Annotated in this window: 52 protein-coding genes and 1 tRNA gene (2 of these 53 running past the window's edge); 44 read left to right on the top strand and 9 right to left on the bottom strand. The window is 65.4% G+C overall.

Annotated features, from left to right (window positions below):
• From ASE11_RS16360 to ASE11_RS16335, 6 genes are all read left to right on the top strand, one after another.
• A protein-coding gene (locus ASE11_RS16360; protein ID WP_200959364.1) for an ABC transporter substrate-binding protein crosses the window boundary here: on the top strand, positions 1-501 show its 3' portion. 981 nt of this gene lie to the left of the window's left edge; 501 of the gene's 1,482 nt are visible here — the last part of the coding sequence; its start codon lies off the left edge, out of view; it ends in the stop codon at positions 499-501.
• A 3-nt stretch (positions 502-504) separates the two neighbouring features.
• Positions 505-1,500: an ABC transporter permease gene (locus tag ASE11_RS16355; RefSeq protein ID WP_082585775.1), complete on the top strand. Its 996-nt coding sequence runs from the start codon at positions 505-507 to the stop codon at positions 1,498-1,500.
• Positions 1,501-1,574: 74 nt separating this feature from the next.
• Positions 1,575-2,447, top strand: a complete 873-nt coding sequence (locus tag ASE11_RS16350; RefSeq protein ID WP_235501322.1) for an ABC transporter ATP-binding protein — start codon at positions 1,575-1,577, stop codon at positions 2,445-2,447.
• Positions 2,444-2,824, top strand: coding sequence for a DUF971 domain-containing protein (locus tag ASE11_RS16345; protein ID WP_056273809.1), 381 nt, complete (start codon positions 2,444-2,446; stop codon positions 2,822-2,824). The genes ASE11_RS16350 and ASE11_RS16345 overlap by 4 nt, the downstream gene beginning before the upstream one ends.
• Positions 2,825-2,826: 2 nt before the next feature.
• Entirely contained in the window at positions 2,827-3,600 is a 774-nt protein-coding gene (locus ASE11_RS16340; protein ID WP_056273806.1) for a ferredoxin--NADP reductase, read from the top strand.
• Between the two features lie 122 nt (positions 3,601-3,722).
• Entirely contained in the window at positions 3,723-4,748 is a 1,026-nt protein-coding gene (locus tag ASE11_RS16335) for a YeiH family protein (protein ID WP_156406378.1), read from the top strand.
• 25 nt (positions 4,749-4,773) lie between these two features.
• On the opposite strand, the gene ASE11_RS16330 is transcribed toward ASE11_RS16335, so the two are convergent.
• The 5 genes from ASE11_RS16330 to ASE11_RS16310 all read right to left on the bottom strand — a co-directional run bounded on the left by ASE11_RS16330 (position 4,774) and on the right by ASE11_RS16310 (position 10,886).
• The gene (locus ASE11_RS16330) at positions 4,774-5,988 is read right to left on the bottom strand and encodes an MFS transporter (RefSeq protein ID WP_056273801.1); all 1,215 of its coding nucleotides are present in this window, start codon (positions 5,986-5,988) and stop codon (positions 4,774-4,776) included.
• 198 nt (positions 5,989-6,186) lie between these two features.
• Complete coding sequence (locus tag ASE11_RS16325) at positions 6,187-7,014, bottom strand: ABC transporter ATP-binding protein (RefSeq protein ID WP_056273798.1); 828 nt, start codon at positions 7,012-7,014, stop codon at positions 6,187-6,189.
• On the bottom strand, positions 7,011-7,847 hold the full coding sequence (gene ntrB / locus ASE11_RS16320) for a nitrate ABC transporter permease (RefSeq protein ID WP_414842463.1): 837 nt from the start codon (positions 7,845-7,847) through the stop codon (positions 7,011-7,013). Before ntrB ends, ASE11_RS16325 begins: the two co-directional genes overlap by 4 nt.
• 117 nt (positions 7,848-7,964) lie before the next feature.
• Entirely contained in the window at positions 7,965-9,263 is a 1,299-nt protein-coding gene (locus ASE11_RS16315) for an ABC transporter substrate-binding protein (RefSeq protein WP_082585800.1), read from the bottom strand.
• A gap of 354 nt (positions 9,264-9,617) precedes the next feature.
• Positions 9,618-10,886, bottom strand: a complete 1,269-nt coding sequence (locus ASE11_RS16310) for a nitrate regulatory protein (protein ID WP_056273791.1) — start codon at positions 10,884-10,886, stop codon at positions 9,618-9,620.
• 67 nt (positions 10,887-10,953) lie between these two features.
• On the opposite strand from ASE11_RS16310, the gene tsaD reads away from it, so the two are divergent.
• The 28 genes from tsaD to ASE11_RS16170 all read left to right on the top strand — a co-directional run bounded on the left by tsaD (position 10,954) and on the right by ASE11_RS16170 (position 41,720).
• Entirely contained in the window at positions 10,954-12,072 is a 1,119-nt protein-coding gene (tsaD, locus tag ASE11_RS16305) for a tRNA (adenosine(37)-N6)-threonylcarbamoyltransferase complex transferase subunit TsaD (RefSeq protein WP_056273788.1), read from the top strand.
• A 141-nt stretch (positions 12,073-12,213) separates the two neighbouring features.
• On the top strand, positions 12,214-13,455 hold the full coding sequence (locus ASE11_RS16300) for a branched-chain amino acid ABC transporter substrate-binding protein (RefSeq protein WP_235501335.1): 1,242 nt from the start codon (positions 12,214-12,216) through the stop codon (positions 13,453-13,455).
• Complete coding sequence (locus ASE11_RS16295; RefSeq protein ID WP_268766306.1) at positions 13,455-14,678, top strand: pyridoxal phosphate-dependent aminotransferase; 1,224 nt, start codon at positions 13,455-13,457, stop codon at positions 14,676-14,678. Before ASE11_RS16300 ends, ASE11_RS16295 begins: the two co-directional genes overlap by 1 nt.
• Before the next feature lie 134 nt (positions 14,679-14,812).
• Positions 14,813-15,079 carry a 30S ribosomal protein S15 gene (gene rpsO / locus ASE11_RS16290; RefSeq protein ID WP_056273781.1) on the top strand — a complete coding sequence of 89 codons (267 nt, stop codon included), beginning with the start codon at positions 14,813-14,815 and terminating at the stop codon, positions 15,077-15,079.
• Positions 15,080-15,340: 261 nt separating this feature from the next.
• Positions 15,341-17,467, top strand: coding sequence for a polyribonucleotide nucleotidyltransferase (gene pnp, locus ASE11_RS16285; RefSeq protein ID WP_056273777.1), 2,127 nt, complete (start codon positions 15,341-15,343; stop codon positions 17,465-17,467).
• Between the two features lie 11 nt (positions 17,468-17,478).
• Entirely contained in the window at positions 17,479-18,468 is a 990-nt protein-coding gene (locus ASE11_RS16280) for an NAD(P)H-quinone oxidoreductase (RefSeq protein ID WP_056274318.1), read from the top strand.
• A gap of 13 nt (positions 18,469-18,481) precedes the next feature.
• Complete coding sequence (gene tpiA, locus ASE11_RS16275; RefSeq protein WP_056273774.1) at positions 18,482-19,228, top strand: triose-phosphate isomerase; 747 nt, start codon at positions 18,482-18,484, stop codon at positions 19,226-19,228.
• Positions 19,229-19,279: 51 nt separating this feature from the next.
• The gene (gene secG, locus ASE11_RS16270; RefSeq protein WP_056273771.1) at positions 19,280-19,693 is read left to right on the top strand and encodes a preprotein translocase subunit SecG; all 414 of its coding nucleotides are present in this window, start codon (positions 19,280-19,282) and stop codon (positions 19,691-19,693) included.
• Positions 19,694-19,849: 156 nt separating this feature from the next.
• Positions 19,850-19,934: transfer RNA gene (locus tag ASE11_RS16265), tRNA-Leu, on the top strand.
• A 47-nt stretch (positions 19,935-19,981) separates the two neighbouring features.
• On the top strand, positions 19,982-20,341 hold the full coding sequence (locus ASE11_RS16260) for an NADH-quinone oxidoreductase subunit A (RefSeq protein ID WP_056274315.1): 360 nt from the start codon (positions 19,982-19,984) through the stop codon (positions 20,339-20,341).
• Between the two features lie 36 nt (positions 20,342-20,377).
• Positions 20,378-20,857, top strand: a complete 480-nt coding sequence (locus ASE11_RS16255) for a NuoB/complex I 20 kDa subunit family protein (protein ID WP_056273769.1) — start codon at positions 20,378-20,380, stop codon at positions 20,855-20,857.
• A gap of 44 nt (positions 20,858-20,901) precedes the next feature.
• Positions 20,902-21,525: an NADH-quinone oxidoreductase subunit C gene (locus ASE11_RS16250; RefSeq protein WP_056273766.1), complete on the top strand. Its 624-nt coding sequence runs from the start codon at positions 20,902-20,904 to the stop codon at positions 21,523-21,525.
• Between the two features lie 27 nt (positions 21,526-21,552).
• Positions 21,553-22,806, top strand: coding sequence for an NADH-quinone oxidoreductase subunit D (locus ASE11_RS16245; RefSeq protein ID WP_056273763.1), 1,254 nt, complete (start codon positions 21,553-21,555; stop codon positions 22,804-22,806).
• Positions 22,803-23,324 (top strand): NADH-quinone oxidoreductase subunit NuoE, encoded by a 522-nt coding sequence (gene nuoE / locus ASE11_RS16240; RefSeq protein WP_056273760.1) that lies wholly within the window; start codon positions 22,803-22,805, stop codon positions 23,322-23,324. Before ASE11_RS16245 ends, nuoE begins: the two co-directional genes overlap by 4 nt.
• Positions 23,321-24,694 (top strand): NADH-quinone oxidoreductase subunit NuoF, encoded by a 1,374-nt coding sequence (nuoF, locus tag ASE11_RS16235; protein WP_056273757.1) that lies wholly within the window; start codon positions 23,321-23,323, stop codon positions 24,692-24,694. Before nuoE ends, nuoF begins: the two co-directional genes overlap by 4 nt.
• A 14-nt stretch (positions 24,695-24,708) precedes the next feature.
• Complete coding sequence (nuoG, locus tag ASE11_RS16230) at positions 24,709-26,841, top strand: NADH-quinone oxidoreductase subunit NuoG (RefSeq protein ID WP_056273754.1); 2,133 nt, start codon at positions 24,709-24,711, stop codon at positions 26,839-26,841.
• Positions 26,838-27,920: an NADH-quinone oxidoreductase subunit NuoH gene (nuoH, locus tag ASE11_RS16225; RefSeq protein WP_056273749.1), complete on the top strand. Its 1,083-nt coding sequence runs from the start codon at positions 26,838-26,840 to the stop codon at positions 27,918-27,920. Before nuoG ends, nuoH begins: the two co-directional genes overlap by 4 nt.
• A 16-nt stretch (positions 27,921-27,936) precedes the next feature.
• The gene (gene nuoI / locus ASE11_RS16220) at positions 27,937-28,473 is read left to right on the top strand and encodes an NADH-quinone oxidoreductase subunit NuoI (RefSeq protein ID WP_056273746.1); all 537 of its coding nucleotides are present in this window, start codon (positions 27,937-27,939) and stop codon (positions 28,471-28,473) included.
• A 51-nt stretch (positions 28,474-28,524) separates the two neighbouring features.
• Positions 28,525-29,184: an NADH-quinone oxidoreductase subunit J gene (locus tag ASE11_RS16215; RefSeq protein ID WP_056273742.1), complete on the top strand. Its 660-nt coding sequence runs from the start codon at positions 28,525-28,527 to the stop codon at positions 29,182-29,184.
• Positions 29,181-29,489, top strand: coding sequence for an NADH-quinone oxidoreductase subunit NuoK (gene nuoK / locus ASE11_RS16210; protein WP_056273739.1), 309 nt, complete (start codon positions 29,181-29,183; stop codon positions 29,487-29,489). Before ASE11_RS16215 ends, nuoK begins: the two co-directional genes overlap by 4 nt.
• Positions 29,490-29,514: 25 nt before the next feature.
• Positions 29,515-31,551: an NADH-quinone oxidoreductase subunit L gene (gene nuoL / locus ASE11_RS16205; RefSeq protein ID WP_056273736.1), complete on the top strand. Its 2,037-nt coding sequence runs from the start codon at positions 29,515-29,517 to the stop codon at positions 31,549-31,551.
• A 21-nt stretch (positions 31,552-31,572) separates the two neighbouring features.
• Entirely contained in the window at positions 31,573-33,051 is a 1,479-nt protein-coding gene (locus ASE11_RS16200; protein WP_056273733.1) for an NADH-quinone oxidoreductase subunit M, read from the top strand.
• Positions 33,052-33,085: 34 nt separating this feature from the next.
• A complete protein-coding gene (gene nuoN / locus ASE11_RS16195; RefSeq protein WP_056273730.1) occupies positions 33,086-34,582 on the top strand; it encodes an NADH-quinone oxidoreductase subunit NuoN in 1,497 nt (498 codons plus the stop codon).
• Positions 34,583-34,635: 53 nt separating this feature from the next.
• On the top strand, positions 34,636-34,935 hold the full coding sequence (locus tag ASE11_RS16190; RefSeq protein ID WP_056273727.1) for a DUF2818 family protein: 300 nt from the start codon (positions 34,636-34,638) through the stop codon (positions 34,933-34,935).
• Positions 34,932-35,537 carry an NUDIX domain-containing protein gene (locus ASE11_RS16185; protein WP_056273725.1) on the top strand — a complete coding sequence of 202 codons (606 nt, stop codon included), beginning with the start codon at positions 34,932-34,934 and terminating at the stop codon, positions 35,535-35,537. The genes ASE11_RS16190 and ASE11_RS16185 overlap by 4 nt, the downstream gene beginning before the upstream one ends.
• On the top strand, positions 35,534-36,016 hold the full coding sequence (locus ASE11_RS16180) for a DUF1178 family protein (protein WP_056273722.1): 483 nt from the start codon (positions 35,534-35,536) through the stop codon (positions 36,014-36,016). The genes ASE11_RS16185 and ASE11_RS16180 overlap by 4 nt, the downstream gene beginning before the upstream one ends.
• 8 nt (positions 36,017-36,024) lie before the next feature.
• Positions 36,025-36,828: a hypothetical protein gene (locus ASE11_RS16175; protein ID WP_056273720.1), complete on the top strand. Its 804-nt coding sequence runs from the start codon at positions 36,025-36,027 to the stop codon at positions 36,826-36,828.
• 275 nt (positions 36,829-37,103) lie between these two features.
• Positions 37,104-41,720 (top strand): NAD-glutamate dehydrogenase, encoded by a 4,617-nt coding sequence (locus ASE11_RS16170; protein ID WP_056273717.1) that lies wholly within the window; start codon positions 37,104-37,106, stop codon positions 41,718-41,720.
• An 8-nt stretch (positions 41,721-41,728) separates the two neighbouring features.
• Here the strand turns inward: ASE11_RS16170 and ASE11_RS16165 are convergent, their stop codons facing one another.
• Positions 41,729-43,516 (bottom strand): ABC transporter transmembrane domain-containing protein, encoded by a 1,788-nt coding sequence (locus ASE11_RS16165; RefSeq protein ID WP_056273714.1) that lies wholly within the window; start codon positions 43,514-43,516, stop codon positions 41,729-41,731.
• Positions 43,517-43,713: 197 nt separating this feature from the next.
• Between ASE11_RS16165 and ASE11_RS16160 the strand changes: the two genes are divergently transcribed.
• From ASE11_RS16160 to ASE11_RS16150, 3 genes are all read left to right on the top strand, one after another.
• Complete coding sequence (locus ASE11_RS16160) at positions 43,714-44,847, top strand: YjgN family protein (protein ID WP_056273713.1); 1,134 nt, start codon at positions 43,714-43,716, stop codon at positions 44,845-44,847.
• Positions 44,847-45,908: a M48 family metallopeptidase gene (locus ASE11_RS16155; RefSeq protein WP_056273709.1), complete on the top strand. Its 1,062-nt coding sequence runs from the start codon at positions 44,847-44,849 to the stop codon at positions 45,906-45,908. Before ASE11_RS16160 ends, ASE11_RS16155 begins: the two co-directional genes overlap by 1 nt.
• Before the next feature lie 102 nt (positions 45,909-46,010).
• Positions 46,011-46,307: a hypothetical protein gene (locus ASE11_RS16150; RefSeq protein WP_056273706.1), complete on the top strand. Its 297-nt coding sequence runs from the start codon at positions 46,011-46,013 to the stop codon at positions 46,305-46,307.
• 19 nt (positions 46,308-46,326) lie between these two features.
• Here ASE11_RS16150 and ASE11_RS16145 read toward each other — a convergent pair whose 3' ends face one another.
• Together ASE11_RS16145 and ASE11_RS16140 are read right to left on the bottom strand one after the other, a co-directional pair.
• Entirely contained in the window at positions 46,327-47,484 is a 1,158-nt protein-coding gene (locus ASE11_RS16145) for a carotenoid 1,2-hydratase (protein WP_235501321.1), read from the bottom strand.
• Positions 47,481-49,970: an FtsX-like permease family protein gene (locus tag ASE11_RS16140; RefSeq protein WP_082585798.1), complete on the bottom strand. Its 2,490-nt coding sequence runs from the start codon at positions 49,968-49,970 to the stop codon at positions 47,481-47,483. Before ASE11_RS16140 ends, ASE11_RS16145 begins: the two co-directional genes overlap by 4 nt.
• 155 nt (positions 49,971-50,125) lie before the next feature.
• Between ASE11_RS16140 and ASE11_RS16135 the strand changes: the two genes are divergently transcribed.
• From ASE11_RS16135 to ASE11_RS16115, 5 genes are all read left to right on the top strand, one after another.
• Positions 50,126-51,007, top strand: a complete 882-nt coding sequence (locus ASE11_RS16135; protein WP_056273699.1) for a transglutaminase-like domain-containing protein — start codon at positions 50,126-50,128, stop codon at positions 51,005-51,007.
• Positions 51,008-51,190: 183 nt separating this feature from the next.
• Positions 51,191-52,165, top strand: coding sequence for a VOC family protein (locus tag ASE11_RS16130; RefSeq protein ID WP_056273697.1), 975 nt, complete (start codon positions 51,191-51,193; stop codon positions 52,163-52,165).
• 19 nt (positions 52,166-52,184) lie between these two features.
• On the top strand, positions 52,185-52,409 hold the full coding sequence (locus ASE11_RS16125) for a recombinase-like helix-turn-helix domain-containing protein (RefSeq protein WP_056273694.1): 225 nt from the start codon (positions 52,185-52,187) through the stop codon (positions 52,407-52,409).
• A gap of 40 nt (positions 52,410-52,449) precedes the next feature.
• Positions 52,450-53,478, top strand: coding sequence for an aromatic ring-hydroxylating oxygenase subunit alpha (locus ASE11_RS16120; RefSeq protein WP_056273691.1), 1,029 nt, complete (start codon positions 52,450-52,452; stop codon positions 53,476-53,478).
• 10 nt (positions 53,479-53,488) lie between these two features.
• Positions 53,489-54,454, top strand: coding sequence for a PDR/VanB family oxidoreductase (locus ASE11_RS16115; protein ID WP_056273689.1), 966 nt, complete (start codon positions 53,489-53,491; stop codon positions 54,452-54,454).
• A 19-nt stretch (positions 54,455-54,473) separates the two neighbouring features.
• Here ASE11_RS16115 and ASE11_RS16110 read toward each other — a convergent pair whose 3' ends face one another.
• Positions 54,474-55,010 (bottom strand): MarR family winged helix-turn-helix transcriptional regulator, encoded by a 537-nt coding sequence (locus ASE11_RS16110; protein WP_156406377.1) that lies wholly within the window; start codon positions 55,008-55,010, stop codon positions 54,474-54,476.
• Between the two features lie 248 nt (positions 55,011-55,258).
• On the opposite strand from ASE11_RS16110, the gene ASE11_RS16105 reads away from it, so the two are divergent.
• Together ASE11_RS16105 and ASE11_RS16100 are read left to right on the top strand one after the other, a co-directional pair.
• A complete protein-coding gene (locus tag ASE11_RS16105; RefSeq protein ID WP_056273686.1) occupies positions 55,259-56,239 on the top strand; it encodes a Bug family tripartite tricarboxylate transporter substrate binding protein in 981 nt (326 codons plus the stop codon).
• A 5-nt stretch (positions 56,240-56,244) separates the two neighbouring features.
• On the top strand, positions 56,245-56,843 hold the start of the coding sequence (locus ASE11_RS16100; protein ID WP_056273683.1) for a xanthine dehydrogenase family protein molybdopterin-binding subunit. Its footprint extends 1,690 nt past the window's final position; the window shows 599 of its 2,289 coding nt (coding positions 1-599); its start codon is at positions 56,245-56,247; its stop codon lies beyond the right edge, outside the window.

Genomic DNA, 56,843 nt, shown 5'->3' with positions numbered 1-56,843 from the left:
AAGCTGGGCCGCGTGAAGGAATTCGACATCAACGCCTGGGTCAACGAGACCTATGTGCGCCAGGCCTTCAAGGAGCGCGGCCAGGACTACGAGGCGCAGAAGCAGACGCTGGCCAACTACGAAGTGACGGGCCGAGACCCCATCTGCAACCGCATGGTGACCCACCCCAAGGACTCCGGTGAGATCTGGCTGGAAGGCGGGGGTCTGGTTCCCGTGAGTTCACCCGCCTGCCTGCTGGCCGGGGTTCGGCAGTACCAGGCCGAAGGAAAGCAGGTGTCGGTGGCTTACCTCTTCGACAAGACGCTGGGCATCAAGCTGTTTGCCGACAAGGCGTTCTACTCCGTCAACCTGAGCAACCCCAAAGCGCCTGCGGTGGTGCCCTTTCTGCTGAAGAAAGACGCCGAAGCCTTTGCCGCCCAAAGCGGCGGCAAGCTGGCGTCGTACGCCGAAGCGCTGGCGCAGGCTGTTCCCGCCAGCGTTCTGGCCATGAGCGGGAAATAAGCCATGCACGCCGCCTCCTTGCTGGACGTGAGCCGTGACCCCGCGGGTTACGTGCCCGACAACCCCACCCCACCCGCGCACACCGCAGAGACGCCGGATGCGCCTGCCGCCAAGTCCACGGTGACTGTGTTGAACATCGTGAAACGCCAGGCCACACCCGCAAGCCATGCGGGCGCCGGCAACACCAGCGTGGCCCGCCTGGGCACCTGGATGCGGGAGCAGATGACCGGCTGGATCATGGCCGTGATCTCCATCGGCGGCGTGTTGCTCGCCTGGCATCTGGCCACGCACTACCGGCTCGACTTCTACGTGCGATTCGGCAACATACCCAGCCCGATCGAGGTGTTCGACAAGGTGATCGAGGTCAACCAGTCCTCCGCCTTCGTCACCAACATCGGCATCAGCGTGCGCCGCATCCTCTATGGCTTTGCCATTGCCGCGGTGCTCGGCATCGGCCTGGGCTTGTTGATCGGCCGCTACCGGTGGTTCCGCCAGATCAGCATGCCCGCGTTGGAGGTGTTCCGACCGATTCCCGCCATTGCCTGGGTGCCCATGTCCATCATGCTGTGGCCGAGCAACGAGGTCAGCATCGTGTTCATCACTTTCCTCGGCGCCTTCTTCCCCATCCTGCTCAACAGCATCCATGGTGTGGAAGCGATCGACCCGGTGCTGCTGCGGGCCGCCCGTTCGCTCGGTGCGCGCGAACCCACGCTGCTGTTCGAGGTGGTGCTGCCGGCCGCCTTGCCGCACATCTTTACCGGTCTGGCCGTGGGCATGGGCGTGGCCTGGGTGTCGTTGATCGCGGCTGAAATGATCTCGGGCCAGTTCGGCATCGGCTACTTCACCTGGGAGGCGTATTCGCTCATCTCCTATCCCGAGATCGCGCTGGGCATGATCACCATCGGCATCCTGGGGCTGCTGTGCAGCAGCGCCATCCGCCTGGCCTCGCGCATCGCCATGCCCTGGCAGTCATCGGCTTCACCGGGAGAGCGGTCATGAGCGCAGCGCCGGGCCGTTCCCAAGCAAGCGCGCACCGCAGCTCGCAGAGCGAAGGTACCCCAATGAGCGCGGTGATGTCCCAACCCGAGTCGGCGGTGCGTGGCCTGGTCGAAATGCAGGACGTGTCCATCCAGTTCAAGGTCAAGGGTTCGGTGGTCCAGGCGGTGGACTCGGTCTCCATCCACGTGCAGCCCGGTGAATTCGTTTCACTCATCGGACCCTCGGGGTGCGGCAAGTCGAGCCTGCTCAACGTGGCGGCGGGTTTCGTGCAACCCAGTGCGGGCGAGGCCCGGCTCGATGGCGTGCGCATCGAGGAGCCCGGCGCCGACCGCGGCGTGGTGTTTCAGCAGTACTCGCTGTTTCCCTGGATGACGGTGCGCAAGAACGTCGAGTTCGGCATGAAGATCCAGGGCGTGTCGCCCAGCGCACGCGAAACCCGGGCGCGCACCTTGCTGGGGCTGGCGGGCTTGCTGCATTTCGAGAACCACTACCCCGACCAGCTCTCGGGCGGCATGAAGCAGCGCGTGGGCATCGTGCGGGCCCTCTCCACCAGCCCGCAGGTTCTGCTGATGGACGAGCCCTTCGGTGCGCTGGATTCGCAGACCCGTGTGGTGATGCAGGAAATTCTCACCAACATGTGGCAGCGCCTGCGCATCTCGGTGCTGTTCATCACCCATGACATCGATGAAGCAATCTTCCTCTCGGACCGCATCTACGTGATGACGGCACGACCGGGCCGCGTGAAGGCCGAGATCGTGGTGCCGCTGCCCCGGCCCCGTACGCCCGAGATGACGTCCACGCCCGAGTTTCTCGCCTTGGTGCAGACCATCAAAGGGCTGATTCGCGAAGAGAGCCTGGCGGCGATGGGGGGCGATCTCATGGAAGGCGGCCTGGCCGGTCTGAGTGTCGAGATGGGTCCCGAAGGCGTGCGGGGAACCATAGGATGAGCGCCGCGCCGGGCCGTTCCCAAGCAAGCTCGCACCGCAGCCCGCAGGGCGAAGGTACCCCAGTGAGCGCCGACGCCGTGCACCCGGTTGACATCGTTCACCACCAGGCATCGGGCCAGCTCGACATCGGCTGGAGCGACGGCCTGCAAGCCTCCATGAGCTCACGCGACCTGCGATGTGCCTGCCGCTGCGCCGCGTGCGTGAAGCTGCGGCGCGATGGCCTCGGACCCACGCCGCCGGCCACCACCCGGATGACCGAACTCCACCCGGTGGGGGAGTTCGGCCTGCAGCTGTGCTTTGACGATGGCCACGACCGTGGCATCTACCCATGGCCTTACCTGCGCGAACTCTCATCCACCCTTGCATCGGAAGCCTGACCATGAGCAATCTGTTTGAAGCCCAGGTGCTGACAGTTCACCACTGGACCGACCGGCTGTTTTCCTTCACCACCACCCGCGACCCCGGTTTTCGCTACCAGAGTGGCCAGTTCGCCATGATCGGTCTCATGGTCGACGGCAGACCCCTGTTGCGCGCGTACAGCATGGTGAGCCCGCACTACGAAGAGACGCTGGAGTTCCTGAGCATCAAGGTGCCCGACGGTCCCCTGACCTCGCGCCTGCAGCACATCCAGGTCGGCGACACGGTGCTGGTCGGCCGCAAGGCCTCGGGCACCTTGCTCACGCAGAACCTCACGCCCGGGCGCCACCTGTACCTGCTGTCCACCGGCACGGGGCTGGCGCCGTTCATGAGCGTGATCCGGGACCCCGAGGTGTACGAGCTGTACGACAAGATCGTGCTGGTACACGGCTGCCGACAGGTGAACGAGCTGGCTTACGAGCACCTGATCACCCACGAACTGCCCAGGAACGAATGGTTTGGCGAGCAGGTGCGCGCCAAGTTGCTGTACTACCCCACGGTCACGCGCGAGGCGTTTCGCCACCAGGGCCGCATCCCCACGCTGCTGGAAACCGGCCGCCTTCCACACGACCTGGGCCTGCCGCCGCTCAGCACATCGGACGACCGCTTCATGCTGTGCGGCAGCCCCGAAACGCTGCGCGACACCCGCGACCTGCTCGACAAGCTGGGCCTGCGCGAGGGCAACATGAGCCAGCCCGGGCAGTACGTGATCGAACGCGCTTTCGTGGACAAATGAAACACCCCCGCGGCGCTTCGCGCCACCCCCTCAAGGGGGCGGCACTGGTCGTCCGGCAGAGCCGGCCCGGCGGTGCACCTGGAAGGCGCCGCTTCATGCGGCACGGGTGGCGCTCCGGCACCATGGAAATCTGGCACGCGCGCTCCGACCACCTCGTCAGCCTGTGGCCGGGTGTGGCGCTGTGCGCCGTGATCGCGCTGGCCGCTGTGTTCGTCGCGGGCATGCACGGCGGCCCGCCCATGCTGTACGGCCTGCTCATGGGCGCGGCCTTCCATTACCAGAGCCACGACCCGCGCACAGCACCCGGCGTGGACGCGTGCATGCGCGTGGTGCTGCGGCTGGGCATTGGCTTGCTGGGCGCCCGCATCACGATCGGCCAGATCGAAAGCCTGGGCTGGGTCACCGGTCTCATCGTGGTCCTGGCGGTGGTCAGCACGGTGTTGTGCGGTGTGCTGGTGGCGCGCTGGCTGCGGCTGTCGTGGAGCATGGGCTTGCTCGCCGGTGGCGCCACGGCCATTTGCGGCGCCGCGGCTGCACTGGCCATTGCGGCCGTGCTGCCGCAAGACGAACACCGCGAGCGCAATACCTTGAGCGCGGTGGTGCTGGCGACCGTGCTGTCCACGGTGGCCATGCTGCTCTACCCGCTGGTGGCCGGTGCGCTGGCGCTGCCGCCCCTGTGGGCCGGTGTTTTTCTGGGGGGCACCATCCACGATGTGGCGCAGGTGGTGGTGGCCGGTTATTCGCTGGGCCACGAGGCCGGAGACACGGCGTCCATCGTCAAGCTGCTGCGGGTGAGTCTGCTGGTGGTCGTGGTCATGGGCATCTCGGTCGTCGTGCGCAGGCTCCCGTCAGAGATCGCGGCAGTGTCTTCCCCGCGCAAGTTCAAGCTCCCGGTGCCGGGCTTTCTGGTGCTGTTCGTCGGTCTGGTGGGCGTTCACTCGGCGGGCTGGATGTCGACATCCCTGCAACTGAGTCTGGCCGAAGGCTCACGCGCTTGTCTGATGGTGGGGGTGACCGCGCTGGGCATGAAAACCTCGTTCGGCGGGCTGGCCCGAACCGGATGGCGACCCTCGGCCCTGATGCTCGCCACCACCCTCTGGATCGCCCTGTTCGTGTTGGGCGCCATCGAGGTGGCCATGCACCTCTAGAGTCACGGAAGGTGTGCCGCTGCCGTCACGCGCTGCGCGCGCGACCACCTTTCTCCGCCCAGGTGCGCGTCCATCGCATCTGCATCGAACGCATCATCAGCAGCACCAGCAGCGCGAGCACCGAAAACAGCGCGAAGCCCCAGAGGTAGGTGCCGGTGTACTGGCGCGACAGGCCCATGGCGTTGGGCACCAGGCCACCACCGAGGGCGCCGATCTCGCCGATCATGGAACCGGCCACGGCGGTGGACAGCGGCCAGCGCAGGGGCACCAGCTGGAACAGCGCGCCATTGCCCGCTCCCAGTGCCGCGAAGCACAGCATCAGCAACAGGGTGGTGATCACCAGCGAGCCACCGGCCAGGCCGCAGGCCAGCAAGCTGACGGAGATGATGATCAACACAGCGGTGAGCGTGTTGATGCCGCCCCAGTGGTCGGAGATCCAGCCGCCGAAGATGCGCAGCGCCGCGCCCATGAACGCCGCGAGCATGGTGAGCTGACCGGCCTGCACCTTGCTCACGCCGAACTGGTCGTAGTAGTAGCTCGGCAGGAAGGTGGCCAGGCCGATGAAGCCGCCGAAGGTGATGGCGTAGATGACGCTGAAGGCCCAACCGTCCTTCTCGAACAGGCAGGCGACGTGTTCGCGCAGGCCGGCGTGTTTGTCCACGTCATCGGGTTCCCTGGCCAGGAAGATCATCACCAGCACCGGCACCAGGAGGCCCAGCGCGGCGATGCCGTACACGGCCTTCCAGCCATAGGCTTGCGCCAGCTGCGGCGCCAGCAGGGCCGACAGGGAGGTGCCCACGTTGCCCGCACCCACCAGGCCCATGGCCAGGCCTTTGTAGCGCGCCGGGAAAGAGCCCGAGCCCAGCGACAACGCAACGCCGAAGCTGGCGCCGGCAATGCCCAGCAGCACGCCCATGGCGATCAGGTGGTTGAAGGTCTCCACGTAGAAGTAGCCGAACAGCAGCGCGATCGCAATGCCGCCCATTTCCACCAGCGTGGCGTTCTTGCGGCCAATGTACTGAGCCAGGATGCCGAGCGGAAACCGCATGAGCGCACCGGCAAAGATCGGCACCGAGAGCATCACGCCGAGCTGGGCCGGGCTCAGGTTGAGCGAGTCCTTGATGAAGGGTGCCATGGCCCCGTTGGTGACCCAGACGCCACAGCAGTAGGTGAAGTAGATGAAGGAGGCCAGCAGCGTGGGGCTGTGGCCTGCTTTCAGGAACGTACGGAAACCCGCCATGGCGTAGACCTTTGTGAGAGGGGTGTGGGGAGGAGATGGAACCCACGCCGCAGACGTCCGGATCGCAATGCCGGGTGCGGGTGCATGGGGTGCAACAGGCCACCGGAGCCGGCAACCTGCTGCAACTGAAAGGCCGTCGTTAGCCTTGACGTCTCATCACGCAAATTCCATGCCGAGAATCACGCCCCACTTTGGGGATCAGGCCACCTTTTCGACGTGCGCCTGGCGCGTGTAGAGGAAGTCGATCACCGTCTTGCGGCACTGCTGGTACCTGGCGTCGTCGGACAGGGCCACGCGGTTGCGCGGGCGCGGCAGGTCCACGGTGAGCACTTCGCCGATGGTGGCGGCCGGGCCGTTGGTGAGCATCACGATGCGGTCGGACAGCAGCACGGCTTCGTCCACGTCGTGCGTGACCATGACCACCGTGCTGTGCGTGCGAGCCACGATCTCGAGCAGCTCGTCCTGCAGCTTGGCGCGGGTGAGGGCGTCGAGCGCGCCAAAGGGCTCGTCCATGAGCAGCACCTTGGGTTCCATCGACAGGGCGCGGGCGATGCCCACGCGCTGCTTCATGCCGCCAGAGATTTCACCGGGCCGTTTCTGTGCGGCGGGCGTGAGGCCCACCATGGCGAGCGCGGCCTCGGTGCGGGCCTTGAGCTGCGCCTTGGTCTCGGAGGCCGAGAACACGCGTTCGACCGCGAGGTAGACGTTTTCGAAGCAGGTGAGCCAGGGCAGGAGCGAGTGATTCTGGAACACCACCGCGCGCTCAGGGCCGGGTCCGGCGATCTCCTTGTCGGCGCAGAGCAGCACGCCGCTGGTGGGCACGGTCAGGCCGGCAATCAGGTTGAGCAAGGTGGACTTGCCACAGCCCGAGTGGCCGATCAGCGTGACGAACTCGCCTTTGGCCACGGTCAGGTTGATGTCGCGCAGCGCAGGAAAGTTGCCCTTCCTCGTCTTGAAGGTCTGTTCAACGCCCTGGATTTCGATGTATTTCAAGGACCGATCGTCCTGAGCTTGTCGATGGATCATGACTTGACTTCCTCAAACGTGAACAGGGTGGCCAGCTTGATCAGGCCGAATTCGAGCACCAGGCCCACGATGCCGATCACGAAGATCGCGATGATGATGCTGGCAACGTTGAGGTTGTTCCACTCGTCCCAGATCCAGAAGCCGATGCCCACGCCCCCGGTCAGCATCTCGGCGGCCACGATCACCAGCCAGGCCGTGCCCACCGCCAGGCGCACGCCTGTGAGAAGGTAGGGCAGCACGGCGGGGAACAGGATCTTGGTGAAGATCTTCCATTCGCTCAGGTTGAGCACGCGCGCCACGTTCATGTAGTCCTGCGGCACGCGCTGCACGCCCACCGCGGTGTTGATGATCATGGGCCAGATCGAGCAGATGAAGATGGTCCAGATGGCTGCCGGGTTGGCACCCTTGAAGACCAGCAGACCGATCGGCAACCAGGCCAGTGGCGAGACCGGACGCAGCAGGCTGATGAGCGGGTTGAACATGCGGCTCAAGAACTCGAAGCGTCCGATGGCAAAGCCCGCGGGTATGCCCACCGCTGCGGCCAGGCCGAAGCCGATGGCCACGCGCTGCAGCGACATGAGCACGTTCCAGCCCACGCCCTGGTCGTTCGGGCCGACTTGGTAGAACGGATCGGAGAACACCTCGATGGCCTGCTTCCAGGTCTCCAACGGTGTGGGGATTCCGCTCTCACCGGTGCCGGCCACCACCGCCCACACGGTGATGAGGAAGACCAGGCCCAGCACGGGCGGCAAGACGCTGGTCCAGAGGAAGCGCAGGTCCCAACCGCGCTTGACCTGTATTGCATGCGCAGCCGGCTTTGCCACCGCGGCCATGACAACGGGTTTCGTCGCAGCGGTAGAAGAAGTCTCGGACTGGCTGGGGGCGAGCCCTTCCAGAGGCGAATGAAAAACGGCGCTGACCATGGTGGTTCTCCGGTGCGGCGGGCCTGATCAGGCCGCCTTGGTCTTGAAGCTGTCGGCGTACTTGGCCGGGTCCTTGCCGTCCCACACCACGCCGTCCATGAGCTTCGCACTGCGCATGTCGGACTTGGGCAAGGCCGTCTTGGTGGCGGTGGCCGCTTCCTTGTAGATGTCGATGCGGTTGACCTGTTTGGCCACGGCCAGGTAGTCGGGGTGCGACTTGAGCAATCCCCAGCGCTTGTGTTGCGTGAGGAACCACATGCCGTCGCTCAGGTAGGGGAAGTTCACCAGGCCATCATTGAAGAACTTCATGTGGTTGGGGTCGTCCCAGGTCTTGCCCATGCCGTTCTGGTAGCGGCCCAGGATGCGCTGGTTGATCGCGTCCACGCCGGTGTTCACGTAGGAGCGCTGCGCAATCGTCTCGGCCATCTTGTTCTTGTTCTGCAGACCGGCGTCGATCCACTTGCCGGCCTCCAGGATGGCGGCCGTCACGGCGCGCGCGGTGTTGGGGTTCTTCTGCACGAACTCGGCGGTGGTGCCCAGCACCTTCTCGGGGTGGTCCTTCCAGATGTCCTGCGTGGTGTTGGCCGTGATGCCGATCCCGTCGACGATGGCGCGGTGGTTCCAGGGTTCGCCCACGCAGAAGCCGTCCATGTTGCCGACGCGCATGTTGGCCACCATCTGCGGCGGTGGCACCACGATGGCGCGTGCGTCCTTGAAAGGATCGATACCGGCACTGGCCAGCCAGTAGTAGAGCCACATGGCGTGGGTGCCCGTGGGGAAGGTCTGGGCAAAGGTGTATTCGCGCTTCTCGCTGGTCATCAGTTTGGCCAGCGATGGGCCGTCGACCGCGCCTTTTTCTGCCAGCTTCTTGGACAGCGTGATGGCTTGGCCGTTGTGGTTCAGGTTCATCAGCACAGCCATGTCCTTCTTCGGGCCCGAGGTGCCCAGCTGCAGGCCGTAGACCAGGCCGTAGAGCACATGGGCGAAGTCCAGTTCACTGTTGACCAGCTTGTCGCGCACGCCGGCCCAGCTGGCTTCCTTGGTCGGGACGATCTTCACGCCGTACTTCTTGTCGATGCCGAGTTCGGCGGCCATCACCACGCTGGCGCAGTCGGTCAGCGGGATGAAACCAATCTTGACCTCGGTCTTTTCGGGCGCATCGGAGCCGGCCGCCCACACACCGCTGTGGCCCAGCGTGGAGAAGAAAGCGGCGCCGCCGATGGCTGTGCTTTTCTTGATGAAATCGCGCCGCGAAGCCGCTGCGGTCTCGGTGGTGGTGTCGACCGCGGCCTGGGGAATGGTTGCGCCGGTGGTGTTTGCGTTCATGTCCAACTCCTTGCTGATAAAAAAATCGGTGCCCCAAAACACAACGGCGCCCATTTCCGTGGCTGTGCTTCGCAAGCCGGAAATGGACGCCGTTGTCCTCGTGTCGGGGAGACTGTCGAAACCCGGGCCGCCGTTGGCTCGAATCGCTTGTCCTGGTTACAGCAGTTTGTGTGCCAGCTTCAGGGTTGACTTGGGGCGCGGTTGCAAAAGGCTTGATTTCAAAACAGAAATCGGCAGGATCTGCGTCGTGCCAGCGGACAGATGGCCGTCGTGCCATGTTTGCATCGCGCCTCAATCTGGTGCGCGATGCTGCCGCGGCACGGTATTTGTGCGCTGCAGCAACATGGCGTGCGCTCAGCGTTGCCGTTCGGGCAGCACCTCGGCCATGGCCAGCACCGCTTCGGCCACCTCGATCAGCCGGCGGTTCTGGTTCATGGCCATCTGGCGAATGGTCTTGTGGGCTTCTTCCTCGCTGAGGTGTCGGTGTGCCATGAGCAGACCCTTGGCGCGCTCGATCAGCTTGCGCTCGTTGAGGCTGGCGCGCACGGTGTCGAGCTCCTCGCTCATCGTCTGCAGGCGCCGCGCCTGCCCCTGCACCAGTTCCAGGATCGAGCGCTCCAGGTGAAGGCCGTAACTCTGGGTGCCGGTGCCGAAACCGCTGCTGTCCCGAGCGTTCGGCGCCCTGAAGAACGACAGAACGTCCGCCGCGGTGGCGGGGCCTGTTTGCAGTGCGTGAAAACTGTTCAGCTCGGCATGGGCCGCGACGATCTTCTGCTCGCAGGCTTGCAGCAAGTCCAGCGCCAGGCGCTCCTCCACCGTTTTCATGCGGTCAATGCGCCGGCTGCAGCAGTCAAACCACGCCTGGCTCATCTGCGCATTGAGCGGTGAGCCATGGGCGGCCGTGCACAGCACGCGGCGCAGCCGTTCCAGCTCGGCCAGCGTGGCGCTGGCCTGGGTTGCATTCCACAGCTCCACCGCCTGGGCTTTCGAAAACTCGGTGAACACCTCCAGGCAGCGCTCCTGGGACTCGATCAGGTGCAGCAGACGCTGCTGTTCACCCGCTTCGGCACGCCCCCCGGCGAACAGCGCCGACCCGGCCGCACGCTCCTGGCCGGCGAACTCCTTGCCCTGCATGAAGTTGAACAAGGCCACCAGCAAGCGTGAGATCTCGGGATCGCTGGCGGTGTCGGCCGCCTCGAACACCACCGCGAGCAGGCCCGAGATCAGCCGCACGTAGGCTTCGGTGGCCTGCTGGGTCGTCCATTGCAGCGCCGCCACGCGCGATCGCAACCCATCCAGCGCATCCAGCCCGTGCAGCACATAGGCGATGCGGCTGAACAGGCGGGCGCCGTTGCCCACCAGGGCCGACTCGGTGTCCAGTTCGTCAAAGCAGGCGCGCAGTTCGGCTTCGATCTGGCGGGATTCCCTGATCTGGTTCGCGCGCATCTCGCCAAACTGATGACCCTGTGAGCCGAGAAACAGGTTGGACAGGCCCCGTTCGCGCTGCAGGCCGTGCACCAGACGCCCGGTCACGTTCACCAGCGCGCTGGTGAGCGCGAGCTGCTGCAGTTCGGCGATTTCGCAGCGTTTGGCCGCCACCAGAAAGTTCAGGCCCGATTTCATGTTCGCGACAGTTGTGCACACATGCGCCAAGTGTGAGCAACAAACATGCCGCCCGTACACTTGGGCGATGCTGATTTTGGGAATCGAGTCGTCTTGCGACGAAACCGGCGTGGCCTTGGTCGACGCCAGCGGCGGTCACACGCCGCGGCTGCTGGGCGACGCGCTGCACAGCCAGATCGAGATGCACCGTGCCTATGGCGGCGTGGTGCCCGAGCTGGCCAGTCGCGACCACATCCGCCGCGTGCTGCCGCTCACCGACGCGGTGCTGGCCCAGGCCGGCCTGCCGCTGTCGGCGGTGGACGCCGTGGCCTACACCCGCGGCCCCGGCCTGGCCGGCGCGCTGCTGGTGGGTTCTGGCGTGGCCTGCGCGCTGGGCTTCGCACTGGGCAAACCGGTGATCGGCGTGCACCACCTCGAAGGCCACCTGCTGTCGCCGTTCCTCAGCGCCGACCCGCCCGAATTTCCCTTCGTGGCGCTGCTGGTGTCGGGCGGCCACAGCCAGCTGATGCGGGTGGACGGGGTGGGGCGCTACATGCTGCTCGGCGAAACCATCGACGACGCGGCCGGCGAGGCCTTCGACAAGTCGGCCAAGTTGCTCGGCCTGGGTTACCCGGGCGGGCCTGCACTGGCTCGGCTGGCGCTGCAGGGCGACGCACAGGCGTACAAGTTTCCGCGCCCGCTGCTGCACAGCGGTGACCTCGATTTTTCCTTTGCCGGTCTCAAGACCGCGGTGCTGACCCAGGTGAAAAGGCTGGCCCACGCCAGCCTGGACGGACCGGCCACGCTGCACCTGGCCGATCCGCTGACGCCGCGGCAAAAGGCCGATGTGGCCGCCAGCGTGCAGGCCGCGATCGTCGAGGTGCTGGTGAAGAAGTCCATGGCGGCGGTGCGCCAGACGGGTTTGCGCCGTCTGGTGGTGGCCGGCGGTGTGGGCGCCAACACCTTGTTGCGCGAGCAACTGGGTGCCGCGTGCGCCAAGGCAGGGGTTCGCGTGCACTACCCCGAGCTGCACCTGTGCACCGACAACGGCGCCATGATCGCGCTGGCTGGCGGCATGCGCGTGCAGGCCGGGCTGGTCCGTCTGGACTCGGCCGCCGGGACCGATGGCCACGGATACAGCTTCGATGTGAAGCCGCGCTGGCCGCTGTCGGATCTCGGGCCGGGCGTGCCGGTTGGCACCAGCTGACGTTGATCCATTAGAGTTCCGGCGCTGGCACTACGACGCCAGAAAGACCGAACGTCCGCGTTTGGACACCATGAGCAACACATCCCCATGAAACACCTGCTTGATTCCGTCTTCTCCCAGCGCCGCCGCGCACTGGCGGCCATGCTGATCGGCGCTTTCTGCGCCACCGCGTCGCTGGCCCAGACGCCTGCGCCGATCCGCATCGGCATGATCGAGGGCCTGTCGGGCCCGATCGCCAACACCGGCGAGGCCGTCTACCGCAACCTGGTCTGGGCGACCGAGCGGGTGAATGCCCGCGGCGGCGTGAAGCTACCGGGCGGCAACCGTCCGCTGCAGATCGAGCGTTTCGACAGCAAGGGCCAGACCGAAGAGGCGCTGTCGGCGCTGCGTTCGGCGGTGGACCGCGACATCACCATCGTCACGCAGGGCAACTCGTCGGCCGCGGCCAGCGCCCTGATCGAGGCCATCAACAAGCACAACGAACGCGAGCCGGCGCGCCAGATGCTGTTTCTCAACTACTCGGCCGTGGACCCGGTACTGACCAACGAGAAGTGCAGCTACTGGCATTTCCGCTTCGACGCCCATGCCGACATGCGCATGACCGCGCTCATGAGCGTGTTGCGCGAAGACCCGCAGCTCAAGAGCATCTACCTGATCGGCCAGGACTACAGCTTTGGCCAGGCCGTGCTGCGAGAGGGTCGCAGCCAGCTGGCCGCGCAGCGGCCCGACGTGAAGATCGTCGGCGAAGAGCTGCACCCCATGGCGCGTGTGAAGGACTTTCTGCCCTACGCGACCAAGATCAAGGCCAGCGGGGCCCAGGCCGTGCTCACCGGCAACTGGGGCAACGACCTCACGCTGCTGGTGAAGGCCGCGCGCGAGGTCGGTTTCGAGGGCACGTTCTACACCTTCTACGGCAACGCGCTGGGTGCACCGGCGGCCATGGGCGAGGCCGGCATCGGCAAGGTGATCGCGGTGGCCGACTGGTTCCCCAATGTGCCCACGCGCGAGTCCGAAGCCTTCTACCAATCGTTCCGCCAACGCTTCCCGAACCCCGCCGACGACTACGTGCACATGCGCATGCAACTCATGATCGAGTCGCTTGCGCAGGCGATCGAACGCGCCGGTGCCGCCGGCCCGGTCAATGCGGCCACCATCGCCGCCCAGTTGGAGAAAGCCGAAGTCACCCTTGCTGGCCAGACTGCCCGCATGCGCGCCGCCGACCACCAGTTCCAGCAGCCGCTGGCGGTGGCCGTGATGGATCGCCAGGGCGCGCCCGGCGCGAAGTTCGACGTCGAAGGCTCGGGCTATGGCTTTCGCGTCATCCGCAACCTGGCTCCCCAGCAAGCCGAACAGCCTCACCGCTGCAACATGATCCGACCCTGATGTCCCCACACACTCCCTTCATGCGCCCCGTCGTTGAAAACCTCGAAGCCTCCCGCATCCGCGAGGTGGCCAACGAAGGCCTGGGCCGCGACAACGTGCTCAAGTTCTGGTTTGGCGAGAGCGACGAAGTCACGCCCGGCTTCATCCGCGAAGCCGCCATGGCCTCGCTGCAGGCCGGTGAGACCTTCTACGCGCACAACCTCGGCCTGCCCGAATTGCGCGAAGCGCTCGCGGTCTACACCGACAGCCTGCACCCCGGTCGCGGTGCTGCGCACTGGATGGATCGGCTGGCCGTCACTTCGGGTGGTGTCAACGGGCTGATGCTGGCGTCGCAGGCGCTGGTGGAAGCGGGTGACGAGGTGGTGGTGGTCACGCCGGCCTGGCCCAATCTGGTGGCGCAGCCGCTGCTCATGGGCGCGAACGTGAAAAGCGTGCCGCTGCGCGTGCTCGGCACCGGCCCGCGCGCCGGTGCCTGGGCGCTGGACATGGAGGCCTTGCTGTCCGCCATCACGCCGGCCACACGGATGCTCATCGTCAACGCGCCCAACAACCCCACGGGCTGGACCCTGACTCGCGACGAGCAGGCCACCATCCTGACGCATTGCCGCCGCACCGGCACCTGGATCCTGGCCGACGAGGTCTACGAGCGGCTGTATTACGCGGGCGACACCGCCAACGGTGCGGCCAGCAGCTTCCTGGATGTGGCCGCACCGGACGACCGGGTCATCGTCGCGCACAGCTTTTCCAAGAGTTTCCTCATGACCGGCTGGCGGCTGGGCTGGCTGGTGCTGCCCGCCGCGCTCACGCCGGCCCTGGGCAAGCTGATCGAGTTCAACACCTCGTGCGCACCGGTGTTCGTGCAGCGTGGGGCCACCGTGGCGCTGCAGCGCGGCGCCGAGGTCACACCCGCCTTGGTGGCACACCTGAAAACCTGCCGCGACACCCTGGTGCCGCTGCTGCGCGCCGTGCCGGGCGTGACGCTGGCCGAGCCGCTGGGCGGCATGTATGCCTTTTTCAAGTTGCAAGGGCAAGACGATTGTCTGGACGTCGCTAAACGCCTGGTTCGCGAGGCCGGTATTGGCCTGGCGCCGGGCAGCGCCTTCAGCCCGGAAGCGGCCGGCTGGTTGCGCTGGTGCTTTGCCAGCCGCGACACCCACCGCCTGGAAGAGGGCGTCCTGCGCCTGCGCCGGTGGATCGCCGCCCAGCCGGGTGGCACCGCCTGACACCTTCTGCCCTATAATCCGCGGTTGCCGTTCGAAAGGACAGCATATCCACGCCCGATGCGGCGGCCGGCTTTGGAGCAACTCCTCAGGCCGACCTGCTGCGCCGGGACGCATGTAACCACCAGGAAATTTCCATGATTGCCCAATCCATCAAAGCCGAAGTCGTCGCGGCCAACGCCCGCGCCGCCAATGACACCGGCAGCCCAGAAGTGCAGGTCGCCATCCTGACCGCACGCATCAACGAACTGACCCCCCACTTCAAGACGCACGCCAAAGACCACCACGGTCGTCGCGGCCTGCTGCGCATGGTGAGCCGCCGCCGCAAGCTGCTGGACTACCTGAAGTCCAAGGACGCCCAGCGTTACGTCGCGCTGATCGCGAAACTGGGTCTGCGCAAGTAATTGAGCCCGGGTTGACGCACAAAACGCCTGAGTTGGTTCGCTGGCTCGGGCGTTTTTTGCTTGTTGACCCCCTTTTTTGATTCCGGAAGCATCGATAGCAGAGCGAAGCTGTGTCATTCCAAACGGGTTGAGCGCCATCGGCGACCTGCTCCATCCGTCTGGAATGGCATCGTGTTCTGGGTTGTGTTTCCGGGTTTTGTGCGGGTTTGCCGCACGCTGTGTTTTCTGCCGAGTGGCCGAAAAATTTCGAGGAGATAAACCATGAGCATGTTCAACAAAGTCACCAAGACCTTCCAGTGGGGCCCCCACACGGTCACGATGGAAACCGGCGAAATCGCGCGTCAGGCCACCGGCGCCGTGCTGGTCAACATTGACGACACCGTGGTGCTCGCCACCGTGGTCGCCAAGACCGAAGCCAAGGCCGGCCAGGACTTCTTCCCCCTGACGGTGGACTACACCGAGAAGTCGTACGCCGCCGGCAAGATCCCCGGCAGTTTCTTCAAGCGTGAAGGCCGCCCGAGCGAACTCGAGACGCTGACCTGCCGCCTGATCGACCGCCCGATCCGCCCCCTGTTCCCCGAGGGCTTCTACAACGAAGTTCAGGTGATCGTGCACGTCGTGAGCCTGAACCCCGAAGTGCAGGCCGACATCGCCGCCATGATCGCCACCTCGGCAGCCCTGTCGGTCAGCGGCATCCCGTTCAACGGTCCGATCGGCGCTGCCCGCGTGGGTTACGTCAATGGCCAGTACGTGCTCAACCCCGGCCAGACGCAGCTCAAAGACAGCCAGCTGGACCTCGTGGTCGCCGGCACCGAGTCCGCCGTGCTGATGGTGGAATCCGAAGCCGACCAACTGTCTGAAGAGATCATGCTGGGCGCCGTGGTGTTCGGCCATGAGCAGGGCAACATCGCCATCGCCGCCATCAACGACCTCGTGCGTGACGCCGGCAAGCCGGCCTGGGACTGGCAGCCGCCTGCCAAGGACGAGCCGCTGATTGCCAAGATCGACGGCCTGGCCAAGTCCAAGCTCGAAGCCGCTTACCAGATCCGGAACAAGCAGGCCCGCACCCAGGCTTGCCGCTCGGCCTATGCCGATGTGTTCGCTGCGCTCAAATCCGAAGGCGTGGCCTTCGACAGCGTCGCCATCGAGGCGCTGCTGTTCGAGATCGAAGCCAAGATCGTGCGTGGCCAGATCCTGGCCGGCGAGCCCCGCATCGACGGCCGCGACACGCGCACCGTGCGCGCCATCGAAATCCGCAACGGCGTGCTGCCACGCACCCACGGCTCGGCCCTGTTCACCCGTGGTGAAACCCAGGCGCTGGTCGTGGCCACGCTCGGCACCGACCGCGACGCGCAGCGCATCGACGCGCTGGCTGGCGAGTTCGAAGACCGCTTCATGCTGCACTACAACATGCCTCCCTTCGCCACCGGCGAAGCCGGCCGCTTCGGCACGCCCAAGCGCCGCGAGATCGGCCACGGCCGTCTGGCCAAGCGCGCGCTGATCGCTGCGCTCCCGAGCAAGGAAGACTTCCCCTACACCATGCGCGTGGTGTCCGAGATCACCGAATCCAACGGCTCCTCGTCGATGGCTTCCGTTTGCGGCGGCTGCCTGGCGCTGATGGATGCGGGCGTGCCGATGAAGGCCCACGTGGCCGGTATCGCCATGGGCCTGATCAAGGACGGCAACCGTTTCGCGGTGCTGACCGACATCCTGGGTGACGAAGATCATCTGGGCGACATGGACTTCAAGGTCGCCGGCACCACCAACGGCATCTCGGCGCTGCAGATGGACATCAAGATCCAGGGCATCACCAAGGAAATCATGCAGGTCGCACTGGCCCAGGCCAAAGAAGCCCGCATGCACATCCTGGGCAAGATGCAGGAAGCCATGGGCGAAGCCAAGACCGAGGTGTCCAACTTCGCGCCCAAGCTCTTCACCATGAAGATCAACCCCGAGAAGATCCGCGACGTGATCGGCAAGGGTGGCGCCGTGATCCGCGCGCTGACCGAAGAGACCGGCACGCAGATCAACATCGACGAAGACGGCACCATCACCATCGCTTCGACCGACTCTGCCAAGGCCGACGAAGCCAAGCGCCGCATCGAGCAGATCACCGCCGAAGTGGAAGTGGGCAAGGTCTACGAAGGCCCGGTCACCAAGATCCTGGACTTCGGTGCCTTGATCAACCTGCTGCCCGGCAAGGACGGCCTGCTGCACATCAGCCAGATCGCGCACGAGCGCGTCGAGCGCGTCACCGACTACCTGACCGAAGGCCAGATCGTTCGCGTGAAGGTGCTCGAGACCGACGAAAAGGGCCGCGTCAAGCTGTCCATGAAAGCGCTGGCCGATCGCAACGCGGTCGAGCCGCAGCAGCAGCCCCAGTCGTGATCCCGGCGGTGATGCAAGCGGTCGAGATCAGCAGCTTCGGTGCGCCCGAGGTGTTGCGCCTCGGTGAGCGCGCGATGCCGGTGGCGGCCGAGGGCGAGGTGCTGATCCGCGTCAGCGCGTCGGGCGTGAACCGCCCTGACGTGCTGCAGCGCACCGGCAACTATCCCGTGCCGCCCGGCGCGTCCGACATTCCCGGCCTCGAAGTGGCGGGTGTCGTGGCTTCGGGTGACGAGGCGGCCATGGCCGCCGCCGGCCTGAAGGTGGGCGACCGCGTGTGCGCGCTGGTGGCCGGTGGCGGCTATGCCCAGTGGTGCGTGGCGCCCGTGGGCCAGTGCCTGCCGGTGCCCGAAGGGCTGGACGACATCGCTGCGGCATCGCTGCCCGAGACCTTCTTCACCGTCTGGAGCAACGTGTTCGACCGCGCGCGCCTGCAGGCGGGCGAGACGCTGTTGATCCAGGGTGGCACCAGCGGTATTGGCGTGACCGCGATCCAGATGGCCAAGGCCCTGGGCGCGAGCGTCATCGCCACCGCGGGCAGTGACGACAAGTGCGCGGCCTGCCTGGCGCTGGGTGCGGATCACGCCATCAACTACAAGACGCAGGACTTTGTTGCCACCGTTGCGGACCTCACGGGCGGGCAGGGCGTCAACGTCGTGCTCGACATGGTGGCCGGTGCCTACGTGGCACGCGAGATCGACTGCCTGGCCGAAGACGGCAGGCTGGTCATCATCGCGGTGCAGGGTGGTGTGAAGGCCGAGTTCAACGCCGGCCTGGTGCTGCGCAAACGCCTGACCATCACCGGTTCGACCCTGCGCCCGCGTCCGATCGCATTCAAGGCCGCGATCGCACAAGCGCTGCGCGAACGCGTCTGGCCGCTGCTGGCTCAGGGCCACATCAAGCCGGTTGTCCACCAGGTGTTTCCTGCCAGCGAAGCTGCTGCTGCGCACGCGCTCATGGAATCCAACCGCCACATCGGCAAGCTTGTCCTGACCTGGGCATGACGACACTTCAGACATGAAACCACTGATTGCAGGCAACTGGAAAATGAACGGCTCGCTGGCCGCCAACGAGGCGCTGGTGAAAGCCATGCTCGACGGCCTGGGTGGCCAGACGCCAGCGGCCGACATGGCCCTGTGCGTGCCGGCGCTCTATCTGGCGCAACTGCAATCGTTGTTGACCGGCAGCCCGATCGCATGGGGTGCGCAGGACGTGTCCAGTCATGAGCAGGGTGCCTACACCGGTGAAGTGTCGGCCTCCATGCTCAAGGACTTCGCCTGCCGCTATGTGATCGTTGGGCATTCGGAGCGACGCCAATACCACGGCGAAACCGACCTGCAGGTGGCCGACAAAGCCAAGGTGGCGTTGGCCCATGGCATCACGCCCATCGTGTGCGTGGGTGAAACCCTGGCCGAGCGTGAAGCCGGTCAGACCGAAGCCGTGGTCAAACGCCAATTGGCTGCGATCATTCACGCGGTGGCGCATTGCACCAGCGAGATCGTGGTGGCCTATGAGCCGGTGTGGGCCATCGGCACCGGCAAGACCGCATCGCCCGAGCAGGCGCAGCAAGTGCATGCGGTGCTTCGCGCCCAGATTGCGGCGGCCACGCAGCATCCCGAGCGTGTGCACATTCTCTATGGCGGCAGCATGAATGCGGCGAATGCCGCCAGCCTGCTGGCCCAGCCCGATATCGACGGGGGCCTCATCGGCGGTGCGTCGCTCAAGGCGGCCGACTTCCTTCAGATCGTGGCTTCGGCCCATTGACCTTTTCGTGCCTTCATCGGCACATCGACAACCGTGATTCCGGAGTAAAAAATGAACGTTGTGTTGACCATCCTGCTGGCCGTGCAGATCCTTTCGGCGCTGGCCATGATCGGCTTGATCCTCATGCAGCACGGCAAGGGCGCCGATGCGGGCGCAGCTTTTGGTGGCGGCGGTGCGGGTTCTGCGAGCCTGTTCGGTGCATCGGGAGGTGCCAACTTCCTGTCGCGCTCCACGGCCGTGCTGGCGGCGATTTTCCTGAGCTGCACCTTGGGCCTGGCTTACTTCGGCAACCTGCGCACTGTTGCGCCGAGTTCGGGCAGCGTGCTCGAAGGTGTGGCGGCACCCGCACAGCCTGCCGATGCCTCGCAGCAGATTCCGGGCGCCGCGCCAGCAACGGGCACTGCTCCGGCGCCTGCCGCGGCCACGCCAGCTCCCACCGGTCCGGCGCAAATCCCGGCGAAATGATCGTGGTGGCGTGCGCGCTTCATGTGCACGCCGATTCAGCTTCCATTCGAGTTGAAAAAGGCCCGCTGCCTCTCAAAAGAGGGGTGGTTTCAGGGTAAACTCCAATGCTTGTCAGCAAGGCTCACACAGACCTCGTGAGCCGGCAAATGCAGACCAGCCGACGTGGTGAAATTGGTAGACACGCTATCTTGAGGGGGTAGTGGCGAAAGCTGTGCGAGTTCGAGTCTCGCCGTCGGCACCAATCTTTGGACAACACGGCCCCACGCCGTGTCAGTGGAACAGACCAAGATGAGTCTCGAACAATACCTACCTGTGCTCCTGTTCATCTTGGTGGGTATTTCCATCGGGATCATCCCGCAGGTCCTGGGTTACATCCTGGGTCCGAACCTCCCGGACGCCGAGAAGAACTCCCCTTACGAATGCGGCTTCGAAGCCTTCGAAGACGCCCGCATGAAGTTCGACGTGCGCTACTACCTCGTGGCCATTCTCTTCATCCTGTTCGATCTCGAGATCGCTTTCCTCATTCCCTGGGCCGTGGCCTTCTCCGACATCGGCATGACTGGCTTTCTCGCCGGCGTCGTGTTCCTTGTCATTCTTACCGTGGGCTTTGCCTACGAGTGGAAGAAGGGTGCGCTGGATTGGGAATGAGCGACACGATCACACACGAATGCACCGGAGCGGCTCATGATTGAAGGCGTATTCAAGGAAGGTTTCGTCACCACCAGCTACGACTCGGTGGTGAACTGGGCCAAGACCGGCTCGCTCTGGCCCATGACCTTCGGTCTGGCCTGTTGCGCTGTGGAGATGATGCACGCGGCGGCCGCGCGTTACGACATCGGCCGCTTCGGCTCCGAGGTGTTTCGCGCCAGCCCGCGCCAGTCCGATCTGATGATCGTGGCTGGCACGCTGTGCAACAAAATGGCGCCCGCTTTGCGCAAGGTCTACGACCAGATGGCCGAGCCGCGCTGGGTGCTCTCCATGGGCTCGTGCGCCAATGGCGGCGGCTACTACCACTACAGCTACTCGGTGGTGCGTGGTTGTGACCGCATCGTGCCGGTGGATGTTTATGTGCCGGGCTGCCCACCCACGGCCGAGGCCTTGCTGTACGGCATCATCCAGCTGCAGCAGAAGATCCGCCGCACCCAGACCATCGCCCGCGCCTGAGCGTTGGCTGTTCCACGGCGAACCGAGTCCCACGAGACGCATCCATGACCGACACCTCAACGACCCACTACGCTGTTGCGCCGGAGGCCTTGAAGCTTGCACTGACCGAGTTGCTCGGTGACCGCGTGACCTCGCTCGAGGTGGTTCGCGAAGAGCTCACGCTGACCGTGGCAGCCGCCGACTATTTCGAGGTCATGCAAACCCTGCGCGATGCGCCGCAGGCCGCGTTCGAGCAGCTCATCGATCTCTGCGGCATGGACTACCAGACCTATGGCGACGGTCGTTGGGAGGGTCAACGCTTTGCGGCCGTGGTGCACCTGCTGTCGGTGAGCCACAACCACCGCGTTCGCGTGCGGGTGTTCTGCCCCGAGGACGACTTCCCCGTGCTGGCTTCGGTCACACCGCTCTGGGCTGCGGCCAACTGGTACGAGCGCGAAGCGTTTGACCTGTTCGGCATCGTGTTCGAGGGGCACGACGATCTGCGCCGCATCCTCACCGATTATGGTTTCATCGGCCACCCCTTCCGCAAGGACTTCCCGCTGTCGGGCCATGTCGAAATGCGTTACGACGCCGAGCGCCAGCGCGTGATCTATGAGCCGGTGAGCATCGAGCCCCGCGAAATCACGCCGCGCATCATCCGCGAAGACAACTACGGGGGCCTGCACTGAAGGCTGCGGCCTTCCTGCGACATCGTCATGGCTGAAATCAAGAACTACACCCTCAACTTCGGTCCGCAGCACCCGGCCGCCCACGGCGTGCTGCGTCTGGTGCTCGAGCTCGACGGCGAGGTCGTGCAACGCGCCGATCCGCACATCGGCCTGCTGCACCGCGCCACCGAAAAGCTCGCCGAGCACAAGACCTACATCCAGTCGCTGCCCTACATGGACCGGCTTGATTACGTGTCGATGATGTGCAACGAGCACGCCTACTGCCTGGCCATCGAGAAGCTGCTTGGTATCGAAGTGCCGATCCGTGCGCAGTACATCCGCGTGATGTTCAGCGAGATCACGCGCCTGCTCAACCATCTCATGTGGCTGGGTTCGCACGGCAACGACTGCGGCAGTTCCACCATCCTGATCTACGCCTTCCGCGAGCGCGAGGATCTGTTCGACATGTACGAGGCAGTGTCGGGTGCGCGCATGCATGCGGCTTACTTCCGCCCGGGTGGTGTCTACCGCGATCTGCCGGACACCATGCCGCAGTACAAGCACAGCAAGATCCGCAACGCACGCGCTCTTGCAGAGATGAACACCAATCGTCAGGGTTCGCTGCTCGACTTCATCGACGACTTCACGAAGCGTTTCCCGACCTACCTGGCCGAGTACCACACGCTGCTGACCGACAACCGCATCTGGAAACAGCGCACCGTCGGCATCGGCGTGGTCACGCCCGAGCGCGCGCTCAACCTCGGCATGACCGGCCCCATGCTGCGCGGTTCCGGCATCGCCTGGGACCTGCGCAAGAAGCAGCCTTACGACGTCTATGGCCAGATGGACTTCGATATCCCGGTGGGCAAGACCGGCGACTGCTACGACCGCTATCTGGTGCGCATGGAAGAGATGAAGCAGTCCAACCGCATCATCGAGCAGTGCTCAAAGTGGTTGCGCGCCAACCCCGGCCCGGTGATCACCGACAACCACAAGGTGGCGGCGCCCGCCCGTGAGGCCATGAAGGCCAACATGGAAGAGCTGATACACCACTTCAAGCTGTTCACTGAAGGCTTCCATGTGCCTGAGGGCGAGGCCTACGCCGCGGTCGAGCATCCCAAGGGCGAGTTCGGTATTTATCTGGTGAGTGATGGCGCCAACAAGCCCTACCGCCTGAAGATCCGCGCGCCCGGTTTCGCGCACCTCGCCACGATGGACGAGATGGCGCGCGGCCACATGCTGGCCGACGCCGTGGCCATCATCGGCACCATGGACATTGTTTTCGGGGAGATCGACCGATGAGCACGGGCCACCCAGTTGCCGCTGTGAAGTTCAGCAGTGCCACCCAGCAGCGCTTCGCGCGCGAAGTCGCCAAGTACCCGGCCGACCAGGCGCAGTCGGCCGTGATGGCATGTCTCGCCATCATCCAGCAGGAGATGGGCTTCGTGAGCACCGGGGCCGAAGAGTCGCTGGCTGCCTACCTGGGCATGGAGCCGATCGCCGTGCACGAGGTGACAACCTTCTACAACATGTACAACCAGCAGCCGACGGGCAAGTTCAAGCTCAACGTCTGCACCAACCTGCCGTGCCAGCTGCGCGATGGCCAGAGTGCGCTGCACCATCTGGAGCACAAACTCGGCATCAGCATGGGGCAGACCACCGCCGACGGTCTGTTCACCCTGCAGCAGAGCGAGTGCCTGGGCGCTTGCGCCGACTCGCCCGTGATGCTGGTCAATGACCGCCACATGTGCAGCTTCATGAGCAACGACAAACTGGATCAGTTGATCGACGGTTTGCGTGCCTCGGAAGGACAGTCATGAACGCCGAACAGATCCTCTCGCAATTCCGCGCCAACGGCGTGCAGACCTGCTTCCACGGCCGCCACATCAATCCGCAGATCTACGCCGACCTCGACGGTGGCAACTGGTCGCTCAAGGACTACGTGGCCCGCGGGGGTTACCAGGCCTTGCGCAAGGTGCTGGGCAAGGACGGCGCCGAACCGGCCGGTGATCCACCGGTGGTGGGCATGACTCAGGATCAGGTGATTGCCACGTTGAAGGAATCGGCGCTGCGCGGCCGCGGCGGTGCGGGTTTCCCCACCGGTCTGAAGTGGAGTTTCATGCCGCGCCAGTTCCCGGGCCAGAAGTACCTGGTGTGCAACTCGGACGAGGGCGAGCCGGGCACCTGCAAGGACCGCGACATCCTGATGTACAACCCGCACATCGTGATCGAAGGCATGGCCATCGCCGCCTTCGCGATGGGCATCAGCGTGGGCTACAACTACATCCACGGTGAAATCTTCGAAGCCTACGACCGCTTCGAAGCCGCGCTGGAAGAAGCCCGCGCCGCCGGCCTGCTGGGTGACAACATCCTGGACAGTGGCTTCAACTTTCAGCTGCACGCGTTTCACGGCTTCGGCGCCTACATCTGCGGTGAAGAAACCGCGCTGCTCGAATCGCTCGAAGGCAAGAAGGGCCAGCCGCGATTCAAGCCGCCGTTCCCGGCCAGCTTCGGCCTGTATGGCAAGCCCACCACGATCAACAACACCGAAACCTTCGCGGCGGTGCCCTGGATCATTCGCAACGGTGGCGCGGCCTACCTCGCTTGCGGCAAGCCCAACAACGGTGGCACCAAGATCTTCTCGGTCAGCGGTGATGTGGAGATGCCCGGCAACTACGAAGTGCCCATGGGTACGCCGTTCAGCAAGTTGCTCGAGCTTGCCGGTGGCGTGCGCAAGGGCCGCACCCTCAAGGCCGTGATTCCCGGCGGCTCGTCCGCACCCGTGCTGCCCGCATCCATCATGATGGACTGCACCATGGACTACGACTCGATCTCCAAGGCCGGCTCCATGCTGGGCTCGGGCGCCGTGATCGTGATGGACGACAGCCGTTGCATGGTCGAATCGCTCAAGCGCCTGTCCTATTTCTACATGCACGAATCGTGTGGCCAGTGCACGCCGTGCCGCGAAGGCACGGGTTGGCTCTGGCGCATGGTCAGCCGCATCGACCAGGGCGAGGGTCGCCCGGCCGACATGGCGCTGCTGGACAACGTGGCCGAGAACATCATGGGCCGCACCATCTGCGCCCTGGGCGATGCTGCGGCCATGCCGGTGCGCGCCATGATCAAACACTTCCGGCACGAGTTTGAGGCCAAGATCGCGGCCGCTCAGTCGCCAGCCAAGGTTGCTTGAAAGAAAAAACTCCCATGGTTGAAATCGAACTCGACGGCAAAAAGGTGGAAGTGCCCCCGGGCAGCATGGTCATGCATGCGGCCGAGAAGGCCGGCACCTATATCCCCCACTTCTGCTACCACAAGAAACTGTCCATCGCGGCCAACTGCCGCATGTGCCTGGTTGACGTGGAGAAGGCGCCCAAGCCCATGCCGGCCTGTGCCACGCCGGTCACGCAGGGCATGATCGTGCGCACCAAGAGCGACAAGGCGATCAAGGCGCAGCAATCGGTGATGGAGTTCCTGCTCATCAACCACCCGCTGGACTGTCCGATCTGCGACCAGGGCGGCGAATGCCAGTTACAGGATCTGGCTGTGGGTTACGGCAGCTCGGGTTCGCGCTACGAGGAAGAGAAGCGCGTCGTCTTCCACAAGGATGTGGGTCCGCTCGTTTCCATGGAAGAGATGAGCCGCTGCATCCACTGCACCCGCTGCGTGCGCTTTGGCCAGGAAGTGGCCGGCGTGATGGAGCTGGGCATGATCCACCGCGGCGAGCATTCCGAGATCACCACGGTGCTCGGCGACACCGTCGACTCCGAACTTTCGGGCAACATGATCGACATCTGTCCGGTTGGCGCGCTCACCAGCAAACCGTTCCGCTACAGCGCCCGCACCTGGGAACTCTCGCGCCGCAAGAGCGTGAGTCCGCACGACAGCACCGGCGCCAACCTGATCGTCCAGGTGAAGAACCACAAGGTCATGCGCGTGGTGCCGCTGGAAAATGAGGCCGTCAACGAATGCTGGATCGCCGACCGCGACCGTTTCTCGTACGAGGCCGTCAACAGCGAAGACCGACTGACCGCGCCCATGCTCAAGCAGGGCGGTGAGTGGCACGCCGTCGACTGGCAAACCGCTCTTGAATACGTGGCCAATGGCCTCAAGCAGGTCAAGGCCGAACACGGCGCAGCTGCCATCGGTCTGCTGGCCAGCCCGCACAGCACGGTGGAAGAGCTGGCCTTGGCAGGCGCCCTGGTGCGCGGCCTGGGCAGCCAGAACATCGACGCGCGCCTTCGCCATGCCGATTTCTCCAATGCCGCGCCTGCGGGTGCCGCGCGTTGGCTGGGCCTGCCGATCGCGTCGCTCTCCACGCTGCAACGCGTGCTGGTGGTGGGCTCCAGTTTGCGCAAGGACCACCCGCTGTTCGCGCAGCGCATTCGTCAGGCCGCCCGCAAGGGTTGCCAGGTGAACGTGCTCGGCGCCGAGCAGCAGGACTGGGCCATGGCGGTGAAAAACACCGTGCTGGCCGACAGCAGCACATGGGTGTCGGCGCTGGCCGGCATCGCAGCCGCCGTGGCCGCCGACACCGGTGCCAATGCACCGGCGACCGCTGACGTGACCGATGCGCACCGCGCCGTGGCCAAGTCGCTGCTGGGCGGTGAACACAAGGCTATCCTGCTCGGCAACGCCGCTGCACACCACGAAAAAGCGGCCAGCCTGCTGTCGCTCGCGAACTGGATCGCACAGCAGACGGGCGCCTCCGTGGGTTACCTGAGCGAGGCCGCCAACACCGTGGGCGCGCAACTCGTCAACGCCGTGCCAGGGCAGGGCGGTTTGAATGCCGGGCAGATGCTGGGTGGCGCACTGAAGGCCGTGATCCTGCTCAACACCGAGCCCCAGGACGACACGGCAGCGGGTGCGAACGGGCTGTCCCATGCAGCCATGGTCGTCACGCTCAGCCCGTTCAAGACCAACCTCGACGTGAGCGACGTGCTGTTGCCGATCGCTCCGTTCACCGAAACCTCGGGTTCCTTCGTGAACGCCGAAGGCCGCCTGCAGAGTTTCCACGCCGTTGTTCGTCCACTGGGTGAAACGCGCCCGGCCTGGAAGGTGATTCGTGTGCTGGGCAACCTGCTCGGTCTGGCCGGCTTCGACGCCGATTCTTCGCAGGCCGTACTGGCCAGCGTGCTGCCTGGTGTGGCGAGTGGTGCCGTGGTGGACGCAGCCCGATTGAACAACACCAGCACCGCCATGGTCGACATGGCGCCCGCCAGTGCCGAACCGTGCGTGGCCGGCATCTACCAGCTCGACGGTCTGGTGCGCCGCGCCCCTGCGCTGCAGCTGACGGCCGACGCCCGTGCAACCCTGATCGCCGATGAGGTGCACGCATGATCGACGCGATGTACAACGGCGGTCTGGGTTTGTTCGCTGCGCCCTGGTGGACCACGGCGGCCTGGCCCGTCATCTGGAACCTGATCAAGATCGTGGCCGTGCTGGCGCCGCTGATGGGCGCCGTGGCCTACCTGACGCTCTGGGAGCGCAAGCTGCTTGGTTGGATACAGGTGCGTCACGGACCCAACCGCGTGGGTCCCTTCGGTCTGCTGCAGCCGATCGCCGATGCGCTCAAGCTGCTGACCAAGGAACTGATCCGCCCGAGCGCTGCCAGCAATGGTCTGTTCCGCCTGGGGCCGATCATGGCCATCATGCCGGCGCTGGCCGCGTGGGTGGCCGTGCCCTTCGGCCCTGAAGCGGTGCTCGCCAACGTGAACGCCGGTCTGCTGGTGATCCTGGCCATCACCTCGATCGAGGTCTATGGCGTGATCATCGCGGGCTGGGCCTCCAACTCGAAATACGCTTTCCTGGGTGCGCTGCGCGCGTCGGCCCAGATGGTGAGCTACGAGATCGCGATCGGCTTCTGTTTCCTGGTGGTCGTCATGGTCTCGGGAAGCCTGAACCTGGTCGACATCGTGAACTCGCAGGGGCGCGGCATGGCCGCTTCTCAGGGCCTGAACTTCCTGTCGTGGAACTGGCTGCCGCTGCTGCCGATCTTCTTCGTCTATCTGATTTCCGGCGTGGCCGAAACCAACCGCCATCCGTTCGACGTGGTCGAAGGCGAGGCCGAGATCGTGGCCGGTCACATGGTCGAGTACTCGGGCATGGGCTTTGCCATCTTCTTCCTGGCCGAGTACGCCAGCATGTGGCTGATTTCGATCCTGGCGGTGCTGATGTTCCTGGGTGGCTGGTTGTCGCCCATCGACAGCGCGCTGTTCAACTGGATCCCCGGCTGGATCTGGCTGGGCCTGAAAACCTTCGTCGTGGTGTCCATGTTCATTTGGATCCGTGCCACCTTCCCGCGCTTCCGCTACGACCAGATCATGCGTCTGGGCTGGAAGATCTTCATTCCCGTCACGCTCATCTACCTGCTGCTCGTCGGCGGTTTGATGCAGACGTCGTGGAACCTCTGGAAATAAAAGAGGGCGATTGACCATGTCCACCATCACCGCCAACCCCGTCGCTTCCCCAGTGGTTGTGGCGCCGTTTTCTTTCCGTGATTTCCTCAACAGCTTCCTGCTGGTGGAGTTGTTCAAGGGCATGGCCCTGACCGGTCGCTACGCCTTCAAGCGCAAGATCACGGTGCAGTTTCCCGAAGAAAAGACGCCGCTGTCGCCACGCTTTCGCGGTCTGCATGCGCTGCGTCGCTATGAAAACGGCGAAGAGCGCTGCATCGCTTGCAAGTTGTGCGAAGCCGTTTGCCCAGCCCTGGCCATCACCATCGAGTCCGACGTGCGCGAGGACGGCTCGCGCCGCACGACGCGTTACGACATCGACCTGACCAAATGCATCTTCTGCGGCTTCTGCGAAGAGAGTTGCCCGGTCGACTCCATCGTCGAGACGCACATCTTCGAATACCACGGCGAGAAGCGCGGTGACCTGTACTTCACCAAAGAGATGTTGCTGGCCGTGGGCGACCGCTACGAAGCCGAGATTGCCGCTGCCCGGGCCGCTGACGCCCCTTATCGCTGATCCGTTCTGAACCCGGACTCCGTCCGGCACAGACGACACAAGAACAACGCCATGGATTACCAGACCGGCTTTTTTTATCTCTTCGCCGCGGTGCTGCTGTTTGCAGCCTTTCGCGTCGTCACCGCCCGCAACCCGGTGCATGCCGTGCTGTTCCTCATGCTGGCGTTCTCGCAGGCGTCGGCGTTGTGGTTGCTGCTGAAGGCCGAATTTCTCGGCATCACGCTGGTGCTGGTGTACCTGGGCGCGGTGATGGTGCTGTTCCTGTTCGTCGTGATGATGCTCGACATCAACATGGACAGTGTGCGCAAAGGCTTCTGGAAACACTTCCCGCTCGCCGCCATCCTGGGGGGGCTCGTGGCGGCCGAACTGATTGCGGTGCTGTGGGCCGGCTTCCCGAGTCTGGCCGCCAACCCCGATGCGGCCAGCGCAGGCATCAACGCCGCCAACTACTCCAACACCCGTGAACTCGGCTTGTTGCTCTACACCGAGTACCTCTATCCTATTGAGGTGGCGGCCGTGATCCTGTTGGTGGCGATGATCGCCGCCATCGCGCTGACCCTGCGCCAGCGCAAGGACAGCAAGGCCATCAACCCAGGTCTGCAGGTGCATGTGCGCGCCAGAGATCGGCTGGTGGTGCTGCCGATGAGCGCCACGCAGAAAGCCGCACCCGCCATCGAAGCGGCGTCCGCCGAGGAGGGCAAACCATCATGAACGTGACTCTGGGCCATTTCCTCGCCGTGGGCGCGATCCTGTTCGCGATCTCGGTCGTCGGCATCTTCCTCAACCGCAAGAACCTGATCGTGCTGCTCATGGCCATCGAGCTGATGCTGCTGGCGGTGAACATGAACTTCGTGGCCTTCTCGCATTTTCTGGGTGACATGCACGGCCAGGTGTTCGTGTTCTTCATCCTGACCGTGGCCGCCGCCGAATCGGCCATTGGCCTGGCCATCCTTGTGCTGCTGTTCCGCAACAAGAATTCGATCAGCGTCGAAGAGCTCAATACGCTCAAAGGCTGAGTTCCAGCCCCAAGACAAGAACATCATGAGCACAACCCTCTCTGCCAGCACCCTGCTCGCCGTCCCCATGGCGCCGCTGATCGGCGCGGCCCTGGCCGGCATTCTGGGCACGACCTTCGGTGGCAATGTCATCGGTCGCCGCGCTTCGCACACACTCACCATTCTGGGCGTTTTGATCGCGTTCATCTTGTCGGCCATGACGCTCAAGAGCGTGGCCATGGACGGCGTCCGCTTCAACGAAACCCTCTACACCTGGATGGTGGTGGGTGGCCTGAAGATGGAAATCGGCTTCCTGGTTGATGGCCTCACCGCCATGATGATGGTGGTGGTCACCTTCGTCTCGCTCATGGTGCACCTCTACACCATCGGCTACATGGAAGAAGACGAGGGCTACAACCGCTTCTTCGCCTACATCTCGCTGTTCACCTTCTCCATGCTCATGCTGGTCATGAGCAACAACCTGCTGCAGCTGTTCTTCGGCTGGGAAGCCGTGGGCCTGGTGTCCTATCTGCTGATCGGCTTCTGGTTCAACAAGCCCACGGCGATCTTTGCCAACATGAAGGCCTTCCTGGTCAACCGGGTGGGCGACTTCGGTTTCATCCTGGGCATCGGTTTGATCGTGGCCTATGCTGGCACGCTCAACTACGCCGAGGTGTTCGCCAAGGCGCCCGAGCTCGGCGCGCTGGGCTTTCCGGGCACCGACTGGCTGCTGATCACCGTCATCTGCATCTGCCTGTTCATCGGCGCCATGGGAAAGAGCGCGCAGTTCCCGCTGCATGTGTGGCTGCCCGACTCCATGGAAGGCCCCACCCCCATCTCCGCGCTGATCCACGCCGCCACCATGGTCACAGCCGGCATCTTCATGGTCGCGCGCATGTCGCCGCTGTTCGAGCTGTCGGACACGGCGCTGAACTTCATCATGGTGATCGGTGCCATTACCGCGCTGTTCATGGGCTTCCTGGGCATCATCCAGAACGACATCAAGCGCATCGTCGCGTACTCCACGCTTTCGCAACTGGGCTACATGACGGTGGCGCTCGGCGCTTCTGCCTACTCGGTGGCGGTGTTCCACCTGATGACCCACGCCTTCTTCAAGGCGCTGCTGTTCCTGGCCGCGGGCTCGGTGATCATGGGCCTGCACCACAACCAGGACATCCGCTGGATGGGCGCCGTGCGCAAGTACATGCCGATCACCTGGATCACCTCGCTGCTGGGCACGTTGGCCTTGATTGGCACGCCGCTGTTCTCGGGCTTCTACTCCAAAGACTCCATCATCGAGGCGGTGCACTTCAGCAATTTGCCGGCCTCCGGCTTCGCCTACTTTGCCGTGCTCGCCGGTGTGTTCGTCACCTCGTTCTATTCGTTCCGCCTCTACTTCCTGGTGTTCCACGGCAAGGAGCGTTACGACCAGAATCCGGACGCGCACCACGACGACCATAGTCACCATGACGATCACGGGCATGGCCACGGTCATGACGCGAAGCCGCACGAATCTCCCTGGGTCGTCACGGTACCGCTGGTGCTGTTGGCCATCCCGTCGGTGGTGATCGGCTTCATGACCATCCAGCCCATGCTGTTCGGTGACTTCTTCAAGGACGCGATCTTCATCAACGCTGCGGCCCACCCGGCCATGGCGACCTTCGCTGAAGAGTTCCACGGCGCCATGTCGATGGCAGCGCACTCGCTCTACACCCCGCCGCTGTACCTGGCGCTGGCCGGTGCCGTGAGCGCCTGGTACATGTACCTGATCAACCCGGCCGTGCCGGCCGCCATCGGCCGCGCGTTGCGTCCGCTGGTGGTGATCCTGGAGAACAAGTACTACATGGACTGGTTCAACGAAAACGTGCTGGCCAAAGGCGCGCGCGGTTTGGGTATCGGGCTCTGGAAGGGTGGTGACCGCGGTGTGATCGAAGGCGGCGTGGTCAACGCCAGCTGGAAGCTCGTGGGCATCGTCTCTGGCGTGGTGCGCCGTGCGCAGACCGGTTACCTGTACCACTACGCGCTGATGATGATCGTGGGTGTGCTGCTGTTCATGACGTACTTCGTCTGGCTCGCCAAATAAAACAAGAGGAAGAAGAACATCATGGGTTTGCTGAGCCTTGCCATCTGGACGCCCATCTTTTTTGGCGTCGTGCTGCTGGCCCTGGGCCGTGTCGACCAGGCGCCGATGGTGCGCTGGATCGCGTTGGTGGGTTCGCTGGTGGGTCTGGCGGTCACCGTGCCGCTCTACACCGGTTTTGAGTTGAGCACCGCTGCCCTGCAGTTCGTCGAAAAGCGCCCCTGGATCGAAAACTTCAACATCCACTACCACCTCGGTGTGGACGGCATTTCGTTGTGGTTGATCCCGCTCACCGCGTTCATCAATGTGGTGGTGGTCGTGGCCAGCTGGGAGTCGATCACGACGCGCGTGAACCAGTACATGGGCGCCTTCCTGATTCTCTCGGGTCTGATGATCGGCGTCTTCAGCGCGCAGGACGCGATGCTGTTCTACGTGTTCTTCGAAGCCACCCTGATCCCGATGTATCTGATCATCGGCATCTGGGGCGGCCCGAACAAGATCTACGCGGCGTTCAAGTTCTTCCTGTACACGCTGCTGGGCTCGCTGCTGATGCTGGTGGCGCTGATCTACCTGTATACCGTGTCCGGTGGCAGTTTCGCGCTGGCCGACTGGTACAAGCTGCCGCTGAGTGGCACCGCGCAGACCCTGCTGTTCTTTGCTTTCTTCGCGGCCTTCGCGGTGAAGGTGCCGATGTGGCCGGTGCACACTTGGCTGCCCGACGTGCACGTGGAAGCGCCCACCGGCGGCTCCGCCGTGCTGGCGGCCATCATGCTCAAGCTGGGTGCTTACGGCTTCCTGCGTTTCTCGCTGCCCATCCTGCCCGACGCCTCGCACGAATGGGCCTGGCTCATGATCGCGCTCTCGCTGATCGCGGTGATCTACGTCGGTCTGGTGGCCATGGTGCAGCAGGACATGAAAAAACTCGTGGCCTATTCGTCGGTGGCCCACATGGGCTTCGTCACGCTGGGCTTCTTCGTCTTCAGCGACCTCGGTGTGTCGGGGGGCATCGTGCAGATGATTGCCCACGGCTTTGTGTCGGCCGCCATGTTCCTGGGCATCGGCGTGTTGTACGACCGCGTGCACTCGCGCGAGATCGCCGACTACGGCGGTGTGGTGAACACCATGCCGAAGTTCGCGGCTTTTGCGCTGCTGTTCACCATGGCCAACTGCGGCCTGCCGGGCACGGCCGGCTTCGTGGGTGAATGGATGGTGATCCTGGCGGCGGTGAAGGCCAACTTCTGGATGGGTCTGCTCGCCGCATCGGCGCTGATCTTCGGCGCGGCCTACTCGCTGTGGATGTACAAGCGGGTGTACCTCGGCGCCGCGGGCAACGACAACGTGAAGGCCCTCATCGACCTCAACCCACGCGAATTCCTCGTGATGGCGGTGCTGGCCGTGGCGGTGCTCTTCATGGGCGTCTACCCCAAACCCTTCACCGACGTGATGGACGCCTCCGTGGCGGAGTTGCTGCGCCACGTGGCCGTCTCCAAGCTGCCACAGTGAGCCAGGCCCGCCACACGACACAAGAGAACGAACAATGATTGACAAGCTCAGCTGGGTCGCGGCCTACCCTGAAATCCTCCTGCTGACGATGGCCTGTGTGATCGCTCTGGCCGATCTGACGGTGAAGTCGCCGCTGCGAGGCGCCACCTACGCGCTGACCCTGCTTTCGCTCGGTGCGGTGGCGCTGTTGCTCGCCATGGCGGCCGTCTCGGGCACCAGCACGTCGGGCTTCGGCGGCATGATCGTCAGTGACCCCATGGGCAACTGGCTCAAGTGTTTTGCCACCATCGCCATGATGGTCACGCTGGTTTATGGCCGTGACTACGCCGGCCAACGCGACATGTTGCGCGGCGGTGAGATGTTCACCCTGTCCATGTTCGCGCTGCTGGGCATGTTCGTCATGATCTCGGGCCACAACTTCCTGGTGATCTACCTCGGCCTGGAGCTGCTCACGCTGTCAAGCTATGCATTGGTGGCGCTGCGTCGCGACGACGTGCAGGCGACCGAGGCGGCCATGAAGTATTTCGTGCTCGGCGCGCTGGCCAGCGGTTTCCTGCTCTATGGCCTGTCCATGGTGTATGGCGCCACCGGTTCACTCGACCTGTCCGAGGTGATGAAATCCATCGCTGGCGGAGAGGCCACGCTCAAGGGTTCGGCGCAGGTGCTCACGCTGGGGCTGGTGTTCGTGGTTGCCGGTCTGGCCTTCAAGCTCGGCGTGGTGCCCTTTCACATGTGGGTGCCCGACGTCTATCACGGAGCCCCCACCGCCGTCACGCTCATGATCGGCGGCGCGCCCAAGCTCGCGGCCTTCGCGATCGTGATCCGCCTGCTGGTCGAAGGCTTGCAGCCGCTGGCCTTCGACTGGCAGCAGATGCTCGCGGTGCTGGCCGTCATGTCGCTGCTGGTGGGCAACTTCGCCGCCATCGCGCAGACCAACCTCAAACGCATGCTGGCGTTCTCCACCATCGCGCAGATGGGCTTCATGCTGCTCGGCCTGTTGGCCGGCGTGGTGAATGGCGACACAGGCAACATGGCCAACGCCTACGGCTCGTCCATGTTCTATGTCATTACCTACGTGCTGACCACGCTGGGCACCTTCGGCGTGATCCTGCTGCTCTCGCGCAGCGGTTTTGAGTCCGAGAACATCAGCGACCTGGCCGGCCTGAACCAGCGCAGCCCGTTGTACGCCGGCGTCATGGCCATTTGCATGTTCTCGCTGGCTGGTGTCCCACCACTGGTGGGTTTCTACGCCAAGCTCTCGGTGCTGCAGGCGCTGTTGGCGTCCGGCGGGCCCTTCTATGTGGGCCTGGCCGTGTTCGCGGTCGTCATGTCGCTGATCGGCGCCTTCTACTACCTGCGCCTGGTCAAGTTGATGTACTTCGATGCACCCACGCAGACCGCCGACATCGAGGCGGGCCTGGACGCTCGCTCCGTGCTCTCCATCAACGGTGCACTGGTGCTGCTGCTGGGCATCTTGCCCGGCGGCCTCATGAGCCTGTGCGCCCAAGCCGTGGCGGCACTGTTCGCCTGAAGCCTGCAGGCCCTCTCCGGTGAACTCGGCCGGCGGGGCCGGCTCATACCTCCATGAACCACAGTTTTTCCGTCTGGCTGGTGTTGATCGCTGCGCTGGTGGCCGCCAACCTGCCCTTCATCAACGAGCGGTGGCTGGCGGTGATTCCGCGCAGCCTGCCCAAGACCCTCGGGATGCGGTTGGCCGAGATGGTTCTGCTGTATTTCCTCGTGGGTGCCCTCGGTCTCGCCCTGGAGCAGAGCGCCGGGCAGATTGCGCCGCAGGGTTGGGAGTTCTACGCAACCACCGGTGCGCTGTTCATCACGCTGGCCTTCCCCGGCTTCGTCTACCGCTATCTCTACCGCCACAGATGAACGACAGCCACTTGCGAGAAACCCCGCTGTCGCGCACCGAGCTGTTGCGTGGCAACTTTCTGCACGTGGTGCGCGACACGGTGCGTCTGCCCGACGGCGCCGAGGCCTCGCGCGAGTACGTGTTGCACCCGGGTGCGGTCATGGTCATTGGTTTGCTGGACGACGGGAGGGTGGTGCTGGAGCGCCAGTTCCGCCACCCCATGCAGGCGGTGATGATCGAATTTCCGGCCGGCAAGCTCGACGAAGGCGAAGACAGCCTCGTGTGTGCCCGGCGTGAACTGTTTGAAGAAACCGGCTACAGCGCGCGCGAGTGGGCGTTCGCCGGGCGGCTGGCGCCCACGGTGGCGTACTCGGATGAGACCATCGACATCTGGTTCGCGCGCGGCCTCACGCTCGGGGAGCGGCAGCTCGACGACGGTGAGTTCCTCGACGTGTTCACCGCCACGCCCGCCGAATTGCGAGCCTGGTGCTTCAGTGGCGAGGTGATCGACTGCAAGACCCTGGTCGGCTCGATGTGGCTGCAGAACGTGCAGGCCGGAGAATGGACGCTGGACTGGACGCATGCCGCTGCAGCACCTTTGGCAGGACAATCCCTGCCATGAAGGTCCTCAATCTGCAGTGTGCTCACCGGCACGACTTTGAAGGCTGGTTCGGTTCCGAAGACGATTTCGTGAGCCAGCTGGGCCGCGGGTTGCTCACCTGCCCGATGTGCGGCGACGCCCACATCCACAAAACGCTCTCAGCTCCGCGCCTGAACCTGCGCAGCGGACGCAAGGACGCAGACGCCCCCGAACCTGCGGCGCCTGCCGGTGCGGTTGTGGCCATGAGCAACCACGTGATGCATCCCGAACTGGCCGCCTTGCAGGCCCGCATGCTCAAGGCGCTGCGCGAGGTGGTGGCACAGACCGAAGATGTGGGGGAGCGCTTTGCCGACGAGGCGCGCGCCATGCACAGCGGTGAAACCGAGCACCGCAACATCCGTGGCCAGGCCTCCCCGCAGGAGGCCCTGGCCATGCTGGAAGAGGGCATCGAGGTGATCGCGCTGCCGATGTTGCCGGCGGTCAAGGAAACGCTGCAGTGAACAGAAGGATGGTCCTGGCGACCGTCGTTGTGGCTCTGTCGAGCGTGTGCTCATTTGTTGTCGCCTCTGCGGAGGTGGAGACGCTCAGGATGCAGGATCTTCCTGTGTACGCGGGCAGCGCCGCAGAGTTGTTTTTTTTGACGGATGGCGCCCCGAGGGGACGCAACCCGAGTCCTGGTACAACAGGAGGCGCTCAGCCAGTTGCAGCCGAGATAAATATCTCGCCCTTCTATCCGCATGTGTCGGGTGGCGCCGACCTGCCGGGTGGCCGGCGGGTGGATACCCGATCCAACGGATGCCGGAGCAGTGATATCCGCATGGAACACGCGGCGACGGGTCGGGTGAGCACGTTCACCACCGAAATGAGTCGCGAATCGGGGTGGTTCGACAGACTGGGCCAATGCATTGGAATGTCTGCAACGACCTACTCCGTGACGGTACCCAACCAACGCTACTTCGCCTTCACCACGTCCGAGCCGGGCTGGGTCTTTTTTGATCGGTCAGGTGGTCGGTTCCTGCCCCTGGTGATCGGCACGGATCCCAACAGGCTGTCCCATCTGTTCGTGGATGTGGCAGGCCACATGCTGGTCGACGTGACGTCGCATGGCGGCTCAAAGAGCGAGCAGGCTCGACGGCTGGATACGACTGTTTTCAAGGTTGTCTGGCGTGGCGAATGGTTGCAGGGTGCCATAGCCAGAGATGAGTGGCGCGAGGCTGCAAGAACCAATGCGGCTCGGAATTGCCAGATTGCGGTCGCCATGGGGCGCCCCTGCCAACCGACGGACGCGCCTGCCGCAGGACTGCTTCGGTAGCTTTTCGGGGATGCCTGCGGCGCGGTATCCGTAGAGCCCGCAACCGATCCGCCCCCCGCCACGCGGGAGCGGGTTTCGCCGGAACTTCCAGGTCCCTCGGCGCGAAGTATGTTTATGCCTGTGTGCTTACTTGGGCGCATCATGCGTTTTGCGCATGAAGGCATGGCATGGGTTCATGCAATCCTTGTCTGGGGGCGTTTCGGGGTGGGGAGCGCTCCTAGAATCGCGCACATCTTTCCTTGCCAACCGCCCCCAATCTAGACCGGACGCCGACCATGAACCCGAGCTTTCAGGACCTGTATTTCGCTGCCGCCGACCCTGAGGAAATGCGCAACCGCGATCCTGTCCTGCTCAAGACCACGGCCGCCGCGCACCAGGCCCTGTTGAGCGCATCGGCGCCCGGTGAAGTCATCGTTCAGGTGCTGGACCTGCCGGTGGATCCCGTGCAGGACCGGGGCACGCACGTGCTGCAGATCGTGCACCCCGACATGCCCTTTCTCGTCGACTCGGTCGGCATGGCCGTCAACCGAACGGGGCGCACCCTGCACTGGATCGTTCATCCGCTGGTGCGCGTACAGCGCGATGCCGCCGGTCACGTGGTGCAGATCCTCGGTGCAGCGCAACAGGCGTCCGGCGACGGGCAGGTCGTTTCGTGCATCCTGGTCGAGTGCGACCGGCTCGCGTCCGACCCTGACGGTGCTGCACTGCGCAAGACCATAGAAGACACCTTGCAGGACGTGCGCCTGGCCGTGCAGGACTGGCGCGCCATGCTCTCGCGCGTGCAGGTGCTCAACGCCAGCTTCACCGCGCTGGACGCGTCCGTCGCCGACGAAGCCAAGGCCTTCCTGACCTGGCTCGAACAAGGGCACTTCACCTTTCTGGCGGCTGAAGATTACGAACTCAAGGGCGATGTGCTCGTGCCCATGCCCGGCACCGCGCTGGGCCTGCTCAAGGCGCCCGGAGCACAGGTGCTGCCGGCCCAGCCTGCACAGGCCTTCGTGGCCAACCCCGACCTGGTGCTGTCCACCAAGGCCATGAGCCGGTCCACCGTGCACCGCCCGGCCTGGATGGATGCCATCAGCGTGAAGCGGCTGGACGCCGCCGGCAAGCTGGTGGGTGAGAGCCGGTTCCTCGGGCTGTACACGTCGGCAGCCTACGCCGCCTCGGTGGAACAGATCCCGGTGGTGCGCCAGCATGTGGCGCAGGTCATGGCTCATGCCGGTGTGGTCACGGGCAGCCATGCCCATAAGGCCTTGCAGGCGATCCTGGAGACCTACCCGCGCGACGAGATGCTGCAGATCGATGCCGCCACGCTGGAGCAGCATGCCATGGGCATCCTGCGCCTGCAGGAGCGCCAGCGCGTGCGTCTGTTCGTGCGCCGTGGCGCCTACGGCAGCCTGGCATCCCTGCTGGTGTATGTGCCGCGCGATGTGTACACCACCGAGCTGCGTGTGAAGCTCGGCGCCCTGTTCACCGAGGCGTTTGACGCGGCGTCGATCGAATTCACGCCCATGCTCACCGACAGCGCGCTCGCGCGCATCCACTACATCGTGCGCGCCAAGGACAAGCTGCCCGCGCAGGTGGACCTGGCACAGCTCGAGGCCCGCGTGGCCCAGGCCTGCAAGCGCTGGGTCGATGGTGTGAACGCCGTGCTGCTGGCGCAGAGCGGCCGCAGCGCCAGCGGCCTGGAGGCCCTGGTGGCGGCGTTCCCGACCGCCTACCGCGAGCACTTCGACGCGGACACCGCAGCCAGCGACGCCGCCGTGCTCAGCGGCCTGGGTGAACAGCAACCGCTCGCGCTCAAGCTCTACAACCGCCAGGGGCAGGTGCGCTTCAAGACCTACGCCACGCAGAAGATCACGCTGTCGGACGCCATGCCGGTGATGGAGGCCATGGGTGCGCGCGTGCTCGACGAGCACCCCTACCACCTGGCCGCGCCGGGCTACTGGATTCACGACTGGGGCCTGCAGTTTGCCCAGCCGCTGGACGTGGAGCGCCTCAAGTTCCGCTTCGAGGAACTGTTCCAGGCGGTCTGGCGCCAGGAGGTGGAGAGCGACGCGCTCAACCGCCTGGTGCTCTCCACCGAGCTCGATGCCCGCGCCATTGCCGTGCTGCGCGCCTACGTGCGCTACTTCAAGCAGCTCGGCTTCGCCTTCAGCCAGAGCTACATCGAGGACACGCTCAACAAGAACCCCGCCATCGCGCAAGGCCTGGCCGAGCTGTTCGCGATCCGCTTCGACCCGGCGAAAGCGGACCGCCGTGCGGAACGCATTGAAGCCCAGGCGCAAGCTCTGGAAGCCGTGCTGGCCGACGTGGCCAGCCTGGAGGAAGACCGCGTGCTGCGCCAGTTCCTCAGCACCATCCAGGCCACGCTGCGCACCAATGCCTACCAGCGCGGACATGACTACATGAGCTTCAAGCTCAGCCCGCGCGACATCCCCAACGTGCCCGAGCCCAAGCCCCTGTTCGAGATCTGGGTCTATTCGCCGCGCGTCGAAGGCCTGCACCTGCGCGGTGGCAAGGTCGCGCGCGGCGGCCTGCGCTGGTCGGACCGGCGCGAGGATTTCCGCACCGAAATCCTGGGCCTGGTCAAGGCGCAGATGGTGAAGAACACGGTGATCGTGCCGGTGGGCTCCAAGGGCGGCTTCGTGCTGAAGAAGGCGCCGCCGGCGAGCGAGCGCGAAGCCTACCTGGCCGAAGGTGTGGCCTGTTACAAGACCTTCCTCTCGGGCCTGCTCGACATCACCGACAACCTGGTCAAGGGCGCGGTGGTACCGCCGTCCGATGTGGTGCGCCACGACGAGGACGACCCCTACCTGGTGGTCGCCGCCGACAAGGGCACGGCGACCTTCAGCGACATCGCCAACAGCGTGAGCGCGGCCTACGGCTTCTGGCTGGGCGACGCGTTCGCGTCCGGCGGCTCGGTCGGCTACGACCACAAGAAGATGGGCATCACCGCGCGCGGCGCCTGGGAATCGGTCAAGCGCCATTTCCGCGGCCTGGGGGTGGACACGCAGACCCAGCCCTTCACCGTGGCCGGCATCGGTGACATGTCGGGTGACGTGTTCGGCAACGGCATGCTGCTGTCCACGCAGATCCGGCTGGTACTGGCCTTCGACCACCGCCACATCTTCATCGACCCCAGCCCCGATCTCGCCGCGAGCTATGCCGAGCGCGATCGGCTGTTCAAGCTGCCGCGCTCCAGCTGGGACGACTACGACAAGGGCCTCATCAGCGAAGGCGGCGGCGTGTTCCCGCGCAGCGCCAAGTCGATCCCGCTGAGCGCGCAGGCGCGCGCCGTGATCGGCACCGACGCCACCCAGATGGCACCCAACGAACTGCTCAACGCCATCCTCAAGGCCCCGGTGGATCTGCTCTACAACGGTGGCATCGGCACCTACGTGAAGGCCAGCTTCGAGAGCCACGCGCAGGTGGGCGACAAGGCGGGCGACGCCTTCCGCGTCAACGGCAACGAGCTGCGCTGCAAGGTGTTCGGGGAAGGCGGCAACCTCGGTTGCACGCAGAACGGCCGCATCGAATTCGCCCAGGCCGGCGGCCTGATCTACACCGACGCGATCGACAATTCCGCCGGCGTGGACTGCTCCGACCACGAGGTCAATATCAAGATCTTGCTGGGCGCGGTGCAGGAGGCCGGTGGGCTCACGCTGGAGAGTCGCAACGACCTGCTTGCCAGCATGACCGACGAGGTCGGCGACCTCGTGCTGCAGGACAACTACTACCAGACGCAGCAGATCGAGCTGGCCGCCACCCGCCCTGTGTATCTGCTCGATGGGCAGCAAAACCTGATGCGATGGCTGGAGCAGATCGGTCTGCTCAAACGCTCCATCGAGTTCCTGCCGAGCGACGAAGAGCTTGGCAAGCGCAAACGCGAAGGCCGTGGCCTGACGCGCCCCGAAAACGCCGTGCTGCTCGCCTACGCCAAGATGAACCTGTTCGACGAGCTGTGCGCCAGCGCGCTGCCCGACGACCCGTTCTACGCGCGCGTGCTCAAGATGTATTTCCCGGTGGTGCTGGGCGAACGGTATGGCGACTTCATCGCGCGCCATGCGCTCAAGCGCGAGATCGTCGCCACCTTCATGACCAACACCGTGGCCAACCGCGTGGGCGCCACCTTCGTCAACTTCCTGGCCAATGAGGCCTCATGCACTGCGGCCGAGGTGGTCAGCGCCTACACCCTGGCGCGCGAGGTGTTTGCGTTGGAGCCGATCTGGGACCAGATTGACGCGCTGGACAACAAGGTCACCACCGAGCTGCAGCTCAGTCTGCTCACCCAGCTGGCCACCATCGCGCAGCGCGCCAGCCGCTGGATGCTGCGCCACCGGGGTCAGGGCGACCTGCCCACGTTGATCGCCAAGTACCGCCCGGCGGCCCGCACGCTGCGCGAGCATGTCGAGCAATGGCTGCCTGCCGCCGCCCGTGAGCAGTGGAAAGCGGCCAGCGCCCGCCTGGTGCAGGCCGGTGTGGATGTGCAGCTCGCCGATGACCTCACCGTGCTCGACCACCTGTACCCGGTGCTGGATCTGGTCGATGTGGCCGCGAAGGCCGGCAGCACGCTGGAGCAGGCCGCGCGGACCTATTTCGCCATCGAGAACACGCTGGGCCTGGGCCACTGGCGCCAGCACATCGGCAAGCTGCCGACGGACTCACTGTGGCAGACCCAGGCCCGAGCGAGTGCGCGCGACGACGTGTATTCGATCGCCGGGCAGCTGGTGCTGTCGCTGCTGAGCAGCCAGCAGACGCTGGCCGAGTGGCAGGATCAGCATGCCAAGGCGATCGAACGCGTCAACGCCATGCACGAAAGCATCGCCAACCTGACTCCGGATCTCGCCCCCGTGTCAGTGGCGCTGCGCGAACTGCGCCAGCTGGCCTAGCTCACAGGTCAAACCTGAAACTGCAGCGCCGCAAGGCCGGCGTACACGCCTCCGTGGGCCACCAACTGGTCGTGCGTGCCTTGCTCCACCAGCTTGCCGTGGTCCAGCACGACGATGCGGTCGGCTTGCTGAACAGTGGCCAGGCGGTGCGCGATGACCAGGGTGGTGCGGTCTTTCATGGCCGACTCAAGCGCCGCCTGCACCATGCGTTCGCTCTGCGCATCCAGTGCGCTGGTGGCCTCGTCCAGCAGCAGCAGCGGCGGGTTCTTGAGCATGGCGCGGGCGATTGCGATGCGCTGGCGTTGGCCACCTGAGAGGCGCACGCCGCGCTCACCCAGGAAGGTGTTGTAGCCCTCGGGCAACTGGTCGATGAACTCGTCGGCAAAGGCCGCACCCGCGGCCGCGCGCACTTCAGCGTCGCTCGCACCCGGCTTGCCGTAGCGAATGTTTTCCATCGCGCTGCTGGAGAAGATCACCGGGTCCTGCGGAACGATGCCCACGCGGTTGCGCAGGTCCTGCAGGCTCATCTGGTGGATCGGCACGCCATCCAGCCGGATCGTGCCCAGCGCCGGGTCGTAGTAGCGCAGCAGCAGGCCGAAGACGGTCGTCTTGCCCGCGCCGCTCGGTCCCACCAGCGCCACCGTCTGGCCGGGATCCACCGCCAGGCTGAAGCCCGAGAGAGCAGCCTGCGCCGGGCGCGAGGGGTAGTGGAAGGTGATGTCGTCAAACTCCAGCGCACTGCCGCCTTGCGGAGACGCGGCCTTCAGCGGATGCGCGGGCGACTGCACCGGCGAAGCGCTTGCCAGCAATTCCATCAGACGCTCGCTGGCACCCGCGGCGCGCAGCAGGTCGCCGTACACCTCGCCGAGCACGGCGACCGCACCGGCCAGGATGATGATGTAGAGCACCGTCTGCCCAAGGTGACCGGGCGTGATCGTGCCGGCCAGCACCGCCTGCGTGCCCTGGTACAGGCCCCACAGCAGCAGGCCGGCCGTGCTGATGATGATGAAGGCCACCAGCACGGAGCGCGCGCGCGTGCGCCGGATCGCGGTCTCGAACGCGTGCTGCGTGGACTCGGAGAAGCGCGCCGCCTCCCGGTCTTCGGCGGTGTAGCTCTGCACCACCGGAATCGCGTTGAGCACCTCGGCCGCAATGGCGCTGGAGTCGGCCACGCGGTCCTGGCTGGCGCGCGAGAGCTTGCGCACGCGCCGCCCGAACCACATGCTCGGCAGCACCACCAGCACGATGATCAGCAGCACCTGCAGCATCACGTAGGGGTTGGTCCACACCAGCATGATCAGCGCGCCCAGCCCCATCACGGCATTGCGCAGGCCCATCGAGAGCGACGAGCCCACCACCGTCTGCACCAGAGTGGTGTCGGTGGTCAGACGCGAGAGCACCTCGCCGGTCTGCGTGGTCTCGAAGAACTGCGGGCTCTGCCGCAGCACATGGCTGTAGACCGCGTTGCGCAGGTCGGCGGTGACGCGTTCACCGAGCCAGCTCACGAGGTAGAAGCGCATCGCCGAAAAAATGCCGAGCGCCACCGCCACGCCGAACAGCGCGGCGAAGTGGCCGCGCAACGCGAGCGTCTGCTCGCCTCGCCCGGCCGGGGCCAGGCCACTGTCGATGAGGAAACGCAACGCGAGTGGAAATGCCAGCGTGGCGGCCGCCGCGAGCACCAGAAACAGGATCGCCAGACCGATCTGCAAACGGTAAGGCCGCAGAAACGGCAGCAGGCCACTGAGTGATGTGGGGGTGGTGGCTTTGGCGCGGTCGGAGGGGGAGGGGGAGCTCATGCAGGGGAGTGTGCCGGGTTTTGAGCGCGCCCGTTTTGAGCGGCTGCACGCAGTCCTCACGCCGGGTGGCAGTAGGTCATTGGTACAAATTTTTGATGCTAGGATCGCGACCAAATTTTCAACAACCAGGAGGGGTGGGGATGGCACAGCGACATGATTTTGAGGCAACGGAGTTCTTGCCTGACAGGCGTTCCCCCGTGAGCGAACCGACGCAGACGCTTGACATCCACTTCACCGGTTCGGGCAGCGAGTACTTCCGCATCTGGATCGTCAACCTCCTGCTGACGCTGATCACCCTCACGCTCTATTGGCCCTTTGCCCGCGCCCGGCGCCTGGCCTACTTCCAGAACAACACCCTGGTGGGCAAAGACCCGCTGGGCTTTCACGGCGACCCCTGGAAGATGTTCCGCGGCTACCTGCTCATGCTGCTGTTCGGTGTCTCTTACTGGGCTGTGTCCAACTTCGCGCCGGTCTTTTCGTGGATCCCCTTGCTGGTGCTGGCGGCGTTGTGGCCCGCGCTGTGGCGCGCGTCGCTGCAGTTCCGCTTGCGCAACACCAGCTGGCGTGGCGTGCGCATGTCGTTCGAAGGCGACCTGAAGGGTGCCTACCTGTGCATGCTGCCATTCTTCATTCCGGGGTTCGCGTTCGGGGTGATCATCGCCCTGGTCGCGCCGGAAGTGCAGGACTCGAAAGATCGCGCGGCCGGCGCCATGATTGCCGCAGCGATGAGCCTGTTCGTTTTGGCGATGGCCGCGATGTCGCCCTGGGTGCTGTCGCGCATCAAGCAGTACCAGCATGGCGGTTACTCCTTCGCACAGGAACGCACGCGGTTGAAGGCTGGCGTTGGTGCTTTCTACGGTTTCTCGCTGCGGGCGGCCGGTGTGTCCCTGCTGTGCACGGCGGTGCTCGCTGGCGTGGGTGCCATCGTGGTGGTGATGCTGGGCACCTCCGGCGGCGCTGCCATGATCGCGCTGCCCTTCGTGTTGGCATTGGCCTACCTGGTATTCCCGTTGGTGCTCATGCCCTACACCACGTCGCGCCTGCAAAACCTCCTGTGGTCCAACACCCGCAGTCGACGCATCCAGTTTGACAGCCAGTTGAAGTTCGCTCCCCTGATGAGCCTGACGGCGAAGAACTGGCTGTTGATTGTGCTCACGCTGGGTCTCTACTGGCCGTTTGCCAAGGTGCATACCGCACGCCTGCGGCTGGAGGCCATGACCATCGCGGTGCAGGGTGACGTGAACGCCTGGCTCGCTCAGGCACAAGGTGGCGACAAAGGCATCCTGGGTGATGCGGCGGGCGACTTTTTCGGCATCGACATGGGCCTGTGATGAACGAAGCGCCCCGGCTGCTCAGCACCTGGTTTGACGGCCACAGCCCGCGCGCGCAGGTCTGCGAACTGTGCATCGAAGGTGATGAACTCGTGCTCACGCTGGTGAGCGACGAGCGCCGCTACCCGGTGCGGCGGGTGCGCTGGGCCGAACGCCGTTCGCATGGCCAGCGCCAGAGTGAACTGCCCGACGGCAGCCTGATCCAGCACGCCGAGGCGGGTGAGTGGGACGCCTGGCGGCAGGCCAGCGGCCAGCGCGACGGTGCGGTGGTGGGCTGGATGCAGAGCTGGCGCGCCACGCTGGTGGCCATGGGTGCCACCGTGCTGTTTCTCGGTGCGGCCTGGACTTGGGGCGTGCCCTGGCTGAGCGAGATCCTGGCGCACCAGGTTCCGAGGTCACTGGAGGCCCGTCTGGGTGAGCAGGGCATGCAACAGCTGGACCGCGTGTTCCTGCAGCCCAGTGAGCTTCCCGCACAGCAACAGGAAGCGCTGCGCGCCCGATTCAAGTCGGTGGTGGAGCGCGCCCATCCGCAGGGAGATGCTCCGCCTTGGCAGCTCTCGTTTCACAAGTCCAAGGCCCTGGGCGCCAACGCGTTTGCCCTGCCCGGTGGCTACATCGTGATCACAGACGATCTGGTCAAGCTGCTGCTCGACCAGCCCGACGCCATCGTGGGCGTGCTGGCCCACGAACTGGGTCATGTCCACCACCGCCACGGGCTGGATCTGATGGTGCGCGCGAGTCTGGTCAGCGCGCTGGTCGGCGTGGTGCTGGGCGATGCCAGTGGCTTCCTGGCCACGGTGCCCGCGACCCTCGCCACGCAGGCCTATTCGCGCGATGCCGAGCGCGAGGCCGATGCCTTCGCCGCGCGACTGCTCGATCAAAGCGACGTGTCCCCCTCGGTGATGGTCGCGTTCTTCGAGCGGATCCAGCGCGAGGAGGCCGGCCAGGACGTCGATGGCAAGGGCAGCGCCCGATTGCCGATCGCCATTTCCAGCCACCCCGACCACGGCGAGCGCATCCGCTTCTTTCGTGAATGGCAGGCCGATCCCACGCCCCCCTGAAAGCGTCTGTCGGTCTATGTCCGTCAACGTACCGACGCGCGTCCGGGGCTTGCCTAAGCTTTGTTCACGCCACCCTTCGGTGGATGAAACAAAGGAATCACCATGAACCATTCAAAACTGCTGATGGCTGGCGCGCTGTCGTTCGCGCTCGCCGGTTGCATTTCGGCACCCATGGGCCCAGCGGGCCCCCCCGGAGCCACCGGAGCCACCGGTGCCACGGGATACACCGGTGACACGGGTGCCACAGGTGGCGCTGGCGCAACCGGCGCCACTGGCAGCACGGGCTACACCGGCGCCACAGGCGCCACCGGCAGCACGGGTTACACGGGCGCCACGGGTGCCACTGGCAGCACCACGGTGCCCCAAGGCGGCACGGTCATCGTCGTTCCGCAACGATGATCCGACGCGCAGTGGCGCCTCACAACACCAGCCGCTGCGCGTACCCCGTCATCTCCAGATAGCCACGCCCCACGCGCTGGCCGTTGCTGTCAAACAGGTCCGACAGGCCTTCCCAGTACACCGTCCCGGTGCCCTGGCGGCTGTCGAGTTCCTGAGGGTCGATCACCGCTTTGACGGTGTAGAAATCGGCCGGTGTGCGGATCAACCATTCCACCGGGTACTTCGCCCGGGTGAGTGGGCTGGTCCAGAACCTCTGCGGTTTGAAGTCGACTTCGCCTGGCCGGAAGCGGTAGATGTCGGTGGGGCTTTGTGCGCTGCCCGCGGCCCGAAACGAACCACCCGCCCAGAGCTTGCTGCCGTCAGCGCGGCGCAGCTGGAATGCGGTCACGCTGTGGCCGTCAAACAGGTTCATGCCGATCCAGTCCCAGCCCACGGCTTCGGGGTGCAGCAGCGCTTCGCTCCATTCGTGGTCAAGCCAGGCCGTGCCTTGCACTTCAAATCTCTGCCTGCCGATGCCCAGCGTGCCCTGTACCGCCAGGTGCGGCTGTGACACATAGAAGCTCGCCTGTGACACGTCGGGCCCCTTGCGAGAAAACCCCTGGTCGCCTTGCAACAACCAGGCCTGTTGCGGCTGCGCGGTGAGGTCGATGCTCAGCGCGTTACCGCCGATGCGCGTGGTGTAGCGACCGTCCGGCGCGCGCTCGATGTGCCAGTCGCGCAGCACCACGCGGGTGTCGGCCTCGCTGGCGAACACGCCGCGCTCGACCTGGGTGGGGGACTCGCCGTTCCAGCGTGCGATGCGCTGGTCGTGCAGCAGCTTGCCGCCCTGCACGTCGGTGATGGCCGCATGGGCGAACAGCAGATGCCTGGCCGCCAGGCGGCTTTGCAGGGTTTGTGTGCCGTCGACGCGGCTGCGGAAGAACGTGACCTGAAAGCCGAACTCGCGGCCCTTCTCGTCTTTGGCGTGACCCGTCAGGTACCACCATTCGGTGCGCGTGTCGTTGTGCGTGCCGTGGTCGCGCGGGAACACGAGCGGGCGCGGTTGGAGTGCGTCGCCCGGGCGGTGCGGTGTCTGTGCAAGGGATGTGGGTAAGGCGAGGGCGCCTGCGGTTGCGAGCAGCCAGCGGCGTCGTGTGAGGGCTTCGACAGGCTCGGCCCGAACGGAGGTGGTGTTCACCAATCCTCCTTCACCGCACGCACCGCGTCGCGGCTCGCAGCCGCCTGTCCGGCCAGCCACGCGGTGAGCGTGCCCGCCACCACCACGGCCGCGCACAGCGCGAGCAGCCGGGCCCAGGGCAGCACCAGATCCATGGTCCAGTGAAAGCTCTGCGGGTTGACCACATGCACCAGCACCAGACTCACCGCCAGGCCCAGCCCCAGGCCGGCGAGCGCGCCCAGCAGTGTCCAGGCCAGTCCTTCGAGCGCCACGACACCCAGGATCTGCTGGCGCGTGAGGCCCAGGTGCGCGAGCAGCCCGAACTCGCGCCGGCGCGCCAGCACCTGCGCACTGAAGCTTGCCGCCACGCCGAACAGACCGATGCCGATGGCCACCGCCTGCAGCCACACGGTGACGGCAAAGCTGCGGTCGAAGATGCGCAGCGACACCGCGCGGATCTGGCCCGACGAGGCAAACTCGATCAGCCCGCCACCGCCTTCGCTGGACGCCAGGGCGCGGATGCGCTCGCGCACCGCGTTCTCGTTCGTGCCCGCATCCAGATGCAAGGCGAGGTCGTTCACGCGCGCGTCCCCCGTGAGGCGCACGAAGTCGGCGCGGTCCATCGCCACGCTGCCATGCTGGCGCGCGTAGTCGCGCCACACGCCCGCCACGAAGAATCGAACCCCGCGCACGTTCGGCCCTGCAAAGGCTTGCGCCAGACCCGGTAGCCAGCCCCCCGGTTGCGCGCCGTAGAGATCCACCATGGCTTCGCTGACATACACGGGGATGACGCGTTCACCCTCGGCCGCCGGCGGGGCGGGCAGCGGGTTGCCCACCAGCGGCAAGCTCAGCGCCGAGCCGGGCACCATGTTGAGCGGGCGCGAGAGCAGCACCACGGCCGGGCGCACCGGGTCCAGCTGCACCGGTGTGGCGCGCAGCGTGTCCATGCGCGCAACGCCGTCCATACGCGCCACCGCGGCCACGAAATCCGGGGGCAGATGGGCCGCGTCGTTGCCGGTACTCCCGCTGCTGCGCACATAGAGCTGAGCGGGCAGCACGGCGTCGAGCCACTGGGTGACCGAGCCGCGAAAGCTCGCCACCATCACCGTGAGCGCCACCGACAAGGCCAGGCTGGCCACCACGCCACTGGTGGCCACGGCGGCGGTCTCGCGCAGGCGGCGCGCACGCTCCACGGCCAGCACCGGCAGCGCGTGCCGGGCGATGTGCGGTGCGATGCGGTCGAGCAGCCACCCCACGGCCAGCGGCAGCGCCGCAATGCCGCCCACCAGCAGCAGCCCCACCGAGAGGTAGGCGGCCAGTGGAATGCCGCCCACCGGCGGAGCCCAGGCCAGGGCTGTCGCGAGCACCACCAGCGCCAAGGCCAGCGTGTGCCGGCGCGCGCCCGGGCGCACCGGCGCACCCAGCCCTTTCAGGGCCAGCGCAGGCGCCATGCGCGCCGTGGCCCGCGCGGGCCACCAGCCACCCACCACAGAGGCCACCACACCCAGGCCGCCATAAACGAGGGCGGCCCAGGCGCTCCATTGCAAAGGCGGCGCCACGCCAGAGAAATAACCACCGCCCAGGTCGCCGCCGAGCAGTCGCAAGGCGAGCGCCGCGAGCGCCGTGCCCAGAGCAACGCCGAGGGCGCTGCCCAGCAGACCCAGCAGCGCCGACTCGGCCAACACGAGGCGCAGGCGCTCGTTGCCCGAAAGCCCCAGCACGCCGAGCAATGCGAACTGCGGCTGGCGCCGCGCCACCGAGAGCGACAGCACGGAAAACACAAGGAAAGCACCGGTGAACAACGCCACCAGCGCCAGCACGGTGAGGTTGACCCGGTAGGCACGCGACAGGTTGCTCACCCGCTCGCCCGACTGCTCGGGCCGCTGCGCGATCACCTGGGCAGGCAGGGCGAGCGAGGCCAGCACCGCCTCGGCCTGCGCACCGGGTGCCAGCCGCACGTCAATTCTGCTGAGCTCGCCTGCACGACTCATCAAGACCTGAGCGGCCGCCACGTCCATCACCAACAGCGGCGCGCCCGGTGCGTTCACCCGACCGGCCGCGCGCACGCTGCGCAGGGAGAGGCCACTTTGCAACTGCAAGGTGTGGGCGCTGCCCAGCGCGTGTTGCGCGGCGGCGTTGAGAAACACCGCATCAGGGGCAAACAGATCGAAGCGCCGCCCCGCCGTGTCCCGGGTGGTGGTCTCGGGCACCGGCATGAGCGCGGGCGACAAGCCCGCCACCACCAACGCATCCACGCCCAACAGCTTGACGGCCACGCGTTCGCCACCGGGCAGCACGGCCTGGGTGGGCAGCTCCAGCACCGGGCTGGCCAGCGCCACCCCGGGATGGGCGGCCACCTGGTCCAGCAGGGTGTCGGGCAGCAGGCCCTGGCGGGCGCGCAGCTCCACGTCGGGTTGGCCATTGACCGAACTCACCGCGCTGGAGAACTCGGCGAGTGCCGAGGCGTTGATGAGGTGCACCGCGAACGCCAGCGCCACGCCCAGCATCACCGCCACCACGGCCGTGGCGTTGCGCGGCAGCGATGCGGGGGCAAGGTGGCATGGCGCACAGACGCCACCGTTTCAGGCGCGTAGCATCAAGCGAAGTCTTTCACCGTCCCACAGGCCTCTGGCCCGTCCACTCTTTTCTTCACGGTGATCCCATGGTTCGCATCCACCTCGCCATCGACCTGCAATACGAGGTCAACCAGCCCAGCGGCGATTTCATCTTCAACGTCCAGGCCGCGCATTCCCCACATCAGACCGTGGTCTGGGAAGAGCTGCAAGTCAGTCAGCCCGTGCCCATGGTCATGCACACCGATCCCGCCACCCGCACGCGCATCCTGCGCCTGAGCGCCAGCCCCGGCCCGCTGCAGCTGCGCTACCGCGCCACGCTGGACATCGTGCACCACGTGGCCCAGCCCGACAGCGTGTTCGAAACGCCCATCAGCCAACTGCCGCCCGAGGCACTGACCTACATCTACCCCAGCCGCTACTGCCAGTCCGACTGCGTGACGGCCATGGCCAACGACCTGTTTGGCCAGATGCCGCCGGGTTACCGCCGCGTGCAGGCGATCCAGCATTGGGTGCAGAGCCAGGTCACGTTCGAGTCGGGAACCAGCAACTCCATGACCTCGGCGCTGGACACACTCAACGACCACAAGGGCGTGTGCCGCGATTTCGCGCACCTCATGATCGCGCTGTGCCGCGCGCTCAACATCCCCGCGCGCTTCACCACCGCGATCGACTTCGGTGCCGACCCGGCCCTGGGCCCGACCGACTTCCATGCCTATGTGGAGGCCTACATCGGCCACCGCTGGTACATCTTCGACCCGTCGGGCACGGCGATCCCCATGGGCTTCGTGCGCATCGGCACCGGGCGCGACGCAGCCGACGCCTCGTTTGCCACGATCTTCGGCAACGTGGCCACGCACGCGCCGCGCATCGACATCTCGGCCCAGACCAGCGCCCGGCATGGCTGGCTCATGCCGGTGCACCGGCCCGAGGCCCTGTCCACCGACGGCGGCTGGCAAGCGGCCCTTTAAGGCCACGCTCCTCGGCCGGGGTGCTGCAGGCGCCCTCGGCACAAAGCCGAGCAAATTACTCTGCGAAGCCCCTTCACACGCTGCGCGTTTGCCGGTAGAATTCAGTTCGTTTCAAGTAAGAAACACGGGTTTACTAAAGAAACGTTTGGCCGTCGCAGCGACCAGGCACTTCAAGGACTGCAGATGAGCGTACTGGGCATCGACCAAATCACCTACGGCGCCGCCGACCTGCCGCGCTGCCGCCAGTTCTTTCTGGACTGGGGGCTCACGCTGGTGAGCGAAGCTGAGCAAGAGCTGGTGTTCGAATCGCTCAATGGTTGCCGCGTGGTGGTGGCCCATTCCGACAAGCCGGGCCTGCCCGCTGGCGTCGAGCCCGACCCGACGCTGCGCGAAGTGGTCTGGGGCGTGGACACCCCCGAAAGCCTGGCGCTCTACCGCGGCCGCCTGCAAAGCCAACCCGGTTTTGTCGACGCCGACGGCCGCATCGGCTGCCCCGACCCCAACGGCCTTGCCGTGCGCCTGCAGCTCACGAAAAAACGCGCTGTGAAGATCGAAAGCGCCATCGTCAACACCTGGAGCGAGCGCAAGCGCGTGAACCAGCGCAGCCCCGCCTACGACCGCGCCACGCCGGTCGAAGTGGGCCACGTCGTGTTCTTCGTGACCGACATCAAGGCCACCGGCGCGTTCTATACGGAGAACCTGGATTTCGTCGTCTCCGACAGCTACCCGCAGCGCGGCCTGTTCCTGCGCTGCGCGCCCGAAGGCGGGCACCACGACCTGTTCCTGCTGCAGCCACCCGAGCCACGCAAGGGCCTGAACCACGTGGCCTTCTCCGTGCGCGATCTGCACGAAGTGGTGGGCGGGGGCATGCACATGTCGCGCACCGGCTGGACCACCGAGCTCGGCCCGGGCCGCCATCCGATTTCATCGGCCATGTTCTGGTACTTCGAATGCCCCGCCGGCGCGCTGGTGGAGTACTACACCGACGAAGACGAACTCACCGCCGACTGGCAGCCGCGCGAATTCACGCCCGGCCCCACCGTGTTCGCCGAATGGGCCATCAAGGGCGGCATCGACGGCAACACCCGACGCCAGGTGAACGCCGGCGCACCCAGCGGCAAGTTCATGACCGACAAGGTCAAGCCACCCACGGAATGACCACCAAGGAGACAACACCATGCGCACCCCCGATCTGTACAACGAAACCCACCAGTCCCGCACCTCACCGCCGACCTCGTACGAAGGCCTGCTCGGTGACTCGATCGAGCGCGCGTACGCGCAGGGAATTCACGACCTCGACGGCCTGGTGAAGTACCTCAACGACGCGGGCCCATCCGGCCCCAACGGCCAGCGCTGGACGGAGCAGTCCTTCCAGCAGGAAATGGCCCGCCTCGGCGCCTGAACGCCACCCACCCTCAGCACACCCGCCAGGAGACACGACCATGGATACCTCTGTCATCAACGTCCAGCTCGACCCGGTCGACGCCGTCCTCGAAGTCGGCCTCAAGGACCTGTGGTTCCCGGTTTGCCCGTCCGGTTTCGTGAAGGACAGCCCGATCTCGCTGCGCCGCCTGGGCTACAAGATCGCGATCTGGCGCGACGCCACGGGCCAGGTGCATGCGCTCGAAGACCACTGCCCGCACCGCGGCGCGCCGCTTTCGCTGGGCGTGAACCTGGGCGACCGCCTGGCCTGCCCGTACCACGGCGTCGAAGTGCGCTGCGACGGCACCGTCACCCGCGTGCCCGGCAGCCCCGGCTGCAAGCTCGAAGGCTCTCGCCCCGCGCGCATGTTCCACGCCACCGAAGCGGCCGGCGCGATCTTTCTCTACAACGCCAGCAACCCGATCCTGGACGATACGCCCCCGCTGCGCCTGCCCGAAGAACTGACCTCGCCAGAGTGGTCGTCCTTCCTCTGCTACACCGAATGGGGCGGTGACTACCGCTACGTGGTCGACAACGTGATGGACCCGATGCATGGCGTCTACCTGCATAAACAATCGCACACCATGAGCGAGGGCGACAGCCAGGCCGAGTTCCAGATCCGCGACATCGAGAACGGCTTCATCTTCGAGAAGAAGGGCCAGCGCGGCATCAACTTCGACTGGACCGAGTGGATGGACCTGGGCATCCATGTGATGCGCCTGGAAATCCCGTACCCCAAGACCGGTGGCCCTGGCGGCAACTTCACCATCATCGGCAGCTACACACCCATCAGCAACCGCACCTCGGGCGTCTTTCACTGGCGTTGCCGCCGCGTGAGCGGCTGGCAGCGCGACACCTGGCGCTTTCTCTACAAGAACCGCCTGGAAGAGCGCCATTGGAACGTGCTGGAGCAGGACCGCGTGGCGGTGGAGAACATGGAGCCCGACGCCAACAAGCGCGAGCACCTCTACGCGCACGACATGGGCATCGTGCGCCTGCGCCGCCACCTGAGAAACCTCGCCAAGGCGCAGCTCGACAAGCCAGTGTGAGAATCGCGGGATGAGCACGATCAACACCTTGCAGGCCTGGGTCCACACACTGAGTTTCGAGGCCGACGACATCATCAGCGTGGACCTGCGACCGGCACCCGATGTCGTGTTCCCCGCGTTCGCGGCCGGCTCCCACATCGACCTGCACCTGCCCAACGGCATGGTGCGCAGCTACTCGCTCTGCAACAGCAGCCAGGAACGCCACCGCTACGTGGTGGGCGTGTTGAAAGACCGCGCCAGCCGCGGCGGCTCGCGCTGCGTGCACGAACAGCTGCGCGTGGGCATGCGCATCACCATCAGCGAGCCGCGCAACCTCTTTGCATTGCACGAGGACGCCACGCACTCGGTGCTGGTGGCCGGTGGCATCGGCGTGACGCCGGTGCTGTGCATGGCGCGCCGCCTGAAGGACCTGGGCAAGAGCTTCGAATTCTTGTACTTCGCGCGCTCGCGCAAGAGCGCGGCCTTCGTCGCCGAGATCGAGGCGTTGGGCGTGCCCGTCACCTGGCACTTCGACGACGAGAAGGGCGGCCCGCCCGACCTCAAGGCCTTGCTCGGCCGGCGTGCGCCGGCGGGCAGCGAACACTATTACGCCTGCGGTCCGGCCGTGATGCTCGACAACTTCGAGAAGACCTGTGGCGCGCTCGGCCACGCCAATGCCCACATCGAACGCTTCACGGCGGTGGAAGTGGCGGCGGCAGACGACGCGAAGACCACCTTCACGGTTGAGCTGCGTCGCAGCGGCCAGATGTTCGAGGTCACGCCCGACACCACGCTGCACAAGCGCCTGATCGAGATCAAGGCCGACGTGCCCTTCAGCTGCGAAGAGGGCATTTGCGGCTCGTGCGAAACCAAGGTGCTCGAAGGCGTGCCCGACCACCGCGACATGGTGCTCACCGACGCCGAGCGCGCAGCCAACAAGGCCATGATGGTCTGCGTCTCGGGCTGCAAGAGCGACCGGCTCGTGCTTGACATCTGAGCCCCCGGCGAGGCCCGGTTCAGCCGCCGGCGGCCTCGCACTGGCGACGCAGCTTGCCCAGCACGGTGTACAGCGTGCTGCGCTCTTCGCGGCTGAGTGAGAGGATCATCGCCGCCTGGCTGCGCCGCGCGATCGGTATCACTTCCTCGTAGAGCGCCTGACCGCGCACAGTCATCAGGCATACCAGGCCCTTGCGGCTTTTCGTGCCAGGTGCCTGCATCTCCACCAGACCCCGTTCACCCAGCAGCCGCATCGCACGGCTGACCTGCGCCTTGTCGGCCGCCGCCAGTTCCACCAGCTCTGAAAAGGGCAACGTACCGGCGTGCGCGAGTACCGAGAGGATGCGCCACTCCGACACCGACAGATCGAATCGTTCCGCATAGGGCAGCGTGATCGCGCGCCGCAGCGCGTTGCTGGTGTGGCTGAACAGCGTGGTGAGGAAATCGTGCACCGCCAGCGCATCGCCGTCGGGTGGCAGGTCGGCCCAAGGGCAGGCCGAGCCTTCGGGTGGGGCAGGTGGGGTGGAGGGCGTGTTGCCTCGTGTGTCGTGTCGCATGGCGGGATTCTGCGGGGAAGCAACAGCCTTGCGCACCATGGTGGCTCGGAATCGACGTTGATCAGTCAACAAAATTGCAACAAATTGTCAGATTGCGGGTATTGCTTGTTGATCAATCAACGACTTCGATCTACCATGCATCCGTCTCTATTGAGAACCAATGTTTCCAGTATGAAACATGACCGGTACCCGACTTCCGATCGGGCCGGACCCCACAAGCAGCTGAATCAGCTTCACAGGAGCGAATGATGAAATTGGATCGTCGACAGTGGATGGCCGCCGCCTTCGTGGCCGGCACCGTGATTGCAGGGAGCGCCATCGCCCAGGCCTACCCCGAGCGCCCGATCAGCGTGGTGGTGGGTTACCCCCCGGGTGGAGACACCGACGCCATGGCGCGCATGTTTGCCGACAAGCTCTCGCAGCGCCTGAAGCAGACAGTGATCATTGAAAACAAGCCGGGTGCCGGTGGCACGGTGGGCAACACCTTTGTCGGCCGCGCCAAGGCCGATGGCTACACGCTGCTGTTCACGCCAAACCCGTTCACCACGGCGCCATTCGTGCTCAAGCTCTCCCCGGCGGCCAGCTACGACGTGCTGAACGGCTTCGAGCCGATCATCAAGACCGCCACGCAGCCGCTGGTGCTGGTGGCTCACCCCAACGCAGGCGTGAAGACCGTGCCCGCGATGGTGGCGGCGGCCAAGGGCGGCAAGGCCATAACCTATGCCAGCCCCGGCGCAGGCTCGCCCATGCACGTGGTGGCCGAGTGGCTGAACCGCTCCGCCAGCGTGAAGATCATGCACGTGCCGTACCGGGGCGTTGGCCCGTCGGTGAACGACGTGGTGGCCGGTCATGTGGACACCGCCTGGGTCACGCTCGGCCCGGTCACGCAGTACTTTGCGCAGGGCAGGTTGATCCCTCTGGCCATTGGCGATGCGCAGCGTTCCGTGCTGGCGCCCAATGTGCCCACGCTCGCCGAGCAGGGCTACAAGGACGTGGTGGTCGGCGCGTGGAACGGGTTCTTTGCGCCCAAGGGCACGCCACCCGAGGTGGTGAAGCTGCTCAACAGCCACTTCAATGAAATCCTGAAGATGCCCGATGTGGTCGAGAAGATGGCCACCTTCGGCGCCTTGCCCGCCGGCGGCACGCCGGATGTGCTGGGCAAGACCAACGCGTCGGAGTACGAGGTGATGGGCAAGCTCATCAAAGAGCTCGGCATCACGGCGGACTGAGCGCCATGAGCGAATCCACGCTGGGCCGGGACACCCCCCAGGTCACCGCACGCGCCAAAGTGCTCGGCCGCGCACAGTACGCGGGCGACATCAAGGTGGCGGGCATGTTGCACGGCAAGGTGCTGCGCAGCCCGTACCCGAGCGCGCGCATCGTGCGCATCGACACCTCGGCCGCGCGCGCGCTGCCGGGCGTGAAGGCGGTGGTCACGGGCGAAGACACGCCGCGCACCCCATGGGGCGTGCACCACAAGGAACGCCACATCCTCGCCAAGGGGCGCGTGCGCTTCGCGGGCGAAGAGGTGGCGGCGGTGGCGGCGGTCAGCGAGGAGATCGCACGCGACGCGCTCGACCTGATCGAGATCGACTACGAGGAAACGCCCGCGCTGCTGACGCCGGAGGCGGCGCTGGCAGCGCCCGGCCTGCACGAGGGGCGCGACAACGTGGCGCACGAGATCCGCTTCGAGCGTGGCAACGTGGACGCGGGCTTTGCCTCGGCCCATCTCGTGCACGAAGAAACCTACACCACCCACGCGCAGTACCCGGGCTACCTCGAACCCATGGCGACCGTCGCCATGGTCGACGCCGACGGGCGCCTGCAGGTCTG

This window comes from Hydrogenophaga sp. Root209, assembly GCF_001428625.1.
In the GTDB taxonomy this organism is placed as follows: domain Bacteria; phylum Pseudomonadota; class Gammaproteobacteria; order Burkholderiales; family Burkholderiaceae_C; genus Hydrogenophaga.
The sequence above is the reverse complement of the archived record's forward strand: the minus strand, read 5'-3'. Positions and strand labels throughout refer to the sequence as shown.

Excerpts from the sequence above, each read along its gene's own strand:
- ASE11_RS16250 (WP_056273766.1), top strand. The coding sequence starts at position 20,902 with ATGACCGACACCTCAACGACCCACTACGCTGTTGCGCCGGAGGCCTTG.
- nuoF (WP_056273757.1), top strand. The coding sequence starts at position 23,321 with ATGAACGCCGAACAGATCCTCTCGCAATTCCGCGCCAACGGCGTGCAG.
- nuoK (WP_056273739.1), top strand. The coding sequence starts at position 29,181 with ATGAACGTGACTCTGGGCCATTTCCTCGCCGTGGGCGCGATCCTGTTC.
- ASE11_RS16315 (WP_082585800.1), bottom strand. The coding sequence starts at position 9,263 with ATGAACGCAAACACCACCGGCGCAACCATTCCCCAGGCCGCGGTCGAC.
- ASE11_RS16185 (WP_056273725.1), top strand. The coding sequence starts at position 34,932 with ATGAACGACAGCCACTTGCGAGAAACCCCGCTGTCGCGCACCGAGCTG.
- ASE11_RS16295 (WP_268766306.1), top strand. The coding sequence starts at position 13,455 with ATGTCCCCACACACTCCCTTCATGCGCCCCGTCGTTGAAAACCTCGAA.
- nuoN (WP_056273730.1), top strand. The coding sequence starts at position 33,086 with ATGATTGACAAGCTCAGCTGGGTCGCGGCCTACCCTGAAATCCTCCTG.
- ASE11_RS16115 (WP_056273689.1), top strand. The coding sequence starts at position 53,489 with ATGAGCACGATCAACACCTTGCAGGCCTGGGTCCACACACTGAGTTTC.
- ASE11_RS16175 (WP_056273720.1), top strand. The coding sequence starts at position 36,025 with ATGGTCCTGGCGACCGTCGTTGTGGCTCTGTCGAGCGTGTGCTCATTT.
- nuoH (WP_056273749.1), top strand. The coding sequence starts at position 26,838 with ATGATCGACGCGATGTACAACGGCGGTCTGGGTTTGTTCGCTGCGCCC.
- ASE11_RS16330 (WP_056273801.1), bottom strand. The coding sequence starts at position 5,988 with ATGGCGGGTTTCCGTACGTTCCTGAAAGCAGGCCACAGCCCCACGCTG.
- ASE11_RS16105 (WP_056273686.1), top strand. The coding sequence starts at position 55,259 with ATGAAATTGGATCGTCGACAGTGGATGGCCGCCGCCTTCGTGGCCGGC.
- nuoL (WP_056273736.1), top strand. The coding sequence starts at position 29,515 with ATGAGCACAACCCTCTCTGCCAGCACCCTGCTCGCCGTCCCCATGGCG.
- ASE11_RS16355 (WP_082585775.1), top strand. The coding sequence starts at position 505 with ATGCACGCCGCCTCCTTGCTGGACGTGAGCCGTGACCCCGCGGGTTAC.
- ASE11_RS16325 (WP_056273798.1), bottom strand. The coding sequence starts at position 7,014 with ATGATCCATCGACAAGCTCAGGACGATCGGTCCTTGAAATACATCGAA.
- ASE11_RS16340 (WP_056273806.1), top strand. The coding sequence starts at position 2,827 with ATGAGCAATCTGTTTGAAGCCCAGGTGCTGACAGTTCACCACTGGACC.
- ASE11_RS16300 (WP_235501335.1), top strand. The coding sequence starts at position 12,214 with ATGCTGATCGGCGCTTTCTGCGCCACCGCGTCGCTGGCCCAGACGCCT.
- secG (WP_056273771.1), top strand. The coding sequence starts at position 19,280 with ATGAACGTTGTGTTGACCATCCTGCTGGCCGTGCAGATCCTTTCGGCG.
- ASE11_RS16350 (WP_235501322.1), top strand. The coding sequence starts at position 1,575 with ATGTCCCAACCCGAGTCGGCGGTGCGTGGCCTGGTCGAAATGCAGGAC.
- nuoG (WP_056273754.1), top strand. The coding sequence starts at position 24,709 with ATGGTTGAAATCGAACTCGACGGCAAAAAGGTGGAAGTGCCCCCGGGC.
- ASE11_RS16245 (WP_056273763.1), top strand. The coding sequence starts at position 21,553 with ATGGCTGAAATCAAGAACTACACCCTCAACTTCGGTCCGCAGCACCCG.
- ASE11_RS16155 (WP_056273709.1), top strand. The coding sequence starts at position 44,847 with ATGAACGAAGCGCCCCGGCTGCTCAGCACCTGGTTTGACGGCCACAGC.
- tpiA (WP_056273774.1), top strand. The coding sequence starts at position 18,482 with ATGAAACCACTGATTGCAGGCAACTGGAAAATGAACGGCTCGCTGGCC.
- ntrB (WP_414842463.1), bottom strand. The coding sequence starts at position 7,847 with ATGGCCGCGGTGGCAAAGCCGGCTGCGCATGCAATACAGGTCAAGCGC.
- ASE11_RS16165 (WP_056273714.1), bottom strand. The coding sequence starts at position 43,516 with ATGAGCTCCCCCTCCCCCTCCGACCGCGCCAAAGCCACCACCCCCACA.
- ASE11_RS16140 (WP_082585798.1), bottom strand. The coding sequence starts at position 49,970 with ATGCTGGGCGTGGCGCTGGCGTTCGCGGTGCACCTCATCAACGCCTCG.
- ASE11_RS16255 (WP_056273769.1), top strand. The coding sequence starts at position 20,378 with ATGATTGAAGGCGTATTCAAGGAAGGTTTCGTCACCACCAGCTACGAC.
- ASE11_RS16150 (WP_056273706.1), top strand. The coding sequence starts at position 46,011 with ATGAACCATTCAAAACTGCTGATGGCTGGCGCGCTGTCGTTCGCGCTC.
- ASE11_RS16120 (WP_056273691.1), top strand. The coding sequence starts at position 52,450 with ATGGATACCTCTGTCATCAACGTCCAGCTCGACCCGGTCGACGCCGTC.
- rpsO (WP_056273781.1), top strand. The coding sequence starts at position 14,813 with ATGATTGCCCAATCCATCAAAGCCGAAGTCGTCGCGGCCAACGCCCGC.
- ASE11_RS16215 (WP_056273742.1), top strand. The coding sequence starts at position 28,525 with ATGGATTACCAGACCGGCTTTTTTTATCTCTTCGCCGCGGTGCTGCTG.
- ASE11_RS16130 (WP_056273697.1), top strand. The coding sequence starts at position 51,191 with ATGAGCGTACTGGGCATCGACCAAATCACCTACGGCGCCGCCGACCTG.
- pnp (WP_056273777.1), top strand. The coding sequence starts at position 15,341 with ATGAGCATGTTCAACAAAGTCACCAAGACCTTCCAGTGGGGCCCCCAC.
- ASE11_RS16170 (WP_056273717.1), top strand. The coding sequence starts at position 37,104 with ATGAACCCGAGCTTTCAGGACCTGTATTTCGCTGCCGCCGACCCTGAG.
- ASE11_RS16345 (WP_056273809.1), top strand. The coding sequence starts at position 2,444 with ATGAGCGCCGCGCCGGGCCGTTCCCAAGCAAGCTCGCACCGCAGCCCG.
- ASE11_RS16110 (WP_156406377.1), bottom strand. The coding sequence starts at position 55,010 with ATGCGACACGACACACGAGGCAACACGCCCTCCACCCCACCTGCCCCA.
- ASE11_RS16190 (WP_056273727.1), top strand. The coding sequence starts at position 34,636 with ATGAACCACAGTTTTTCCGTCTGGCTGGTGTTGATCGCTGCGCTGGTG.
- tsaD (WP_056273788.1), top strand. The coding sequence starts at position 10,954 with ATGCTGATTTTGGGAATCGAGTCGTCTTGCGACGAAACCGGCGTGGCC.
- ASE11_RS16280 (WP_056274318.1), top strand. The coding sequence starts at position 17,479 with ATGCAAGCGGTCGAGATCAGCAGCTTCGGTGCGCCCGAGGTGTTGCGC.
- ASE11_RS16135 (WP_056273699.1), top strand. The coding sequence starts at position 50,126 with ATGGTTCGCATCCACCTCGCCATCGACCTGCAATACGAGGTCAACCAG.
- ASE11_RS16335 (WP_156406378.1), top strand. The coding sequence starts at position 3,723 with ATGGAAATCTGGCACGCGCGCTCCGACCACCTCGTCAGCCTGTGGCCG.
- ASE11_RS16125 (WP_056273694.1), top strand. The coding sequence starts at position 52,185 with ATGCGCACCCCCGATCTGTACAACGAAACCCACCAGTCCCGCACCTCA.
- ASE11_RS16310 (WP_056273791.1), bottom strand. The coding sequence starts at position 10,886 with ATGAAATCGGGCCTGAACTTTCTGGTGGCGGCCAAACGCTGCGAAATC.
- ASE11_RS16260 (WP_056274315.1), top strand. The coding sequence starts at position 19,982 with ATGAGTCTCGAACAATACCTACCTGTGCTCCTGTTCATCTTGGTGGGT.
- ASE11_RS16180 (WP_056273722.1), top strand. The coding sequence starts at position 35,534 with ATGAAGGTCCTCAATCTGCAGTGTGCTCACCGGCACGACTTTGAAGGC.
- nuoI (WP_056273746.1), top strand. The coding sequence starts at position 27,937 with ATGTCCACCATCACCGCCAACCCCGTCGCTTCCCCAGTGGTTGTGGCG.
- nuoE (WP_056273760.1), top strand. The coding sequence starts at position 22,803 with ATGAGCACGGGCCACCCAGTTGCCGCTGTGAAGTTCAGCAGTGCCACC.
- ASE11_RS16200 (WP_056273733.1), top strand. The coding sequence starts at position 31,573 with ATGGGTTTGCTGAGCCTTGCCATCTGGACGCCCATCTTTTTTGGCGTC.